47 protein-coding genes (2 of these 47 cut by a window edge) are annotated in these 57,671 nt (G+C 43.7%); 22 read left to right on the top strand and 25 right to left on the bottom strand.

Translation table 11 applies throughout. From position 1 onward, the window contains the following. Nucleotides 1-113: the 5' end (the start) of a GH92 family glycosyl hydrolase gene (locus ABD772_RS12675; RefSeq protein WP_345104921.1), read on the bottom strand. 2,173 nt of this gene lie to the left of the window's left edge; 113 of the gene's 2,286 nt are visible here — the first part of the coding sequence; it begins with the start codon at nucleotides 111-113; its stop codon lies off the left edge, out of view. Between the two features lie 168 nt (nucleotides 114-281). Here ABD772_RS12675 and ABD772_RS12670 point away from each other — a divergent pair, with 168 nt between their 5' ends. The 4 genes from ABD772_RS12670 to ABD772_RS12655 all read left to right on the top strand — a co-directional run bounded on the left by ABD772_RS12670 (nucleotide 282) and on the right by ABD772_RS12655 (nucleotide 3,131). After that, nucleotides 282-860, top strand: a complete 579-nt coding sequence (locus tag ABD772_RS12670) for a LemA family protein (protein WP_345104918.1) — start codon at nucleotides 282-284, stop codon at nucleotides 858-860. Between the two features lie 89 nt (nucleotides 861-949). Continuing rightward, nucleotides 950-1,387, top strand: a complete 438-nt coding sequence (locus ABD772_RS12665) for a TPM domain-containing protein (RefSeq protein WP_345104916.1) — start codon at nucleotides 950-952, stop codon at nucleotides 1,385-1,387. Nucleotides 1,388-1,398: 11 nt separating this feature from the next. Further along, on the top strand, nucleotides 1,399-2,196 hold the full coding sequence (locus ABD772_RS12660) for a TPM domain-containing protein (RefSeq protein ID WP_345104914.1): 798 nt from the start codon (nucleotides 1,399-1,401) through the stop codon (nucleotides 2,194-2,196). Nucleotides 2,197-2,576: 380 nt separating this feature from the next. After that, entirely contained in the window at nucleotides 2,577-3,131 is a 555-nt protein-coding gene (locus ABD772_RS12655) for an NUDIX hydrolase (RefSeq protein ID WP_345104910.1), read from the top strand. Nucleotides 3,132-3,200: 69 nt separating this feature from the next. On the opposite strand, the gene ABD772_RS12650 is transcribed toward ABD772_RS12655, so the two are convergent. From ABD772_RS12650 to polA, 4 genes are all read right to left on the bottom strand, one after another. Next, the gene (locus tag ABD772_RS12650) at nucleotides 3,201-4,463 is read right to left on the bottom strand and encodes a glucose-1-phosphate adenylyltransferase (RefSeq protein ID WP_345104908.1); all 1,263 of its coding nucleotides are present in this window, start codon (nucleotides 4,461-4,463) and stop codon (nucleotides 3,201-3,203) included. Then, the gene (locus ABD772_RS12645) at nucleotides 4,460-5,890 is read right to left on the bottom strand and encodes a glycogen synthase (RefSeq protein ID WP_345104906.1); all 1,431 of its coding nucleotides are present in this window, start codon (nucleotides 5,888-5,890) and stop codon (nucleotides 4,460-4,462) included. The genes ABD772_RS12650 and ABD772_RS12645 overlap by 4 nt, the downstream gene beginning before the upstream one ends. 263 nt (nucleotides 5,891-6,153) lie before the next feature. After that, the gene (locus tag ABD772_RS12640; protein WP_345104903.1) at nucleotides 6,154-8,991 is read right to left on the bottom strand and encodes a family 43 glycosylhydrolase; all 2,838 of its coding nucleotides are present in this window, start codon (nucleotides 8,989-8,991) and stop codon (nucleotides 6,154-6,156) included. Between the two features lie 65 nt (nucleotides 8,992-9,056). Further along, nucleotides 9,057-11,873 (bottom strand): DNA polymerase I, encoded by a 2,817-nt coding sequence (gene polA, locus ABD772_RS12635; RefSeq protein WP_345104900.1) that lies wholly within the window; start codon nucleotides 11,871-11,873, stop codon nucleotides 9,057-9,059. Between the two features lie 60 nt (nucleotides 11,874-11,933). Between polA and ABD772_RS12630 the strand changes: the two genes are divergently transcribed. After that, nucleotides 11,934-12,188, top strand: a complete 255-nt coding sequence (locus ABD772_RS12630; RefSeq protein WP_345104897.1) for a hypothetical protein — start codon at nucleotides 11,934-11,936, stop codon at nucleotides 12,186-12,188. 11 nt (nucleotides 12,189-12,199) lie between these two features. Here the strand turns inward: ABD772_RS12630 and ABD772_RS12625 are convergent, their stop codons facing one another. Both ABD772_RS12625 and ABD772_RS12620 read right to left on the bottom strand, forming a co-directional pair. Further along, nucleotides 12,200-12,754, bottom strand: coding sequence for a DNA-3-methyladenine glycosylase I (locus tag ABD772_RS12625; RefSeq protein ID WP_345104894.1), 555 nt, complete (start codon nucleotides 12,752-12,754; stop codon nucleotides 12,200-12,202). A gap of 116 nt (nucleotides 12,755-12,870) precedes the next feature. Beyond that, the gene (locus ABD772_RS12620; RefSeq protein ID WP_345104892.1) at nucleotides 12,871-13,221 is read right to left on the bottom strand and encodes a carboxymuconolactone decarboxylase family protein; all 351 of its coding nucleotides are present in this window, start codon (nucleotides 13,219-13,221) and stop codon (nucleotides 12,871-12,873) included. 85 nt (nucleotides 13,222-13,306) lie between these two features. Here ABD772_RS12620 and ABD772_RS12615 point away from each other — a divergent pair, with 85 nt between their 5' ends. After that, a complete protein-coding gene (locus tag ABD772_RS12615; RefSeq protein WP_345104888.1) occupies nucleotides 13,307-13,717 on the top strand; it encodes a VOC family protein in 411 nt (136 codons plus the stop codon). 299 nt (nucleotides 13,718-14,016) lie between these two features. Further along, nucleotides 14,017-15,393: a histidine--tRNA ligase gene (hisS, locus tag ABD772_RS12610; RefSeq protein WP_345104885.1), complete on the top strand. Its 1,377-nt coding sequence runs from the start codon at nucleotides 14,017-14,019 to the stop codon at nucleotides 15,391-15,393. 133 nt (nucleotides 15,394-15,526) lie between these two features. Here the strand turns inward: hisS and pgl are convergent, their stop codons facing one another. From pgl to ABD772_RS12570, 8 genes are all read right to left on the bottom strand, one after another. Beyond that, nucleotides 15,527-16,258 carry a 6-phosphogluconolactonase gene (pgl, locus tag ABD772_RS12605; RefSeq protein WP_345104882.1) on the bottom strand — a complete coding sequence of 244 codons (732 nt, stop codon included), beginning with the start codon at nucleotides 16,256-16,258 and terminating at the stop codon, nucleotides 15,527-15,529. Between the two features lie 115 nt (nucleotides 16,259-16,373). Continuing rightward, a complete protein-coding gene (gene zwf / locus ABD772_RS12600) occupies nucleotides 16,374-17,888 on the bottom strand; it encodes a glucose-6-phosphate dehydrogenase (RefSeq protein WP_345104880.1) in 1,515 nt (504 codons plus the stop codon). Between the two features lie 129 nt (nucleotides 17,889-18,017). Further along, a complete protein-coding gene (gene gndA, locus ABD772_RS12595; protein ID WP_345104877.1) occupies nucleotides 18,018-19,433 on the bottom strand; it encodes an NADP-dependent phosphogluconate dehydrogenase in 1,416 nt (471 codons plus the stop codon). 84 nt (nucleotides 19,434-19,517) lie between these two features. After that, nucleotides 19,518-20,141, bottom strand: a complete 624-nt coding sequence (locus ABD772_RS12590; RefSeq protein ID WP_345104874.1) for an HAD family hydrolase — start codon at nucleotides 20,139-20,141, stop codon at nucleotides 19,518-19,520. A 13-nt stretch (nucleotides 20,142-20,154) separates the two neighbouring features. Continuing rightward, the gene (tal, locus tag ABD772_RS12585) at nucleotides 20,155-21,246 is read right to left on the bottom strand and encodes a transaldolase (protein ID WP_345104871.1); all 1,092 of its coding nucleotides are present in this window, start codon (nucleotides 21,244-21,246) and stop codon (nucleotides 20,155-20,157) included. 102 nt (nucleotides 21,247-21,348) lie between these two features. Continuing rightward, complete coding sequence (gene rpiA, locus ABD772_RS12580) at nucleotides 21,349-22,059, bottom strand: ribose 5-phosphate isomerase A (RefSeq protein WP_345104868.1); 711 nt, start codon at nucleotides 22,057-22,059, stop codon at nucleotides 21,349-21,351. A gap of 86 nt (nucleotides 22,060-22,145) precedes the next feature. Then, entirely contained in the window at nucleotides 22,146-24,152 is a 2,007-nt protein-coding gene (tkt, locus tag ABD772_RS12575; RefSeq protein WP_345104865.1) for a transketolase, read from the bottom strand. A gap of 24 nt (nucleotides 24,153-24,176) precedes the next feature. Next, nucleotides 24,177-24,932 carry an ROK family protein gene (locus tag ABD772_RS12570; protein ID WP_345104862.1) on the bottom strand — a complete coding sequence of 252 codons (756 nt, stop codon included), beginning with the start codon at nucleotides 24,930-24,932 and terminating at the stop codon, nucleotides 24,177-24,179. A gap of 532 nt (nucleotides 24,933-25,464) precedes the next feature. Here ABD772_RS12570 and ABD772_RS12565 point away from each other — a divergent pair. The 3 genes from ABD772_RS12565 (at nucleotide 25,465) to ABD772_RS12555 (ending at nucleotide 30,364) form a co-directional block, all read left to right on the top strand. Further along, nucleotides 25,465-26,979: a Gfo/Idh/MocA family protein gene (locus ABD772_RS12565; RefSeq protein ID WP_345104860.1), complete on the top strand. Its 1,515-nt coding sequence runs from the start codon at nucleotides 25,465-25,467 to the stop codon at nucleotides 26,977-26,979. A 360-nt stretch (nucleotides 26,980-27,339) separates the two neighbouring features. After that, a complete protein-coding gene (locus tag ABD772_RS12560; RefSeq protein ID WP_345104857.1) occupies nucleotides 27,340-29,874 on the top strand; it encodes a beta-galactosidase in 2,535 nt (844 codons plus the stop codon). A 79-nt stretch (nucleotides 29,875-29,953) separates the two neighbouring features. Next, complete coding sequence (locus tag ABD772_RS12555) at nucleotides 29,954-30,364, top strand: hypothetical protein (protein ID WP_345104854.1); 411 nt, start codon at nucleotides 29,954-29,956, stop codon at nucleotides 30,362-30,364. A 78-nt stretch (nucleotides 30,365-30,442) separates the two neighbouring features. Here the strand turns inward: ABD772_RS12555 and ABD772_RS12550 are convergent, their stop codons facing one another. Beyond that, complete coding sequence (locus ABD772_RS12550; protein WP_345104851.1) at nucleotides 30,443-31,342, bottom strand: hydroxypyruvate isomerase family protein; 900 nt, start codon at nucleotides 31,340-31,342, stop codon at nucleotides 30,443-30,445. Between the two features lie 114 nt (nucleotides 31,343-31,456). On the opposite strand from ABD772_RS12550, the gene ABD772_RS12545 reads away from it, so the two are divergent. Beyond that, a complete protein-coding gene (locus ABD772_RS12545) occupies nucleotides 31,457-31,804 on the top strand; it encodes a hypothetical protein (protein ID WP_345104848.1) in 348 nt (115 codons plus the stop codon). Between the two features lie 23 nt (nucleotides 31,805-31,827). Here ABD772_RS12545 and ABD772_RS12540 read toward each other — a convergent pair whose 3' ends face one another. Next, on the bottom strand, nucleotides 31,828-32,697 hold the full coding sequence (locus tag ABD772_RS12540) for a glutamate--tRNA ligase family protein (protein ID WP_345104845.1): 870 nt from the start codon (nucleotides 32,695-32,697) through the stop codon (nucleotides 31,828-31,830). An 87-nt stretch (nucleotides 32,698-32,784) separates the two neighbouring features. Beyond that, a complete protein-coding gene (locus ABD772_RS12535) occupies nucleotides 32,785-33,492 on the bottom strand; it encodes a hypothetical protein (RefSeq protein ID WP_345104842.1) in 708 nt (235 codons plus the stop codon). Between the two features lie 216 nt (nucleotides 33,493-33,708). Between ABD772_RS12535 and ABD772_RS12530 the strand changes: the two genes are divergently transcribed. Then, entirely contained in the window at nucleotides 33,709-33,978 is a 270-nt protein-coding gene (locus tag ABD772_RS12530) for a hypothetical protein (RefSeq protein ID WP_345104839.1), read from the top strand. Between the two features lie 18 nt (nucleotides 33,979-33,996). Here the strand turns inward: ABD772_RS12530 and ABD772_RS12525 are convergent, their stop codons facing one another. From ABD772_RS12525 to ABD772_RS12505, 5 genes are all read right to left on the bottom strand, one after another. Next, the gene (locus ABD772_RS12525) at nucleotides 33,997-35,136 is read right to left on the bottom strand and encodes an aspartyl protease family protein (protein WP_345104837.1); all 1,140 of its coding nucleotides are present in this window, start codon (nucleotides 35,134-35,136) and stop codon (nucleotides 33,997-33,999) included. 167 nt (nucleotides 35,137-35,303) lie between these two features. Next, entirely contained in the window at nucleotides 35,304-36,287 is a 984-nt protein-coding gene (locus ABD772_RS12520) for a YihY/virulence factor BrkB family protein (RefSeq protein ID WP_345104834.1), read from the bottom strand. Between the two features lie 274 nt (nucleotides 36,288-36,561). Then, complete coding sequence (locus tag ABD772_RS12515) at nucleotides 36,562-37,788, bottom strand: alanine dehydrogenase (RefSeq protein ID WP_345104831.1); 1,227 nt, start codon at nucleotides 37,786-37,788, stop codon at nucleotides 36,562-36,564. 38 nt (nucleotides 37,789-37,826) lie between these two features. Beyond that, nucleotides 37,827-38,243: a tRNA (adenosine(37)-N6)-threonylcarbamoyltransferase complex ATPase subunit type 1 TsaE gene (tsaE, locus tag ABD772_RS12510; RefSeq protein ID WP_345104829.1), complete on the bottom strand. Its 417-nt coding sequence runs from the start codon at nucleotides 38,241-38,243 to the stop codon at nucleotides 37,827-37,829. Nucleotides 38,244-38,466: 223 nt separating this feature from the next. Then, nucleotides 38,467-39,681, bottom strand: a complete 1,215-nt coding sequence (locus ABD772_RS12505) for a PQQ-dependent sugar dehydrogenase (protein ID WP_345104826.1) — start codon at nucleotides 39,679-39,681, stop codon at nucleotides 38,467-38,469. A gap of 554 nt (nucleotides 39,682-40,235) precedes the next feature. Here ABD772_RS12505 and ABD772_RS12500 point away from each other — a divergent pair. Further along, entirely contained in the window at nucleotides 40,236-41,630 is a 1,395-nt protein-coding gene (locus ABD772_RS12500) for a glycoside hydrolase family 76 protein (protein WP_345104823.1), read from the top strand. A gap of 499 nt (nucleotides 41,631-42,129) precedes the next feature. Further along, entirely contained in the window at nucleotides 42,130-43,464 is a 1,335-nt protein-coding gene (locus tag ABD772_RS12495) for a hypothetical protein (protein ID WP_345104820.1), read from the top strand. 69 nt (nucleotides 43,465-43,533) lie between these two features. Here ABD772_RS12495 and ABD772_RS12490 read toward each other — a convergent pair whose 3' ends face one another. Continuing rightward, the gene (locus tag ABD772_RS12490) at nucleotides 43,534-43,773 is read right to left on the bottom strand and encodes a helix-turn-helix domain-containing protein (protein WP_345104818.1); all 240 of its coding nucleotides are present in this window, start codon (nucleotides 43,771-43,773) and stop codon (nucleotides 43,534-43,536) included. A 152-nt stretch (nucleotides 43,774-43,925) separates the two neighbouring features. Here ABD772_RS12490 and ABD772_RS12485 point away from each other — a divergent pair, with 152 nt between their 5' ends. The 6 genes from ABD772_RS12485 to ABD772_RS12460 all read left to right on the top strand — a co-directional run bounded on the left by ABD772_RS12485 (nucleotide 43,926) and on the right by ABD772_RS12460 (nucleotide 52,034). Further along, entirely contained in the window at nucleotides 43,926-45,395 is a 1,470-nt protein-coding gene (locus tag ABD772_RS12485) for a DUF4419 domain-containing protein (protein WP_345104815.1), read from the top strand. 110 nt (nucleotides 45,396-45,505) lie between these two features. Next, nucleotides 45,506-47,716 carry a putative Ig domain-containing protein gene (locus ABD772_RS12480; RefSeq protein WP_345104813.1) on the top strand — a complete coding sequence of 737 codons (2,211 nt, stop codon included), beginning with the start codon at nucleotides 45,506-45,508 and terminating at the stop codon, nucleotides 47,714-47,716. A 108-nt stretch (nucleotides 47,717-47,824) separates the two neighbouring features. Further along, nucleotides 47,825-49,054 carry a DUF4419 domain-containing protein gene (locus ABD772_RS12475; RefSeq protein WP_345104810.1) on the top strand — a complete coding sequence of 410 codons (1,230 nt, stop codon included), beginning with the start codon at nucleotides 47,825-47,827 and terminating at the stop codon, nucleotides 49,052-49,054. Nucleotides 49,055-49,486: 432 nt separating this feature from the next. Continuing rightward, nucleotides 49,487-50,944: a 23S rRNA (uracil(1939)-C(5))-methyltransferase RlmD gene (rlmD, locus tag ABD772_RS12470; protein WP_345104808.1), complete on the top strand. Its 1,458-nt coding sequence runs from the start codon at nucleotides 49,487-49,489 to the stop codon at nucleotides 50,942-50,944. A 40-nt stretch (nucleotides 50,945-50,984) separates the two neighbouring features. Then, nucleotides 50,985-51,377 carry a hypothetical protein gene (locus ABD772_RS12465; RefSeq protein ID WP_345104805.1) on the top strand — a complete coding sequence of 131 codons (393 nt, stop codon included), beginning with the start codon at nucleotides 50,985-50,987 and terminating at the stop codon, nucleotides 51,375-51,377. Nucleotides 51,378-51,524: 147 nt separating this feature from the next. After that, a complete protein-coding gene (locus tag ABD772_RS12460; protein WP_345104802.1) occupies nucleotides 51,525-52,034 on the top strand; it encodes a phosphoribosyltransferase family protein in 510 nt (169 codons plus the stop codon). Between the two features lie 118 nt (nucleotides 52,035-52,152). Here the strand turns inward: ABD772_RS12460 and ettA are convergent, their stop codons facing one another. Beyond that, on the bottom strand, nucleotides 52,153-53,835 hold the full coding sequence (ettA, locus tag ABD772_RS12455; RefSeq protein WP_345104799.1) for an energy-dependent translational throttle protein EttA: 1,683 nt from the start codon (nucleotides 53,833-53,835) through the stop codon (nucleotides 52,153-52,155). Between the two features lie 349 nt (nucleotides 53,836-54,184). Between ettA and ABD772_RS12450 the strand changes: the two genes are divergently transcribed. Both ABD772_RS12450 and ABD772_RS12445 read left to right on the top strand, forming a co-directional pair. After that, entirely contained in the window at nucleotides 54,185-55,468 is a 1,284-nt protein-coding gene (locus ABD772_RS12450) for a 6-bladed beta-propeller (RefSeq protein ID WP_345104796.1), read from the top strand. Nucleotides 55,469-55,572: 104 nt separating this feature from the next. Beyond that, on the top strand, nucleotides 55,573-57,671 hold the 5' portion of the coding sequence (locus tag ABD772_RS12445) for an outer membrane beta-barrel protein (RefSeq protein WP_345104794.1). 727 nt of this gene lie beyond the right edge of the window; 2,099 of the gene's 2,826 nt are visible here — the first part of the coding sequence; it begins with the start codon at nucleotides 55,573-55,575; its stop codon lies off the right edge, out of view.

Below are 57,671 nucleotides of genomic sequence, written 5' to 3'. Positions count from 1 at the left end.
CCCATGCGCTGGGTACCCACAATGGGCTTAACGTATTGTATTAAATTTTCTGAATTTTGTGCACTGGCAGCAAGGCCCGAGCATAGTAAAAGGGCGGTAAATATTCGCTTCATGTAACGTTGAGCTTTAATTGCAATTATAACGCAAATTATAAAATGTAATTGATTAATTGATTTAATTTATATTTACAACAGCTATTGCCATAATGACATTCAAAAACGTTTTTTGTAACAACGGTATAGCGTTTGCATCTAAAATCAAAAACAACTAAAAATAAGAAAATGAAAAAGCTATTCACAGCAATATTAGTTATCGTGGCAGCAATGTCATTAAGTTCATGCAGTTACAACAGCATGGTGCAGATGGACGAGAACGTTAAGGCCAAATGGGGTGTGGTACAAACCCAGTATCAGCGCCGCGCAGATTTGATACCTAACCTGGTTGAAGCCGTTAAAGGTGCTGCTAACTTCGAAAAGAGTACATTGACTGATGTGATCAATGCCCGTGCTAAGGCGACCTCTGTGCAGGTTGATCCGTCGAAATTAACTCCTGAGTCCATCAAAGCTTTCCAGGCTGCACAAGGTCAGTTAAGTTCAGCTTTAGGCAGATTGATGGTAGTAAGCGAAAACTACCCCGACCTGAAGACCAATCAAAACTTTTTAGGTTTACAGGCTCAGTTAGAAGGCACCGAGAACCGTATTACCGTTGCCCGTAACGACTTCAATGAGGCCGTTCAACAATACAACACCAAGATACGCTCGTTCCCGGCTAATATTACTGCCAAAATGTTCAGCTTTACCGAAAAAGGTTACTTCCAGGCCGAAGCAGGTTCTGACAGAGCGCCGAAGGTGAAATTTTAATTATTGAATTATAGAGTTACTGAATTATTGAATGGCCAGTGTTAGTTATTCAATAATTCAGTAATTCTATAACTCCAACTTAAGTCCACATGGCCCTATTTACTGACGAAGAACAACAACGTATCCGCGAGGCGATAGCCGAGGCCGAAAAACATACTTCGGGCGAACTGCGGGTTTGTCTCGAAAAAACCTGCAGCGAAGAAGTACTTGATCGCGCAGCAAAATATTTTTACCAGCTGGATATGGATAAAACCAAGCTGCGTAATGGTGTATTGATCTATGTAGCGATGGTCGACCGTAAATTTGCCATTATTGGCGATGCCGGTATAAATGCAGTAGTAGCTACTGATTTTTGGGACAGCACCAAAGAGGATATGCTGAACCATTTTAAAACCGGCGATATTGTAGAAGGTATTGTTACCGGAGTTAAAATTGCCGGCAAACAGTTAGGTAAATATTTCCCGCACGATTTAAACAGCGACACCAACGAGCTAAGTGATGATGTTGCCTTTATGGATGGCGATTAGAACTTAAGACAATGTTTAAGAAAATATTATTATTTATTGGGTTGGTGTTTTACGCCTGCGGCGTTTTTGCCCAGGAGCTGCCACCTAAGTCGAACACCCTGGTAACCGACTATACCAACACTTTATCGGCTGATGAAAGACAGAGGCTTGAAGATAAATTAGTGGCATTTAATGACTCTACATCGTCGCAAATTGCCATTGTAATGATCCATTCTATTGGTGATTATGATGTAAACGACTATGCCCAAAAATTAGGGCGGGCCTGGGGCATCGGCCAAAAAGGCAAGAATAATGGTATTGTTATCCTGGTAGCTAAAGACGACCATAAACTTTCTATCCAAACCGGGTATGGCATGGAAGGTGCCCTGCCAGATGTAATTACCCAGCAGATACGCGTAAATGACATGAACCCTCGCTTTAAGCAAGGGCAGTTTTACGAAGGTTTGGATGCAGGAGTAGACGATATTATCAAATACACTAAGGGCGAGTATAAAGCCGATTCAAATACTCAAAAAGGTCACAAGAAGGATGGAGGTTCGGCCGGGTTTATTGTGATCATCGTTATCGTTATTCTGATCATGGTATTCCGTAACCGTGGCGGCGGCGGTGGCGGCCGCGTTATTGGCAGCCGTGGTGCTGCAAGTCCATTCTGGTGGTTTTTGGCAGGTAATGCCCTGGGCCGTGGTAGCGGCGGTGGTGGTTGGGGAGGTTTCTCGGGCGGCGGCGGCGGTTTTGGTGGCGGCGGCGGTGGTTTCGGCGGTTTTGGTGGTGGCAGCTTTGGCGGAGGCGGCTCGGGTGGCAGTTGGTAGACACGATTTAGAGATTGGTTTGATTTAAGGGGTTTGACTTTGCGATTAGACTAAAAATTGATTTTGCCATTGCGCGGCTGGAACGACGAAGCAATCGCGTGCGTTCAAGCCGTCTTACGTGCGGTTGCATGCTACGCAGACCATGAAAAAAAGCAACGTTGTCATTTCCGAACATAGCGAGAACTACGCTATTGAGCGGAGCGAAACAGTCTATATACCGACATTCACACCATGCTCAGCGTGTGTATAGATCTCTCCCGTTGGTCGAGATGACATAGAAGGCGAATATTGTCATTGAACCTTTAGAGGCGCCAGATTTTAGGCCTCATGATGACAAAGTTGAAAATTGTGCAATTTAATTCATCTATAAAACAAATTAAATGAGTAATAACCTGGAATGGAAAATTTGCCATTCAGAATATATACACAAGGGCCCCTGGGCCACTTTGCGGTCTGATAAATGCGAGATGCCAGATGGTCGCATTGTAGAGCAATATTACGTACTTGAATATCCTAACTGGGTAAATGCAGTTGCACTGACAGCCGACAATAAAGTTTTAATGGTGCGCCAGTATCGCCATGCGGCTAATATAGTGTCGCTGGAAATCCCAGGTGGCGTTATTGACGGAGATGAAGCCCCTGAGGCAGCGATGCGCCGGGAGCTTTTAGAAGAAACCGGCTACCAGTTTGATGATATAGAGCTGATCAGCGTTGTCTATCCAAATCCATCTACTGCTAATAATAAAACTTTTTGTTACCTGGCTAAAGGCGGCATAAAAGTGCAGGAACAATCGCTGGACGAGCATGAAGAACTGATCGTGGAAGAATATACCATCGAGGAAGTAAAACAATTATTGGCCGATAATAAGATAGCCCAGTCATTGCATTGCACCGGATTGTTTTATGCTTTTATGAAGTTAGGCGAGTTGCAATAACTATAGTTTATAGAAATTTTTGTCATTGCGAGTGCAGCAATCGCGAACCCCTCGCAATGACAATTAAATTTAAATCACCGTTCCATTCGGTATCACAGCGCGTTTTTTAATCACCACAATGCCATCTTGTACGGTGTGTGTTGAATAGTCGCCATTTGGCAATGGTTCGCCACAGTTAATAATAACGTCGTTACCTATGTAGGTATTTTTATCGATAATGGCATTTTTGATCTGGCATCTGTCGCCAATACCCATAATAGGCTGGCCATTTTGCTGGCACTCTTCAATTTGCTCAAGTGTTTGATAGTTATCGCTACCCATAATATAGCAATTCTCAATAGTTGTATCAAAACCAATGCGGGTACGAATACCCACTACTGAGCGAACGATATGACTGGCGTTGATGATACAGCCATCGGCCACAATAGCCTTTTCCATGTGCGTGCCCGAAACTTTCGACGGGGGCAGCATGCGCGCCCGGGTAAAGATGTAGTTCTTATCGAACAGGTTAAATTGCGGGATGTCGTCAGTTAAACCCAGGTTGGCGTCAAAGAACGACGGGATGGTACCGATGTCGGTCCAGTAACCTTCATACTGGTAGCTTAACACACGGTGGCTGTCGATAGACTGGGGGATGATCTCTTTACCAAAATCGGGATGATTATTACCTTGCAGTATCTCAAATAAAAGTTTGCGGTTAAAAATATAAATACCCATTGAAGCCAGGTAGGTGCGCTTCTGGGCTTTCATCTCATCGCTTACTTCCGACTGTAAGTATTCAAAATCAGTTTTGGGTTTTTCAACAAACTGTGTTATGAAGCTTTCCTCGTCAGTTTTTAAAATACCAAAGCCCGGCACGTCGTTGGCATGAACGGGGATGGTGGCAATAGAGATATCAGCTTTACGCTCTATGTGCTCATGCAGCATATGGTCAAAGTCCATCTGGTATAACTGATCGCCCGACAGGATCAATACATAATCAAACTCATGGACGGCCAGGTGATGCAAGCTCTGGCGCACCGCATCGGCTGTGCCCTGGAACCATGATCCGCTGGTGGGGGTTTGCTCGGCTGCAAGGATATCAACAAACGCCTCACTGAAATTGCTGAAGTGGTAAGTGTTTTTGATATGCTTATTCAACGACGCCGAGTTAAACTGCGTTAACACATAAATGCGCGTAATGCCCGAATGCAGACAGTTGGAAATCGGGATGTCGACCAAACGGTATTTGCCTGCAATAGGCACGGCCGGTTTGGAGCGTGTTGCAGTTAGGGGATACAAACGGCTGCCCTGGCCACCGCCAAGAACAATGCAAATTACACTAGATGTCATATTGTCGTTGTTGAAATGATGCTTTTATATAGTTCCATATATTGCTTGGCGGATTTATCCCACGAGAAATCGAGAGCCATCATCCGTTTACGTAATGTTTGCATTTTTTTATGATCGGCATAAAGTTCTATAGCCCGGCTTATTGAATAGCAAATGTCTTCTACACTGGTATTGTTGTATCGTATGCCATAGCCGCCTTTATCGCCAAAATCAATTACTGTATCTTTCAGCCCGCCGGTGCTGCGTACCATAGGTACGGTGCCATAGCGTAAGGAGTACAGCTGGTTCAATCCGCAAGGTTCAACCCGGCTTGGCATCAACAGGAAATCTGAACCTGCATAGCACAGGTGCGCTAATTCTTCGTTGTAACCAATATATACATTGCAACCGCCCGGAAACTTCTCTTTCAATTCCTGCAACTCTTTTTCGGTATCCGGATCGCCTGTCCCCAGTATCAGGAAGTTTACCTTACCTGCATAATCTGTCAGGCTGGTTTCTACGGCTGCAGGCAGCACGTCCGCACCTTTCTCAACTACCAGTCGCCCGATAAAATTGACCACCGGTTTAGCCGGATCAAGGTTAAACCGGGCGCACAGGGCTTCTTTATTTTCTTTTTTACCCGCGGTTACTTTAAGTGCCTCGTATTTTGCTGCAATCATCGGGTCGGTGGCGGGGTTCCATACTTCGGTGTCGATGCCGTTTATTATGCCGATCCCTTTATCGCGTTCTAAAAAGAAAAGGTATTCCAACCCGTTCGAGTTATGCGAAAGTTCATCAAGGTAGCTTGGCGACACGGTAGTGTACCTATCAGCACAGCGTACAGCTGATGCCAGTGGATTAATACCACCGCTCCAGTCAAGCAGGCCGGTTTTAGACAGGTCAATTTCAGGCAGGTAAGACAACTTATCCCAACCAAAAGCGCCATGATATTGCCCGTTATGAATAGTAAATACGGTAGGCGTATTTGCCAATCGAGCGTATAGCTTAGAGTATTTTAATAAAAATGGCACCAGCCCTGAATGGTGATCGTGGCAATGGATGATATCGGGCGATTGCTGCGAGTAGCTTATCCAATCCAAAAAAGCAAGCTGGAAGGATATGAACTGCTCGGTCTCGTCAGGGTAGCTATAAATATTTTCGCGATCGACAAGACCCGGTATTTTAACCAGATAAAGGGGGAAGCCCAGTTTATTGGTTTTTTCTCTTAGTATCTCAAAATATAACCTGCGCGTGCCCAATAAAGTAGCGCTTTGGAAGACCGTTTCAAACTCATTTTCGCGGATAAACTTGCGGTCGTAAAAAGGCATCACTACTGCAGCGTCAAGCCCGGCCAGGTTTTGGTATTTAGGGAGTGCACCCACAACGTCGGCAAGGCCGCCAACTTTGGCAACCGGGTAACATTCGGCACTGAGGTGATATATTTTCATGGATGTTATATGCTGTGATCAAGGTACTAAACATTCGGGTAAATAAACAAACACATAATTTGAAAAAAGTGTTTTTATAACTATAAATATTTGTCGCTATTGCACCCCAAATTACGACAATGATAATTTGCGCGAATATTTATACTGGTAAATTAGGATAATTGTAATTTGTAACCCTTTGCTGTCCGTAATGATATGTAACAGCGCGGATCACCTGAGTTTTGGAATTTGGATATCCAATAGTAGGCCGACGATGTCAAAAACTACTTTTCAAATAAAGTACTGCCGTTGTAAGTAACCGCCATATCTTTTCCAAACAAACCAACTTGCGATGCCGGCCATGAGCCGCTAATTTCGGCAACTTGTTTGCCGTCAAGAAATAGCACTACTTTATCGGCTAATTTCACCGCACGCAGATTATAATCGGATGTTTGGTCCTCGACGGTGTAAAGTTTATAAACGTGAACGTTGTTGTCGGCGACGGAACTGGTAAGCCTGATCGCATCGGCAGTTATTTTATCGAACTGTATTTTATTTACTGCCTGGTCATCGCGACCTACAACCTTAAAGTCAAGCGGATGCCACTCGCCATTGTTGCGATAAAATATATTAAGTAAATCAAAGGTGTTGGTTTTAAAGTCACGCATGTTGTAAATCGACTTTGCAATTTCCAGCGATGACAGTTCAGTGTTTTTCTTCAACCGGTAAAACCTGGTTATGCCATCTCCATATTTAGGATCAGGGTATTTGGCTATAGTTCGTTTAAGGGGCAGTTTTAAATTGGCTACCTTGTTTCCTTTCAGCTTTCCGGAAACAACAAGATCGCCGCTTTCAAAATCTATTCCTGCCTGCAGGTAATTGTCTTTATCAATATAAATTGGGTATATCCCTGCCAGCCCTTTATTGGGTTTTGTATTTTCGTTGTCGTTTTTGTACAGTTGGGTTGCAAATTCATATTGGCTAAGCCTATCGCCCTTAAACACAGCATAATTGCTTTTTTCTTCAACATGCGATATTCCGTCAGAAGATATGACCCATTTGCCTTTGGCATTTTGGTCATTAACCGATTTGTTCCAGCCGGTAATTGTCGAATTGTACTCGTCCCATCCCGGAGTATAAATGGCGCCGTCAAATGATGCAGTGCTTCTTTCGGTAAATACTCCCGGGATGCCCTGTGCAGTAAACGAGGTGTGGATTTTGTTATTGCCGGGTGCCGGGTTGTCATCAATCAGCACGTCAAAGCGGGTGTCATTTTTATATATGGATAAACTATGGTAGACATCGAAATTAAATTGAGGCGATAGCTTATTCTTTTTAATGGTTTCTTTGCCATCTTTCACCAGCCTTGAGATCCAGCTTCCTTCTTTTTGGTTGAACCCGATCTCCAATAAATTATTTGGCCCTGCATAATAGGCTATAATACCCGAGTTCCCGTTTTTAGGCGAGTTGTTTTTTACACCGATCTTGAAAAGATAATTAGCAGATTTACGGCTTTTGATCAAAGCAAAACCCCTGTTTAATAGCCCGGTTTGTGTTAGTTCATCATTTTGTACCTGCCATTTGCCGGATTTTATATCCCATTTGGCTTTAACGCCGGCCTTATCGGCAGCGTTAAAGTTATCGCCAAATAGTGGCTGCGATGGGTTTGGATGGTATCCGGCGGTCCTGCTGCCTGTAGGGCCGTCAACCGTTAGCTCCTGGTTGTTAAAAAGTACGCGATCAATAAACTGGCCGCGGCGGCCGCCGTTCTTGATGCCAAAATACACCAGCCACCACTCAAATCCGTTAGGCCCCTTAACAATATTGGGTTGGCCGGGATTGAACAATATATCGTCGCCCTGCTTATTCAAGGGGTCAACCAGATCGACATCTAAATTACAACCTCTTCTTCCTTTTTTGCTATGGATAGCAATTACATTGTTGCCTGCTTTTAATTTTTGTATTATTTCTTTACTCAGATCAATGGTTGCATAATTAGCCCCCTCACTTTTGTAAACCGATTGCCCATCAACATAAATTTCTGCCGGGCCGGTATGATTAACCAGTAACTGGAGGTGGTTTGATGGGGCGGGCTTCATGGTAAAGTGCTTTCTTACCCAAATGTCGTCGCTGCTCCAGTCGGTCTGTGGCCTGATGGTGGTGCTGCCTTTCATGGTCTGATTGCCGAACCCTTTGTCGCCGCTTTCCCACCCTGATTCTGCAAAGCCGGTGCTTGTCCAATTATCGGACGGCTTATCAAACGTATACTTCCAGTTACTAAAAGCCTCAACTGACGAGGTGAAGAAATACCGTTGTTCTTCGGGATTGTCCGTCAGGTTTTGCTGCACCACAGGCTGAGTGTATTTAGCCCCACTGTTAAAACCCAGCGGATCATCAGCTACGGAAACACCTAATGCATAGTTCCCGTATTCATTAGCGGTATGGTTTGCATTATACATCAGGTAATATTTCGAACGGTATTTCATTACCCAGGGGCCTTCATTCACATTATTATCAACTCGCTCCCAGGTATCTGGCAGCGAGTTGAAGAGATATTTAGGCTGACTTTTAAACGTCCAGGGATCAACCATTTGTTGGCCCCAAATGGTATTGCCATCGGTAAATTTTACGGTATAAAAATAAAAGGTGCTATCGCTATTGATGAATAGGTTGGCGTCTATCCGGCTGTCAAACCAGTTTTTTTTATCAGGCTCTACATAAGGACCCAGGATATTGTCGGCAACAGCATGTCCTACATGAACAACTACGTCTTTTGGCCCCCAATAATTAACCGACCAATAAAAATGAAATTTGCCGTTCCAATAGTGTATATCGGCGGCGTGGATCTGGTTGTCGCCAAAAGGCTTTCCCTTTGTCCAATCGTTATCCATTGAAAAAACATGAACCGGCCCGGTCCATTTCACCAAATCGTCCGAGATATAATAACCGCCATTTGTAGCCACCCCTGCCAGGTAATATTTGCCGTTAAAGTTAATTACGCCTGCGTCCGCAACTCCTTCCAGCACCGGGTTGTTCTGCGCATATAGCGGCCGACTTTGCAATGTTAAGCATAGTACAATAAGGGCAAGATGGGCTGTTAACTCTTTTATTTTTTTTCTCATGATGAAAAATCTGCGGGCAGATAGAGTTTGGTTAGCTATTGGTTCTGAAAATCTAAAGAAGGACATTAATGCGCCTCCAACCAATTAACACCCTCGCCAATTTCAACAATAATAGGCACAGTAGTTTTAATGGCGTTTTTCATTCTGTCCATGATAATCGGTTTCACAATTTCCAGCTCATGTTTAGGTACATCAAACACCAACTCATCATGTACCTGCATGGTCATGCGGCTATCCAGCTTAAGGTCTTTAAATTCTTTGTGGATATTGATCATGGCGATCTTGATCATATCGGCAGCCGAACCTTGTATTGGAGCGTTAATGGCATTTCGCTCGGCAAAACCGCGAACTGTTGCGTTGCCCGAGTTAATATCGCGCAGGTACCGGCGCCGGCCCATTAGCGTGGTTACGTAGCCATTTTCGCGGGCGAAGTTCATGGTGTCGCTCATATATTGTTTAATGCCTGGGAATTGCAGAAAATAGTTTTCAATGATCTCGGCAGCTTCTTTACGTGGGATGCCCAGGTTTTGCGACAAACCAAAAGCAGACTGCCCATAAATAATACCGAAGTTCACCGCTTTGGCATTACGGCGCTGTGTGCCGTCAACCGCATCGACAGATACGCCATAGACATTGGCAGCTGTAGCTGTATGGATATCTATGCCTTGTACAAAGGCCTCCATCATGTTGGCGTCTTTGCTGATCTCGGCGATGATACGGAGTTCGATCTGCGAGTAATCCGCAGAAACAATAATATGGTTGTCATCCCTCGGTATAAAGGCCTTGCGCACCTCGCGCCCGCGCTCAGTCCGGATCGGAATATTCTGTAAGTTAGGGTTTGTCGAGCTTAACCGGCCGGTAGCTGCGACTGCCTGGTTGTAGCTGGTGTGCACCCGCCCGGTTTTTTGGTTAACCATCTGCGGCAGCGCATCAACATATGTAGACTTTAACTTTTGTAGTTGACGATAATCCAAAATATCACGTACAATGTCGCTTTTGTTGGCTAATGACAGCAGTACATCCTCGCCGGTTTGATACTGGCCGGTTTTGGTTTTTTTTGCTTTAGGGTCAAGCATTAGTTTTTCAAACAATACTTCGCCCAACTGTTTGGGCGATGCGATGTTGAAACGAACGCCGGCTTTTTCGTAAACGGTTTTCTCTAATTTGGCAATGTCGCCTTCCAGTTCCTTTGAGAAATCTTTTAAGGTGCTGTGATCTATGCGTACGCCCTCATGCTCGATGTCGGCCAATACATAGATCAAGGGGTTTTCAATTTTATGCAGCAATTCTTCGGCACCTACGGCTTTTATTTTGGGCTCGAAAACTTCTTTCAGTTGCAGGGTGATGTCTGCATCCTCGGCGGCGTATTCTTTGATCCTCTCAATGTCTACATCGCGCATGTTACCCTGGTTCTTTCCTTTTGGTCCGATGAGTTCTGTTATCGACACCGGCTTGTAGCTCAGGTAATTTTCACTCAGCACATCCATACCATGGCGGGTATCCGGGTCGATGATGTAATGTGCCATCATGGTATCAAATAAATCGCCGCAAACCCCAACGTCGTACCATTTCAGCATCAGGATATCAAACTTCAGATTTTGGCCAATCTTGCCGATGGCAGGATCTTCCATAACCTCTTTAAACTCGGTCACAATAGCTTTTACTTCCTGCTGATCGGTAGGAACCGGTACATACCAGCCCTCGGTAGCTTTTACCGAAAAGGACAGGCCAACCAACTCGCAATTATTAGCGTCCGTGCCGGTAGTTTCAGTATCAAAGCAAAAGCTTTTTTGTTTTTTAAGGATAGTGATAAGCTCGGCACGTTTTTCTTTGGTGTCGGCCAAATAATATTGGTGAGGTACGTTATTAATGTTTTTGGCTGCGGTTTCAAATGCAGGCTCTTTGATATCCTGAATATCCACTGTCAGCGTTGTACGGCCTTCGGCTACGGGCGCGCCGAACATATCAATCTGGGTACCCGCAGATACCGCTTTTATTTCTGTGATGCTAAAGTCGTCGCCAAAAACCCGACGGCCCAAAGTTCTGAACTCCAGTTCGGCAAACAGCGGCTCCAATAGCTCGCGGCTTGGGTCGCAAATTTCCAGTCCGGCCTCATCCAGTTCAACCGGCGAGTTTAAATTAATAGTCGCCAATTTCTTGGATAACAAGCCCTGCTCGGCAAAAGCTTCGACGTTTTCCTTTAGTTTTCCTTTCAGTTCATGGCTGTTAGCAATAATGCCCTCTACCGATCCGTATTGTTTGATCAGTGCTTTAGCGGTTTTCTCGCCGACACCGGGAATGCCCGGAATGCCATCCACGGCATCGCCCCATAAACCCAAAATGTCTATTACTTGCTCCGGGCGTTCAATCTCCCACTTAGCTAATACTTCCGGCACACCCAATATTTCCATGCCGTTGCCCATGCGGGCAGGTTTGTAGATGAAAATATTTTCGGATACCAGCTGGGCGAAATCCTTATCGGGTGTCATGCAATAAACCTGATAGCCCTTCTGTTCGGCTTTTTTAGCCAGGGTACCTATGATATCATCGGCCTCATAACCATCAGCGGTAATTACCGGGATATTGAAACCCAGTACTAGTTTAATGATATAAGGCAGAGCTGCCGAAAGATCCTCAGGCATTTGCTCACGATGGGCTTTGTAGGCCGCAAAATCAGTGTGGCGTTCGGTCGGCGCGTCGGTATCAAATGCTACGGCCATATGAGTTGGCTTTTCCTTTTTCAACACATCTAACAGCGTATTGGTAAAACCCATCACCGCCGATGTATTTATACCGCCCGAAGTAAAACGTGGCGTCTTGCTTAAAGCAAAATGAGCCCGGTATATCAGGGCCATACCATCTAAAAGAAAAAGCTTTTTCATGATTTATAATTTCGCGATGTGGTTTGATTACACCGATTTGATTCTGATTACACCGATGCTATGATCAATCTTTTCAAAAATACAATTTATGTTGGTTATGGAAATAAGATTGTTCAGCATTGCGGTGCACTCACCCGGCTTTGCTTCGCTTCTTTTGTTGTCCTGAACGGAGTGAAGGATCTGCAAATACTATTGGTCGCCCGGCAGATGCTTCGCTTTGCTCGGCATGACAAACTTTTTTTGTTAGCCACTCAACACAACCCTCTTTACCGCTTGCGGAAGGGAGTGGCGACCAGCGAAGCGTTGTCCGGGTGAGTCCAGGCCTGTTATTTAAAACTGCATTCCGGCACATGGTCATTCACCATACCCGTAGCCTGCATGTGGGCATAGCAAATAGTGCTGCCGAAAAACTTAAACCCGCGCTTTTTCATATCCTTACTAATAGCATCCGACTCGGGCGAGGTTGCCGGTGTTTTACCCGAGGTATTGTTGATAGGCTTACCGTTGGGCATAAAGCTGTACATGTATTTGTCAAACGAGCCAAACTCCTTTTGTGTCTCCAGAAATAGTTGCGCATTTTTAATAGCGGCGATAATCTTTAACCGGTTACGGATTATGCCGGCATCCTGCATTAACCGCTCCATGTCTTCATTGTTAAAGGCTGCTACCTTATGTACGTCAAAATTGGCAAAAGCTTTTTTGTAATTTTCGCGACGGCGCAAAATGGTGATCCAGCTCAAGCCGGCTTGCGCCGCTTCCAGGATCAAAAATTCAAACAATATCTTATCGTCATGCGTGATCTTGCCCCATTCTTTGTCGTGGTATTCCATGTACAGGGGGTCGGTGCCGCACCAGGAGCAGCGGTGTAATTGATCTGTCATATTAAATATTTTGTAGAGACGCGGTGCTTCGCGTCCGAATGTGCAATTTAATGGTTTGTTATGGCATCAATTAATCGGCGTAAAAGACGCGAGGCATCGCGTCTCTACGTTTCGCATTAATTCGCCGCTTCATTCAGTTCATCCCAGTATTCAACAGCCTTTCTGTAGTGCGGAATCACAATCGATCCACCCACCAAATTGGCGATCATAAATACCTCATTCATCTCATCGTTATTTACACCGGCCTCATGGCATTTGCCCAGGTGGTATTTAATGCAATCGTCGCAGCGCAAAACCATCGAGGCTACCAGGCCCATCATTTCTTTGGTTTTTACGTCCAGCGCGCCGTCGGCGTAGGTGGTGGTGTCAAGCGCGAAGAACCGTTTGATATTGGTATTGGCTGTCTCCATGATCCTATCGTTCATTTTGGTGCGATAGCTTTCAAAGTCGTTTATTAATTTACCCATGATGATGTATGTTTTTGTAGAAGATGCGATGCTTCGCATCTTGATCGTGCAATTTAACGGTGGATAATTACAATGCCATAAAGTTATGAATTCCATTATCTTTATCGGGGCATTAACAGCCACAAACATCCGGATGATCAACTTTAAACGCGCCGACCATATCAATATATGTGTAGCTCCCCGCCAATTAGAAGCTGCACGTGATTTCTATGCCAACGTACTCGGCCTTAAACCCATACCGCGCCCCGACCATGTTTTTGATACGCCGGGCTATTGGTTTTTAATTGGTGATATTGAATTGCACATTGGTGTAGAACAACCTGTCGGACTTACTTTCAGGCATACTGCTTTTGAGGTTAGCAACCTCTCTGCTGTGCGCGGGCATCTGGAAGCGAATGGTATCGCTATTTGTGAAGAGCCTGTCATTAAAGGCCGCAATCGCTTTACGTTTTTAGATCCCTTTGGGAATAGGATGGAGTTGTTGGAGTATAGTTAATAATCCGGTTCTACTTGTCGCCCGTATACCGCTCATGGCCGCTAGGGCTGGCTTTTTCCTTAGATGAAAAAGGACCAAAAAATCAAGCCAATCCAATCGCTTCAGCCGCACAGGCCAGACTCCCGGCCCGGTGGATTGGCAGGCCTTTACCCGCTTTTTTTGATTTTTAATTTCAATATAATGCTCAACGTGAGCATAAAGCCGTCAGCTGTTTGGTTTCGGTGGGCCGATGCTTAAATTGAGAATGCACTATGTCGTAGGATACCCTCTAATTCCCTGTTTTTTGTACCTTTGCCGCCATGGCCGCAATTAAACCATCTGTACCCAAAGGCACCCGCGATTTCTCGCCTGCCGAAATGGTAAAACGCAATTTTATTTTTGATACCATTAAGGGCGTTTTCCGCAAATACGGCTACCAACAAATTGAAACACCGTCGATGGAGAACCTGTCGACGCTGATGGGTAAGTATGGCGACGAGGGCGATAAACTAATATTTAAGATTCTGAATAGCGGCGATTATCTATCTAAAGTCGATCCGCAGAATTTGGGGACGTTGAACTCAAATTTAGTTACCCAGGATATTTCCGAAAAAGCCCTGCGTTACGACTTAACGGTACCCTTTGCCCGTTACGTAGTGCAGCATCAAAACGATATTACCTTCCCGTTTAAACGTTTCCAGGTGCAGCCGGTTTGGCGTGCCGACCGACCGCAAAAAGGCCGTTACCGCGAGTTTTTTCAATGCGATGCTGATGTGGTGGGTTCTGATTCTTTATTGAACGAGGCTGAATTTGTACTGATCTATGATGAGGCTTTGAGCGCTCTAGGTTTAAAGGATTTTACTATCAAGATCAATAACCGTAAGGTATTATCAGGCATTGCTGAAGTTATTGGCAAAGCCGACAGCATCATTGACCTGACTGTTGCTATTGACAAACTGGATAAGATTGGCCTTGACGGTGTAATTAAAGAACTATTAGATAAAGGCTTTACCGACGCAGACATCGAAAAACTGAAACCGGTTATTCTACTGGAAGGCAGTAACGGTGCAAAACTGGCAAGCCTGCGTTCAGCTTTAGAGGCCTCTGCCATTGGTTTGAAGGGTTGCGACGAGATTGAAACCGTTTTTAATTACATCAGTAAGTTTAAAATACAACGAGCTACTGTAGAACTGGATATCACCCTGGCCCGCGGGCTGAACTATTACACTGGTGCCATCTTCGAGGTAAAAACCAACGAGGTAGCGATGGGCAGTATAGGCGGAGGCGGCCGTTATGACGACTTGACCGGCATGTTTGGCCTTAAAGGTTTGACCGGTGCCGGTATCTCCTTTGGTGCCGACCGGATTTACGACGTGATGGAAGAGCTTAATCTTTTCCCTGCCGATGCTAACCAAACTACCCGCGTACTCATCTGCTGCTTTGATAAAGAAGGCGAGGAATATGCTTTGCCTTTACTTCAACAACTGCGTACCGGCGGTATTAATGCCGAGCTATATCCCGCAGGCGCCAAAATCAAAAAACAAATGGAGTATGCCAATAACAAGAATATTCCGTACACTGTATTGATCGGCAGTGAAGAAATGCAAAGTGGTTTGCTAGCCTTTAAAGATATGGCCTCCGGCGTGCAACAGAAGCTGAGTGCAACTAATATAGTGACGCAGTTGAAGTCGAATTAACTCCAACACATCATTACGAGGATTAGCATGTGCAGAGATTGCTTAGTGGCCGCTCAATGACGTGTCGGTTATAATAACAAAGGCTTTCCAACCGGAAAGCCTTTGTTATTATAAATCCTGAATAATCTTAAAATTACTCAATCGTGTCCAGGTTCTCAGCTGCGGCTTCGTCCAAAAACCAAACTGTTTCACCAGCAATCGAATCAATTAGCTGTGAAGGATATTCTTCAATATTTTCTTCATCCTCCAAACAGTGATGTACTGCCTCTGCCTTACTTTCACCGTAGACCAGGAAAGCGATGTTTTTAGCATCATTGATCAATGGTGCATTCATTGTAATGCGCCAGATGTTTTTGTTGGGCAAAAAGTTGGCTTTTACTGATGGTGAAATGTCATGTAAAGCCTCGGTATGCGGGAATAATGAAGCGGTATGGGCGTCATCGCCCAGGCCTAACAACACCAGGTCAAAGCTCATTTCGTCGTCATCAAAAAACTCGGCAATTTGTTCTGCATATTTTTGGGCGGCTTCATTCGGTGTAAGCGAAGTATCAACCGCGAAAATATGATCAGGCTCAATATATAGCGGTAAAAACAAGGCATTCTTAGCCATCAGGTAATTACTTTCCGGGTCGTTTTGCGGCACGTTACGCTCATCGCCAAAAAAGAAATAAACCTTTGTCCAGTCAACGCTATCGGCATAAGTAGTTGATGCCAACAATTCATACAATTTTTTAGGCGAACTGCCACCCGATAAGGCTACCGAAAATTTGCCGCGGGCAGTAATAGCGTCATTTGCGGTTTGCACAAAGTATTGCGCCAGCGCATCAATTACTTCGTCAGGAGTTTGGAAGATGTTTAGTTTCATGGTAAAGCGTTATAAACTGTCATTGCGAGGAACGAAGCAATCGCAAGTATGCTAATCTAAGCATGTTCGCGATTGCCACGCTACGCTCGCAATGAAAACGTTGTTTATTTAATAATTACTTCTTCGTATTCTTCAAAGGTAACGAGAACCAGTTGAACCCGTCGCGGGCAATCAGCGCCTCGGCGCTTTCAGGGCCCCAGGCGCCCGCCGCATAGTTAGGGAAGTTCAGGCTCTTTTTGTTGGTCCAGGTACTTAGTATCGGCATAATCAGTTCCCAGGCAGCTTCTATCTGGTCGCCGCGCATAAATAAAGTTTGGTCGCCCATCATGGTATCTAACAATAAGGTCTCATACGCCTCAGGAGCCTGGTTAGTGTAGGTTCCTTTGTAATCGAACACCATATCAACTGTATTCAGGATCATATCCAGACCAGGGCGTTTTGCCTGTACCTGCAGGCGGATGCTCATCTCGGGCTGTATGCTGATGATCAGCCTGTTTTGTTGCCAGCTTTCGGCAGCCTCAGTAGGGAATATCTTGTGCGGCACATCTTTAAACTGGATTGAGATTACTGATGATGTTTGATGCAGCCTTTTGCCTGTACGTACATAGAAAGGCACTCCTTGCCAGCGCCAGTTGTCTACAAAAAACTTAATGGCAGCAAACGTTTCGGTATTTGAGTTTGGATCAACCTTTGGTTCTTCGCGGTAGCCCGGAACTTCTTTACCTTCCATCCACCCCTTAGCATACTGTCCGCGTACAGCAGACATGCGCACATCCTCTGGCGAAAAACGACGCATAGCGCGCAATACATCAACTTTGCGATTGCGTACTTCATCGGCATTGAAATTAACCGGGGTTTCCATAGCAATTAAGCAAAGCAATTGCAGCAGGTGATTCTGGATCATGTCACGCATAGCGCCCGAACCATCATAATAATCGCCCCGTTCCTCAACACCTAACGACTCGGTAACTGAAATCTGCACGTGCTCAATGTAGTTACGGTTCCATATCGGCTCTAAAAGAGAGTTGGCAAAACGGAACGCCATGATGTTTTGTACAGTTTCTTTACCCAGATAATGGTCAATGTGGTAGATCTGTTTTTCATCGAAAAGGCCGGCCAGCAATTTGTTCAATTCTTTAGCCGATTCCAGATCATGACCAAATGGCTTTTCAATTACCACACGGGTACGCTCCACATCGGTGGTCAATTTGGCTTTCGCCAGGTTTGACGTAATGATAGGGAAGAACGTAGGCGATACCGCTAGGTAGTAAATGACGTTGGCTTTAGTGTTCCACTCAGCGTTATGAGCTTCGATACGTTTGCCAAACTCTTTATAGGTTTCAGCATCTTTAGCGTCTGATACCTGGTAAAAAATATTCTTTTCGAATTCGGTCCATTTAGCTTTGTCAGCTTTACCGCTGCGGGAGAAGTTATTGATGTCCTCATTCAGGTTTTTCCTGAATTGCTCGTCGGTTAGTTTGGTACGGCCCGTACCAATGATCGAGAATTGCTTCGGTAACCATCCGTCTAAATACAGGTTATACAACGCAGGCGCCAGTTTGCGCGCGTTAAGGTCACCGGTGCCACCAAAAATGATAAATACGGTAGGCTCTGATTTTATTGTTGCCATTTTTTTTATGTGCTAACGTTCTAGTTTCGGCCCCATCTAAATCTCCCCCGATAGGGAGACTTTTGGGTTTCTTTTAGTTAAAGTTAATATATTCAAAAACCCTCCCCACAGCGGAGGGTTTGGGTGAGGCTATTTAGTCCACTGGGTATGGAAGGTGCCTTCCTTGCCAATGAGTTCATAAGTATGCGCGCCAAAATAGTCGCGTTGTGCCTGTATTAAGTTTGATGGCATACGGCCACTGCGGAATGCATCAAAATAGCTTAATGATTCTGCGTAGCAAGGCGCAGCAATACCGGCAGCAGTAACAGCCGATGCCACGGTACGGGCACCGCCTACAGAACCTTTTACTTCATTAGCTACACCTGCATCTAATAATAAATGGTCAAGCTGCGGGTTAGCGGTGAATGCTTCATAAATATTCTGTAAGAACAATGAGCGGATAATACAACCGCCTCTCCAGATCTTGGCAATCTCGGCTAGGTTTAAACCATAATTGAACTCGACAGAAGCGCGGCTTAACATGTGTATACCTTGCGCATAGCTTATGATCAGGTTGAAATAAAACGCTTCTTCTAATGATTTTAAGAAAGACGCGGTATCGACATTTAATTTGCCCGCAACGCCACCATAAATACCTTCCGCCTTTACGCGCAGCTCTTTGTATTTAGAGAGGTCGCGCATAGAAACTGATGTGTCTATAGTCGGGATAGGAGCCTGCAGGTCCATAGCTACTTGCGAGGTCCATTTGCCGGTGCCTTTAGCACGGGCTTCGTCTTTAATATCGTCTAACAACAAGTGGTCTGTGCCAGGTGCTTTATAGCGGAAAATATCACGGGTAACTTCAACCAGGAATGATTTCAGGCGGCCCTCATTCCATTCGGTAAATACTTTACCAATGGCTTCGTTATCCATGCCCAAACCTTTTTTCATGATCTCGTAAGTCTCTGCCAATAGCTGCATAACACCATACTCGATACCGTTGTGTACCATTTTAACAAAGTTACCTGCCGAGCCTGTACCGCAATAGGTAACGCAGGGCTCGCCATCAACCTTTGCCGCAATGGCCTCAAAGATAGGCTTTACTACATTGTACGCTTCTTTGTCGCCACCCGGCATCATGCTCGGGCCGCGGCGTGCACCTTCTTCACCGCCAGACACACCCATGCCAAAAAAGTGGATGCCTTTGCTGTTCAGATAGTCAAACCGGCGATTTGTATCAGTATAGAAAGTGTTACCACCGTCAATGATAAGATCGCCCTTATCAATAAGGGGTAACAATTCTTCAATAACGTCATCAACAATTTTACCCGCAGGCACCAACATCATAATGGCACGCGGCGTGTTAAGGCTGGCTACAAATTCCTTAATATCGCTAAAGCCCTTAAGGTTTCCGTTTGTGCTTTCCTGCTCCAATGCCTGAACTTTACCGGCATCCTTATCAAATCCGGCACCTTTTACGCCATGGTCGCCCATGTTTAACAAAAGGCTGCGGCCCATTACGCCGAGGCCTATCATGCCGAAATCATATTTAGTTGATGTGCTCATATTATTGTTGTGATTATCGTCTGTATAATTATTTATGGTGACGAAGCTATCATGAGCCGGTTTAACTGTTCCGGCTTTTGAGCCTTAGCTCATGATGGTTTCCTCTTTTAATTGTTGTAATATTTTTTTTGTCGATTCAAGGTCGGTATGCAAATAAGCCCTGATTCCCAGGTTTTTGGCAGCATTGACAAACATAATGCGGTCATCAAAGTACACACACTGGTTAGGCTGTGCCTGCGCAATACCCATGGCCAGCTTCCAGATGTTTGGGTCGGGTTTGCGCAATCCAACCTCGCATGATGATATGAATGCGTCAAAAAAATCATGCAGCTTGAATTTCTTCACCCGGTAATCATTCAGCTCCTTGCCCTCGTTATTAACAGAAATAATGCGGAAGCCGCAATCTTTTTTCCATTCTTTTAGCCACTTTAAGGTAGGCAGCTCGACAGACTGCTGGTAAACAAACTCCTTAAAATCCTCGCGCGTAAATTCTCGCGGATGGTTGAAGATAACGGTATCCAAGTATTCATCCAGCGTTACACTGCCAATTTCATACACATTAAATATAAATGTATGCAGCGCATTTACTTCTTCATAATCCAGCCCGAATTTCTGTGCTGCTAACCGGCGCGATTCGTGTCCCCAGCCATTGCTGAGCAAAATACCGCCAATGTCAAAGAAAAGGATCTTAAGGTTATTCGCTTCCATTTACGGCCGGATGTTATTTGCCTTTGTTAGCTTCGATTGATGCCAATAGTTTTTCGAAAGGCTGGTTAAATTTCGCAACACCTTCGTCCTCTAATTGCTGAGTTAATTTGTCAATGTCAATACCGGCGGCTTTAACACGTGCCAAAGTCTCTGTAGCTTTATCCAGATCTTGCTCTAAAGTGTTAGCGGCGATACCATGATCACGGAAAGCTTCAATGGTTTCCAGCGGAACAGTATCAACAGTATCTGCGCCAATCAGAGCCTCAACATATTTGGTGTCTTTAAATGCAGGGTTTTTGCTGCTGGTACTTGCCCAAAGTAAACGTTGCGGTTTAGCACCTTTTGCAGCTAACTTCTCCCAACGCTCGCCGCTGAATATTCTTTTATAAATTTCATAGGCTTTTTTAGCTGACGCGATAGCAACTTCGCCTTTCAGATCGCCTAAACCTTTTTCGTCAAGCATAGGGTCAATCAACACGTCGATACGGCTTAGGAAAAAGCTGGCTACTGATGAAATATGCTCAATGCTATGACCTGCTGCCAGATGCTCTTCTAATCCCTGGATATAAGCCAACGCAACTTCTTCGTAACGTGGTAAGCCAAATAATAAGGTAACGTTGATGTTCAACCCTTGTGCAGTAGCTCTGCGGATAGCATCCAAACCTGGCTGTGTACCGGGGATTTTGATCATTACGTTTTCGCGGTTAACTTCTTTCCAAAGCTGGATTGCTTGCTGGTAAGTTTCTTCGCCTTTTAATGCTAAGAAAGGAGACACCTCTAAACTCACGAAACCATCGGCTTTGCCGCTTTCGTCAAATAAAGGTTTAAACAGATCACAAGCATCCTGAATGTCTTTAATAGCCAAACCAAAGAAAATCTCTTCGTTGGTTTTATCGCCTTTTGACAATGAAGCAATGTCGGCATCATACATAGTACTGCTGCTTATCGCTTTTTCAAAAATTGCAGGATTTGAGGTGACGCCTCTTACGCCGTCATTATCAATTAAAGCTTTAAGCCTGCCATCACCAATAAATGCGCGATCAATAAAATCAAGCCAAATGCTTTGACCAAAGCTGTGTATCTGTTTTACTCTGTTAGTTTCCATTATTTTATTTTTTAAATATCAATTTATTAATTGTGAGTTGGTTGTGTTTGTAGCGTCAATAAGTGTACCATCAAGAGCCTTAAATGTCATGCTATAATACTATTAACCCTTATTTGATGCCACTAAAACTTCTATACTATAATTTATAAACAAGCCGCTTTCAATTACACCTGTTATGTTCTTTATTTTGCGTTCCATGTCAATATCGATCTCATTGAAATGAACATCAAGCAGCAGATTGTTATTTTCGGTAATGACAGGCCCGTCTTTACCGGCAGCCGGGCGTAGCTGAATGTCATTTGCACCTAAAAATATCAGTTCTTGTTCAACATGCAATAAAGCTTGAGGAAAAACCTCAACCGGTACCGGGAATTTAGAACCAAGCTTGTCAACCAGTTTGGTGTCATCAACAATGATGTAATTTACCGCGCTGCTGCTGATCAGCAATTTTTCTTTAAATAAAGCGCCACCGCGACCTTTGATCAGGCTTTTGTTTGGGTCGACTTCATCTGCGCCATCAAAACACCAGTCGGGTTTGTGCTCATACAAACTGGTTAAAGGGATGCCAAGTTTAGCGCAAAACATGGATATTTCAATTGATGTCGGGATAGCTTTGATGTTAAGCTTTTCGGCTTTAATCCGCTCGGCAATGGCAAACAGCGTGAGGTAAACGGTACTGCCTGAGCCTACACCAATTACGTCGCCGTCCTTTAGTTTGGCAACAATTTGATCAGCCACCTTTTGCTTGCCGGCTCTATTACTGATAGTGCCCGCCCAGTTTAGGTTTGTGATGATGTCGCTTTGCCAGTTCATAGATTGTTCTTAGTCTTGAATCGAGAGTCTTAAGTCAGGAGTCCCCGTCTTTTCTGACGCTGGACTCCCGACTAAGGACCTAAGACTTATAATAAAGCTTTTGCTTTTTTAACTACGTTGTCTACGGTAAAGCCAAAGTATTTGTAAAGCTCTTCTGCCGGAGCCGATTCGCCGAAAGTTGTCATACATAAGGTATCGCCTTCGTCGGTAACATATTTATGCCAGCCCAGAGGAGAGGCCATTTCAACAGCCAGGCGTTTTTTGATAGCTTTCGGGAAAACTGATTCTTTATAGGCTGCATCTTGTTTCTCAAATAACTCCCAAGACGGCATACTAACCACACGGGCAGCAATACCTTCTTCTGCTAATTTAGCTTGAGCTTGTAATATCAATGCAACTTCAGAACCTGTAGCCATCAGAATAACCTGCGGAGTTTTGTCAGAGTCAGACAATACATAGGCGCCTTTCTCCAGATTATCAGCCGCAGCATATTTCTCCTGGTCTAAAATTGGCAAACCTTGACGGGTAAATACCAGCACAGTCGGTCCATCGTTTTTCTCGATAGCTACGCGCCATGCGTGGGTAGTTTCGTTAGCATCTGCCGGACGGATGACGGTAATATTTGGAATTGAACGTAAAGAGATCAATTGCTCGATCGGCTGGTGAGTAGTGCCATCTTCGCCTAAACCTATACTGTCGTGCGTATAAACAAAGATCGGAGAGATTTTCATGATAGCCGCTAAGCGAATTGGCGGGCGCATGTACTCTGAGAACATCAGGAAGGTAGCACCAAATGGTTTGATACCTTTAGTCAATGCCATGCCATTCAATGCAGAACCCATTGCATGCTCGCGGATACCGAAGTGGAAATTACGCCCGTTACGGTTTTCAGAAGTGAATGAATCAGATTCTTTCAGGTTTGTTTCGGTCGACGGAGCCAAATCTGCAGCACCACCAATCAGGTGAGGGAAACTTGCAGCAAGCGCATTTAAAACTTTACCTGAAGCCTGGCGGGTTGCCATTTTAGGGTCAGAGGCTTTAAACACCGGCAATTTATCTTTCCAGCCTTGTGGAAGCTCGTTTTTAGCAGCAGCTTCATACTCGGCAGCTAATTCAGGGTATTTCGCTTTGTATTGAGCAAACAAGTCGTTCCATTTTTTCTCATACTCAATACCGCGGGCACCAATTTCATGGTAGTATTGCTCAACTTCGGTTGGGATGTTGAATGATTTTTCTTCGTCAAAGCCAAAGAATTTTTTCACCAGTTTGATCTCGTCAGCACCCAGCGGCGAACCGTGCGAACCTGCAGTACCTGATTTGTTAGGGCTACCATAAGCGATCAATGAACGAACACGGATCAGTGATGGTTTTTGAGTCTCGGATTTTGCATTGCGTAAAGCAAGCTCGATAGCTTTGATATCGTTAGCATCATCTACTGATTGTACATGCCACCCGTAAGCTCTGAAACGTGCATCAACATCTTCATTAAAAGCAATGTCGGTGCTGCCTTCAATAGAGATCTTGTTATCATCATATAAATAAATGAGGTTACCTAACTCTAAGTGGCCTGCCAGTGAAGCGGCTTCAGAAGTTACGCCTTCCATCATGTCGCCATCGCTGCAGATAGCATATATATGGTAGTTAAACAGGTCGAAACCTGGTTTGTTATAGTAGCCGGCTAAGTGTTTTTGTGCAATAGCAAAACCTACGCCGTTAGCGAAACCCTGTCCCAACGGGCCGGTGGTTACGTCAACGCCGGGAGCCAAACCATACTCAGGGTGACCTGCCGTTTTGCTGTGCAACTGGCGGAAATTTTTAATATCATCTAAAGAAAGATCATAACCTAACAGGTGTAAAAAGCTGTACTGTAAAATGCAAGCGTGGCCTGCCGACAGGATAAATCTATCGCGGTTTGCCCAATCGGGGTTTTTTGGATTAAAGTTGATAAACTCCTTCCAAAGTACGTGACCTACCGGCGCAAGCGCCATAGCAGTACCCGGGTGGCCAGAGTTAGCTTTTTGTACAGCATCGGCCGACAAAATTCTTACCGTATTAATTGCTAATTCCTCAATGTTTTGACTTTTTGAATCCATTTCCTCTTTTTTATGATATGTGATTTATTTTTTAATTGTTGATAATTGTTTTTTAGGCTTAATAGCTTGCTGAGGAGCCCATAGTCTGGCACCGCCTTTTATACCGTCTTTGTTAGTAACCAATTTTATGTTTTTATCCAGCTCAAAATCTAACTCTCGGGCATTGCCGCCACCTATGTACAAGTAGTCGTAGTTGAATAGTGTTTTTAAATTTTTCAAAACCCTTTTCATGCGGGTGTTCCATTTCTTTTTGCCTTCGTGCTCAAACGCTTTTTCGCCAATGAATTTGTCGTAGGTTTTGGTTTTAGTAACCGGGCTTTGCCCTACTTCAAGATGCGGCAGCAGTTTGCCGTCAAGTAATAATGCGGTGCCGAAACCGGTGCCCAGCGTAATTACCAGTTCTAAACCTTTGCCGGCTACCACGCCAAGACCCTGCATATCGGCATCATTTACTACCGCAGCCGGGCAACCTAATTCCTCTTCAAGTTTTTTACCCAGATTGAAATTAGCCCAGGCGGCATTAGCCAGGTTGGGAGCAGTTTTTACAATGCTATCGCGCACATAACCCGGAAAGCCTACCGATATGCGATTGAACCCTTCGAAAGGTTTAGCCAACTTTTTAATGGCGTTCACCACATTTTCGGGGGTAGCAGGTTGTGGTGTCTCCACTTTATTGTAATCTACCAGTAATGCGCCATCCTTATCTAAGACTGTTGCCTTAATGTGCGACCCGCCTATATCAATAGACAAGACTTTAAGTTGTGGAGATATGTTGCTCATAACAGTTATGGTCGGCAAAAGTAATATGTATTTTGTAATATATAACAATCTTTTGCTCAATATATAAGGCAATTTGACAGTAATCTGCCTAAATAATCGGGCAAATGGCTGTTTAGGGTTAAAAATCTTATTTTTTTAGTGTCCGATGTACACTTAAAACTCAAACAATTGTTTAAAAATGTGCAGTCATCGCAGAAAAATAATAGAAGGACGCCATTTACGGTTCAAAATAACAGTCATATTATACAGTATGCAATTGGTGTACGATTTGCAATCGATGGCACATTATTAGCTTGTATATACGTGATTGATTTTTTTTATGATAAAATTGTTACGTTGTATTCCCTGATTTTTTTTAGTTATTCGTATTTAATTCATAATTTCAACCTTTCTCAACGCGTTAGTGATGAACATCCGCATTGAAACCAATTAAGCGCAGCATACACACAATTGATTTTTTGAATGGTTGAGCCTGTGTGAATTTAAGATGGAACATTTAACAAACAATACATCCAACATTAAAACTAATAACATGAAAGAGAATGAAGAAAAGGCAGACAGCACTTCACGGAGAGATTTCGTGAAAACAAGTGCTTTAGCAGCTGCTGGTTTTACTATTGTACCTCGTTTTGTACTGGGTAAAGGTTACAGAGCACCAAGTGATACCTTGTATTATGCCAGTGTGGGTTTGGGCGGTAAAGGTACAAGCGATAATGCTGCATTTGTGGCAAGCGGTAAAGCTAAACCTGCATTTTTATGTGATGTTGACCAAGATTACGCAGCACATGTGTTCAACAAATATCCTGACGCAAAAAAATATGTGGATTGGAGAGAGATGTTTGATAAAGAGCACAAAAACTTTGACGCTGTACACTGCGCTACTCCAGACCATACCCACGCCGTAGTTGCTACTGCAGCAATGGCATTAAAAAAACACGTTTATGTACAAAAACCTATGGCTCACGACGTGTACGAAGCACGTATGATGGCTAACATGGGTAAAAAATATAAAGTACAAACCCAAATGGGTAACCAGGGTTCATCATCTGACGGTGTGCGTCAAATGATGGAATGGTATGATGCCGGTTTGATTGGTGACGTTACCGAGGTTTGGTGCTGGACTAACCGCCCTGTATGGCCTCAGGGATATTACCAGGCTAACACTCCAAACGGTTTACAGTGGCCTAAACAATCAACCACGCCGCCAAGTACCCTGAACTGGGATTTGTGGCAAGGTACTGCTAAAGAAAGACCATACCCTATTGGTAAAGACCAACCAGGCGGTGTGCAGGTATTGCCATTTAACTGGAGAGGCTGGTGGGATTTCGGTACAGGCGTATTGGGCGACATGGGTGCACATATTCTGCATGGCCCAATGAAAGTGCTTAACCTTAAATATGTTGACAAAGTATCAACCAGCGTTGGCCAGGGTGGTTCGTTAGAAACCGGTCCGGCTTCAAGCTTCACTACAATGACTTTCCCTAAAACCAATAAAACCAAAGGCCCGGTAAAAGTACATTGGCTGGATGGCGGTATGATTCCTCCTCGTCCTGAAGAGCTTGATCCGGCTGAACACTGGGGTGAAGGCGACGGTGGTATGCTGTTTATTGGTACTAAAGGTAAAATGACTGCAGGTTGCTACGCTTCACGTGCGCGTCTGCTACCTACTTCAAGAATGGACGATCTGAATGTTCCTGAGAAATATGCAAGGGTTAAAAATGGTACTGAAGGTCACTATGCACAATGGGTTGAAGCTTGTCTTGCAGGTTACGGTAACATGGAAACCAGTTCTCCGTTTGAAGAAGCTGCTTTATTAACCGAAGCCATGTTAATGTGTAACTTAGCTATCAGAGGTGTTAACGTTCCAAAACTGGCTGCTGCCGACGCTCAACAAGTTGAGGGCAGACGCCGCAGAGGTGCAAGCTACCCTGCCCGTTACATCGACTTGATCTATGACGCTGCTAACTTAAAAGTTACCAACGTTGACGAGGTTAACCAATTTGTTAAACGCGATTACAGACAACCTTGGAAACTAAGCGGTATTTAATATAAATCCATTTAATATATTTAAAGGAGGCACCCAACAGGTTGCCTCCTTTTTTGTTTTGTATTAAATTGCGCCATGATAGTAGATACTTACTGGGCTGTCACCCCGGGGCCCTCGAAGGGTGAGCGTAAAGGCTTACGCTTGAATAATCTCAGCGTCAGCAATTTCATTTTGTCATTGCGAGCGCAGCATGGCAATCACAAATATTGCATCCTTGCGATTGCTTCGTCGTTCCTCCTCGCAATGACAGCGGAATATAGTCGGTGGGCTTCGTTATCTCACCTTTGGAAGCCAGGGATCTTAAAATCTCGCACGGCGTTGTGCGGTATTATGTTACCTTTTTTTTTATTAGTGATCTTCATGAGTGCCGCTGCTCAACCAGGCACAGGCACACCATCACGCAACGACCACATGTTTCCATCGGCAACAGTTGCAAAACCTTTTTTTGATTACGATGCACGTGGGTTTTTGATCAATGGCAAACGTACCTTTATTGCCTCCGCGGGGATGGAATATGCGCGGGTGCCGCGTGCCTTATGGCATGACCGCTTATTACGCCTTAAACGTGCAGGCTTCAATGCGGTAGAAATGTATACATTCTGGAATTTTCATGAACCCAAAGAGGGGCAATTTAATTTTACCGGCAATCATGACCTGGATGCATATTTAAAACTCATTAAAAGCATGGGCATGTATGCTATCGTTCGGGTTGGGCCGTATTACTGCGGCGAGTGGAATATGGGGGGATATCCTATTTGGTTGCGGTTTAAAAAAGGCTTACGCGTGCGCGAAGACAATCCGGCTTTTCTGGCTGCGGTAGACCGTTACTTTGAGAAGCTGATACCGATTGTGTCGCGAAACCAGATCAACCGTGGAGGGGCGGTAATTATGGTGCAGTTGGAAAACGAACACCGTGGCGGCTGGGGAACCGTAATGCCCGATAATTACTTTAAACATTTAAGAGCTAAATCGCTCCAACTGGGTTTACAGGTGCCGTACTTTTTCAGCGGTCTGCATTCGGGCAATGACCCGGCCAGCGATTATGCCAGCCTTGATGACCCCGGCCGGCCTAACCCGTGGTTCAGCCCTGAGTATTGGGGGGTATGGTTCCTGAATTACGGTCCGCAGGAAACAGATTCTACCCTGTATGATCGCCGTACCTGGAAGATCATCGCCCACGGAGGTAACGGTTATAACGTTTATATGGCGCACGGTGGCTCAAACTTCGATTATAATAATGACCGCGACAATGCGGCTTCTTACGATTATGGGGCCGCCGTTGGACAAACCGGCGATCTGCGACCTATTTATTACAGCTTTAAACGAGCTAACTGGTTTGCCCGTAGTTTTCAAGCCATATTAGAAAACAGTCTCGACGAGCAGCAAAATAAACCTACGGTGTCTGATACCATCATTAAAGTAACCGCCCGTAAAAGCCCAGCCGGAACCATTGCTTTTTTAGATAATCCTGATTCAATAGCGGTAAAATTTCAGCTTAAGCCTCCGGCGGATGTACCTGTAAAAGGAGCAACATCGCTTAAACTGGCGCCGGGTGAGATTATGCCGGTAGTGAAGAACTATGCAATCGCACCAAACATTAAACTAATCTGGGCTCCCGCACGTATCTACGCGGTCATTCCACAAGGCAATACCACGACACTATTGGTTTATGGCGATACTGACTCAAAGGTGCAGTTATATTTTTCTGTAGATGAAAATGCAACGGCGGCTTTAAATTCAAACGCCTTTAAGTTCGCTAACGGCTTGTTGGCGTTTAATACAGCTATCGGCACAGTGCCGTCAGCCCACAGCATTACTATAGCGGGCCATACATTAAAAATTATCGCAGTAAACAATGAGTTGGCTACCCGTAGTTGGTTTGATGAGACTAACGGCAATGTTATCGCCGGTGCGGATTACGTTGCAAATGCTACTGCTAACGGGGCGATGATTGAACGTCCCTGGACGGTAAAAGCAACTTTTCCGGTTTGGATTTTTAAATCAAATGGTGCCGTTGTTAAGTTAAATCAAAAACCGGCCGGCAATCATCCGCAGCAATTAAAATTAGGAGACTGGCAGGCAAAGGATGCGTCATTGGCCGCACAGCCTGAGTTTAATGATAAAAGCTGGAAGCAAACAACTGATCCGCAGCAAATGGGCGCCGACGGTGACATTACAGCATATGCATGGTATCGTACTAAAATAAAAGTAGGTCAGACAGGCCATTATCTGTTACAGTTACGTAAAGCCCCTGAAGGTGGTGCGGTGTTTCTGGACGGCAAACGAGTGGATACCCCGGGGCTATTTCCTGATACGGTGCATTTAGCTTTAACCGGCGGAGTTATACACACCCTGGCAATTTTTACCTCGCATATCGGCCGCAATAAATTGATCTTTAAAATAGGTGAGATAGATACATTGGATCGTAAAGGTATATGGGGCAAAGTAACATTGAAAAAAACCGGTAGTGAAAGCCCTGCGCTGAATGTTACCAATTGGCGTATGCGAGGCGGGCCGTGCGGTAATGTTACAGGTGACGGATGTGTTATCGGGTTTGCAAACAGTGACCTTGGATGGTCAGAACTCCCGGCAAGGCCAACAAACAGGCCACAATTTTATAAATCTGTATTAAACCTTGCGGGCAAAACATACTCAAATGCTATATGGCGCGTTAATACTACCAGCTTGAGCTCGGGTTCGGTATGGGTTAACGGGCATAACCTGGGGCGATACCCGGAAAAGATCAAAATAAGCGGAATGTACATACCCAATTGTTGGTTAAAACCTGGTAAAAATACATTGGTTATTTTTGATGAGAATGGTGTTTTACCTACCGGGGTGGCTGTCGAAGCAGAGACAGCAGCGAGTAGAGAAACACAATCGTTACAGTTTTAAAACGAAAGTGTTACAGAAATTTCGCGTTATTTTGATAAATTTGTAACTATTAATAATAAATAAAAACTAAATTAAAAAAATGAAAAAGGTATTATTAGCAGCCGTTGTGGTACTAACTGCAGTTACCGTAAGTTTAGCAGCCAGTGTTGACGGTGTTTGGAAAGGATTGGTTGAAGGACAGTATAACTTATCGCTTACTTTGAAAACCGATGGCGCCAAATTAACCGGTGTTTTCGCTTTAATTGATAACAACCCAAAATCAGAAAACCCTGATGAAGCTGGTTACACTCCGTTTGTAGCTGCCCAAATGGGTAAAAACACTATTTCTGAAGGTAAAGTTGATGGTGATAACATCCAGTTCACTACTACCTTTAATGGTAAGCCAATTGTTTACAAAGGTACTATTGCTGAAGGTAAGCTGGTTTTAACCACCACTTTTAACAACCAACCTATTAAATTGACTTTAAAGCAACCAGCGGTTGCTAAGTAATAATCTGCAGATAACGGATAATAAAAAAGGCCTTCTGAGTATTCAGAAGGCCTTTTTTGTTTAAGGATGACTGGGTCATTACACATCACAAATCATCATCGAAGCTTTCAATGAGGCGATTTGTTGGTCCTGATCGTGTACTATTGGCAAGTATTCTTGAGCTACATAGCCTTTAAAGCCCAGATCTTTTATAGCTTTAATAATAGCAGGATAATATAATTCCTGGGTATCATTAGGCTCGTTACGGCCCGGCACACCTGCAACGTGGAAATGCGCCAGGTACTGGTGGTTTTTTCTGATGGTAGCAATTACATCACCCTCATCGATCTGCATATGATAGATATCATATAACAGCTTGAAATTTTCTGAGCCTAATTTTTTGCATAACGCTACGCCCCAGTCGGTACGGTCGCATTGGTAATCATGATGGTTAACCTTGCTGTTCAGTAATTCCATGCACAGCACTACACCGTGTTTTTCGGCAAGCGGCAATATTCGTTTAAGGCCGGTCACGCAATTTTCCATGCCTGTTACATCATCCTTACCTTCGCGGTTGCCGCTAAAACAGATGAGATTTTTGTAACCTGCCGCAGCCACTTTGGGTATGAGGTCGCTATAGCTTTTTACCAGATTATCGTGTTTTGCCGGGTCATTCCAACCATATGTAATTGCAACGCCTGGACCGTTACACATTGATGAATAGAGGCCATGCTTTTTTGCAATTTCCCATTCGTCAGGCCCAATTAGGTCAATAGCCTTCATACCCATATCGCTGGCGGCTTTACATAGTGTATCCAGGTCGATGTTTTGAAAACACCAGCGGCATACTGAATGATTAATATTGCCTTTTAATTTTTCAGGCTGTGCATGGGCTGCGGGAGCGGTTTTAAATGCAGACAAAGCACCCGCGGCGGCAACGGCCCCGGTTCCGGCGATAATGTTTTTAATAGCCGATCTGCGGTTTTGTGATGATCTCATAATAATTAAAATTACACTTTTTTGAATTAGCTTTTATAAAAATTTGAATACATTAAACCGTAATACCTTAATTTTGTCTATAATTACAAAAAGCACAAAAAAAGGAGATAAGAGATGAAGAAGTACTTTTTGATTTCGTTGCTGGCAGTTTTAGTAGCTACCGCCGTATGTTATGCCGAAGGTGCGGGCGGAAAATGGTCTGGTACTATAGCTTTACTGTACGATGTTACGGTAAACATGAAAGAGGATAAGGGTATAGTTAACGGTACCGTTAATACCGAGATTGGCGACATCCCTCTTAAAAATGGTGTAATTAAAGGCAATGACATCCTGTTTAAACCCTTTACTTATAATGGCTTTGCGGTACAATACGTAAAAGGAAAAATAGACGGCGATAAAATGAACGTCGTAATAGGATTTCAGGGTACCAGCTTTAGTGGTACGCTTAAACGTGTAAAATAAACTGCATTTTCCGCTGCCGGTTATTAAAACAGCACATCTAAAAAATCGTCAAAATGCTGTAATGGTAATGTTGTGCCAGTCATTGAGCCAATGGTTCGGTAAATCTGTGCCGACGTCTGCCCCTGCTCACGCAGATATTTAATTGATGTTGCCCCTGCCGATTTAGATAGTTTTTGGCTGTTAGACCCCATTAACAGCTGATGATGATGAAAGGTGATTTGGTTAAAGGCCTTGCCTAAAACATCAGCCAGAAAAAGTTGTGCCAGAGTGGAGGGGTAAAGGTCCTCGCCGCGTATAATCAGGTCAACATTAAAATACAAGTCATCTACTACCGAAGCTAATTGATACGCCGGATGATCATCCTTCTTTTTTACTACAAAGTTTTTCATAGATCCGGGCAGACGAGCGGTAGTTACTGCATTGTTTAATGTTTTAAGGGTAATGGGCCTATCGTTGGTATATAAGCGCCAGGCGGTATTGGGCGTATCCAGCGGAATAGACTGATTGATACAGTTGCCCGGGTAGCTGGTACCCTGCAATTGCGACCGCGAGCACTTGCATGCAAAAACCCCTTGTTGGGCCGCCAGCTGTTGCAGCACTTTATTGTAGGTATCCATCCGGTGTAGTTGCGACCATTCGCCATGATATTCAATTACATTGCGCGGGCCTTCATCCCAGGGTATCTCCAGAAAATTGAGCGTATCAAAAATATCATGCACATAAGCGAGATTTACCCGCTGCTGATCCAGATCATCGATCCTTAAAAAAATTTTTGCGCCGGTTTTACGGGCAATGGCGGCGGTTAATGCAAATGACAAGGCATTACCCAAATGCAGATAGCCGCTGGGTGTTGGAGCTATCCTTGTGCGGGTAAATTTTTTATCATTTAGCATGATACCAAAATAGCTTAAATCGACTTAAATAAAAAAGGGCCGCTGAATTTTTCAACGACCCCCGATTATTGACTTAGCTATGATTTTTTATTGGATGCCGGTTGCCTTAGCTACCTGATCAAAGTTGTTCAGGTTTAGGCCGGGATTATGTAACATCAGCGTTGTTAATGATGTGCCCGGAATAATCACTACCCGGATGTCTAAGCCTGATGATGTAAAGTTTGATTTTAAATTGATATAGCCCACTCCGTAATCTTGCAGATTTAAAGTATTTCCAGATTCTGAATATGGCAGCGGATTCCAGGATGTAGTTGTGCCGCTGTTTCGGAAATATACCAATACAATACCTTTATCAACAATGTCCTGGGTAATTGCAGGTACTACAAAGTGCGTCAAGCCTACTATAAATACGGTTTGATTAGTAAATATATAATTGGAAACTGTTGCCGCCGCGCCTGTGGCCCCTGTAGCTCCGGTGGCCCCTGTAGCACCATTTGATCCTGCGGCCCCGGTAGCGCCTGTGGCACCCGTTGCGCCTGTGGCACCTTTCGCTCCCGTTGCACCATTAGTTCCATTGGTTCCATCGGTACCTGTGGCTCCTGTAGCGCCCGCCTCGCCCTGCGGACCGCCCGCTCCATCTGCACCTGCGGCGCCGGTAGCTCCCGTAGCCCCGGTTGGGCCTGTAGCTCCGGTTTCTCCGGTAGCCCCGGTTGGCCCGGGGTTGGTTGTGCTCTTACATGCGCTAGCGCTGATTAATGCAAAAAGCAAAATAGGCAGTAAATATTTGATCTTCATAGCAATGAATTTTATGTAGCGTAAAGTAATGGGCTTTTTTTACGAAATTTAATTCTTTAAGGTTTCAATCATAGGTGGTAGGGAAATTTCATTTCCTTTATTTATAGAAATTTAATAATAGCGATTTTTTTCTTAGTTAACATCTGTTTATAAATTAATCGCATTGAGTTAAAACTAATGTCCTTTGGTTTCGTTTAGGTAATAAATACTTAACTTATGAGTAACATGCGTAACCTGCATTCTAAAGTGCACAAATGGATAGATTCAATAGGGTTTAGGCTGAATACATCGCAAACCAACAGGCGAAATAAGGTTACTACTAACCACTATTTTTTTGAAACTTTTAATTTTATTGAGAGAAATAAAGAGGGAGATATTAAAAATTCGAAATTTTTGTGTTTTGACATGTATGGCGAAAAGATCGATGTGCGGTCGCTTTTAGACTTGCAAACTGCTTTCTTCGAAAACATAAGCCAATTAAAATAATCGTCGGGCTTTTGCCGGTTAAACCCGGCGTTTTAAGGTGAGGCGTATTGGTACGTACTTTTTACCCCTTGAGATCAGTAAAAAGAACGGTCGCCCGTCTCTTGATTGGAATAGATCGTCTATTTGTTGCAACGACATGTTGCCAACAGCATGAGTATCGATCATTTCTATCTCATCGCCCTGCTTTAATCCTGCATCGCTGGCTGCCGATCCCGGTTCAACCTTATCGATCACTATATGAACCAGGTCGTCGTCCATAATGCTGTAGTAGGTGAGGCCGCTCATGTCGTGTTCATCGCGCTTTTTATAGCCTGAACCTGGTTTCAGGTACAGCACATTATGCGGGTAATCAAAAATCACGTTGAACTTTTTAAGTAAGCCTATTCCAAGGTTTCCATCGCGTGGTGTAGCTGCGGGCGCCTGGCTATTATCCGGGAAAGCTGCTATAACATTTTTAACCTCATATTTTCCCAACTCTACCGATTTGATGCGACTAAGGTAACCGCTTATAGGTCCGTTAATGCCGATGCCTAAACTGGCCCTGATGTGTTTGGGCTGGAGCTTATCCCTATCGCTCAAGTGCTCCATAGAAATAAAATGCCCTGCGCCCAGGTCAATTACCAGTTTGCTTTGCCTTATAGTACCGTCAGCAAAAGTAACCCTGGTGGTAAGATAAGGCTTTCTGTCTTCAATACTGATAGGTATTTTAGCCGCACGTTTATAGTACTTCATGTCTTTAGGAACCGATACTACCAGCCTGTTGTCTGCAAAATTAATTTTTACAGCAAGCTGGCTAAAAAATTCAAATCCCAGTAAACCGTGAATGGTTCTGCCGGCATAAGCAGAAAGCCCGAAATGATCTTTTGTAAACGCAGCAGCATTTATATTACTGCTTACCACCCCGTTCAAATCAATCTTTAGCGGGCTTGTTATGTAAGCTTCAAAATCATTGCCTTCGCCTAAGCCGTGTATCTTAACCGTGTGCTTGCTTTCAATGCCCAATGAATCAATGAGCGAAGGTTCGGTAATGAGCATGTAACCCACGCCGGTATCCAGTGCAAAATTATAAGGGCCGCGATTGTTGATCTTTAACTTGATGACGATGAGGTTGCGCACCAGTTCGAACGGTATATTTTCGACACCTCCAGGTTCATTCATTCTGAACGATTGGGCATTTACACGCGATCTGAGGCAGAAGAGCACAACTACCAGAAAAATAAACCGATAGAGTTTATTATAATACACCTCTTTAAATCATAATTGGATACTAAAATTAGCAAAAATTTACCTTATAAATGCAAACTTGCGACTGATATTCAATTGTTTCACGATGTTTTTTCGGGTTTTTCTAATTTTCCTTTTAGTTGTGGGTTTTGCGGCGGCATCACCTCAACCTCTTTCTCCACCTCGGTCTGTACGACAGCTACCGCATATTCGGCAGGCTCAATTTTGCAGCCAATGGCTTCGGCATATACCTGTGTAAACTCGGCGCCTATATACAATATTGCCGCGGTGTAATAAATCCATAGTAATATCAGAATAATAGACCCTGCCGCGCCATAAGCCGAACTCTGAGCAGTATATTGTAAGTATATGCTGATGCCATATTGGCCAAGCATAAATAATACAGCTGTAAAAAGTGCGCCAGAGCGTATATCTCTCCAGCGGATCTTAACATCGGGGAGTACTTTAAATATGATGCCGAATAATGTGGAGATGACAATAAGGGTGACAGCCAGGTTAACACATTTAACCAGCACGTTAGTAATATAAGGCAGAAAGTAGGCCAACCTTTTGCTTAATGCATCCATCACAAAGTTAATTACTAACGACACCAGCAGCAGGAAACCCAGACTGACAATAAGTGAGAATGATAAAAACCGATTTTTCAGCAATTTTAGCCAGCCCTTTTTCGGTTTGGCTTTTACACGCCAGATAATATTTAACGAATCTTGAATTTCTATAAAAATACTGCTCGCACCCAGCATTAAAGTAATTACCCCAATTACTACGGCAAGGCCTGTTTTGCCCGATAAAGCCAGGCTCTTCAGCATGTCCTGAATCTGAATTGCAGCCTGCGAGCCAACGTACTGCGCTATTTGAGGATATAAGCGGTTAGAGGCAGCATCATTGCCAAAAAACAAACCTGCCAATGATATTACCAAAATTAAAAGCGGCGCCAGCGAGAAAACAGTATAGTAAGCCAGCGATGCACTTAGCTTTAATCCATTATCGCTGACAAAACCACTAAAGGTGGCAACTAAGACTTTCCAGATCTTTTTAAGATAGGTTTTGTTGAATAATCTCATTGTAAATCAAATATATTGTAATCGCGGAAAATAATGCACGCTTTAACCATGAACAAATAAATTCATCCAGTGTTTAATGTTGGCATTAATCTGTTTTATTCTTAGCAATTTTGGTGCCTTGGCTAAACAAACATTTGGGTTGTGCAGCACAATTAAAAGACAACGCCTTTTTAATGATGGAGGTTTTGATCTGCCTTTAGCTATACTATGAATAGCGGCAATAAAAGGATATTGTGTAAGCTATTACGCGGTACATTTCGCCGGCCAGCAGCCATTAATGCTGCGAAACGATCAGCAGGTCCAGATCTTTATTTGGAATATTGAAACGTTCGGCAATGTGTTTATTGGTCAGGTGCCCCTGATAAATGTATACTGCCTCACGTATGCCCGGTTTTTGCCAGATCACATTTTTAATACCGCCCTGCTCGCCTACTTCTAACAATATAGGTGCAAAAATATTGGTTAATGCATAAGTGGCAGTTCGGGCTACCCGCGATGCAATGTTAGGCACGCAATAATGTATCACATCATATTTACGGAACACCGGATGAGTATGGTTGGTAATTTCTGAAGTTTCAAAACAGCCGCCCTGGTCAATACTTACATCGATAATTACAGAGTTGGGCTTCATTTTGCTCACGGTAGCCTCAGATACTATGCATGGGCTGCGGCCGTCCTCGGCGCGAATGGCGCCAATAGCAACATCGCAGGTAGTTATGGCTTTTTCTAAAACTATAGGTTGCACAACAGATGTGAATACCTTCGTGCCGATGTTGTTTTGCAGGCGGCGCAATTTATAAATAGAAGGATCGAATACTTTGACCTCGGCACCTAAAGATATTGCGGTGCGCGCAGCATACTCGCCTACGGTACCTGCGCCTAAAATAACAATCTCGGTTGGTGGCACGCCGGTAATACCGCCCAGCATCAGGCCTTTGCCATCAAATATATTGCTCAGGTATTCGGCAGCTATCAGGATAGATGTTGCACCCACAATCTCGCTCATGGCCCGTACCACGCTCAATGAGTTGCCCTCGTCGCGCAGATGTTCAAAGCACAATGCCGTGATCTGTTTTTTTAGCATGGCCTTTAACAGATCGGGCTTAAGTGACGATAGCTGCAAGGTCGATATCAATATCTGGCCGGGTTTCATCATGGCTATCTCATCCATGGTGGGCGGAGCTATTTTGATAATGATATCGGCTTCGTAAACTTTTTTAGTATTAAAAACTATTTGAGCACCCTGTTCTGAATAATCTTTATCTAAAAATTTGGCTGCTTTGCCGGCGTTGCTTTCCAGCATTACTTCATGCCCGTTATTAACCAATAAAGCAACAGAAAGCGGAGTAAGGGGTATGCGGTTTTCCTGGAAAGAAATCTCTTTGGGTATGCCTATGTAAAGTTTATTTCTTTTGTTCTTGACCTCAAGCATCGACTCTTGCGGTTGCATCATGGCTTGTTTCGCGACGTCCGAAAAACCGCTGTATTTCCCTGAACTCATAATCTATTTTTAGGATGGATGAAGGTAGTAAAATTTCGTCAGATTTTTTCAATTGATATTTGCCGGCTGCCATCGGCTAAAACGCTGATAGTTACCTTGATGTAATGCAGTGGCAGCATATCCGGGATCTTATCTGGCCATTCAATGAAGCAGTAGGCGCCTGAGTAAAAGTATTCTTCGGCACCCATATCTAAAGCTTCGGTTTGCGTTTTAAGGCGATAAAAATCAAAGTGATATAACTTTTTATCGTCGCTTTTATATTCGTTTACGATGGCAAACGTAGGGCTGGTAACAGCTTCCTGCACGCCCAGGGCTTCGCAAATAGCCTTAACAAAAGTGGTTTTGCCGGCGCCCATATCGCCTTTAAAAATAACTACCTTTTCGGTGCCGGCAAACTCAATAAGCTGTACTGCCGCGCGGTGAAGATCTTGAATTGATGACGCGTTTGTAACCATAGATTTGGCAAAAATAACAAACACTTTATTATTTAACGTTTTGATATTAATGTAGCCCGTTATAATAGCTTAGTCAGGCTAAAGCCGTTTGGTTGTCTTTTATCCGTCCCATAAATGGGACGGCAATGAATTGACCTGATAAGGCCCGTTCAATTCATTGCCGTTGGCTTTAGCCTGATATAAAAACCACCTGTTCTTGTCTTTAAAAATAACCGCTTTATAATTATTTCGCCGGTGCAATACGATACAGCTTACCACCATCGGTAATGGCATATATGGCGCCGTCCTGACCGGTGGTTAATGCCCGCCAGCGTTCATTGTATCTCTTAAGCATGCGTTCCTCGCCAACTACATGGTCGTTCTTGATAACAAGGCGGGCTACCTGCGATCCACCTAAACCACCCACAAGTAAATTGTTTTTCCATTCAGGAATCAGGTTGCCGGTATAAAAAGTTATGCCTGATGGCGATATACTCGGGTCCCAATAATAAACAGGCTGTGTAACGCCTTCTTTTTGCTGAATGCCGTCGTATACCTTTTTGCCGCTATACTCTATACCGTAAGTTACATAAGGCCAGCCATAGTTATTGCCGGCGCGAACGATGTTGATCTCATCGCCGCCCCGCGGGCCAAACTCGTCCTCCCACAACTCGCCGGTTACCGGGTTCCAGGCCATACCTTCCGGGTTTCTGAAACCGTAGGCAAATATCTCCGGCTTAGCGCCGGTTGTTTTAGCAAACGGCCCGTTAGGTACAGGTTTGCCGTCTTTGGTAATATGAATAACCTTGCCGATAGTTGCGCTCAAATCCTGAGCTTTTACCCGGATGTCTTCGGCACCCCGCTCGCCGGTGCTTACAAACATATCGCCTTTCTTGTCAAATAAAATGCGCGAACCATACTGCAATCCGCCCTTATAACTTGGTGTAGCACGGTAAATCACTACTACATTCTCCAATTGCGTTTCATCGGCAGATAATTTGCCTTTAGCTATGGCAAGCGTTGAGCCATTATCGCCTGGTTCGGCATAATCCCAATAAACCATGCGGTTATGGGTAAAGTCCGGATCTATATTAACATCTAATAAACCACCCTGGCCTTCGGCCAGCACTTCGGGAAAGCCTGTGATCTGTTTATCCAGCGTGCCGTCCATTTTCAGTATCTGCATGGAGCCCTGCTTCCCGCTTATTAAAAGTCTGCCGTCGGGCAGTACATGGATTCCCCATGGCGATTTTAGATTGCTGTTTATTACCGTGGCTTCAATGGGCATGCTGGTTTTCACCCCATGTATGCGTGCCTGGCCAACAAAGGCAGGTTGATAGCCGCCGTTAGATGGTCGGGTTTCTACGTGGTTGGTGGTGTCCAGAGCCTGCCCCATGGCCATCGCCGAGGCAGCTGTGAGTACCGCGCTTAATGTTAATTTCTTAAATGGTGATCTCATAGTGTGTTTGTGTTTGTAATTTGCTTAGCTAATACAATAATACGTACAAATATGTTTAAACGTTGACGCGCCCGATGTCCGGGAAACAAAAGCATTATAGGTAATTTTTGCCCGGAAATTATTATTCATAAATATGTTAATAATGCAATCGATTTCATGTAGGAATTTCGAATAAATTAATTTAAATTGATCGTGCTTATATCTCCAGACAGTAGTTTGTTTTTGATTTAAACTACTGATATAAAACCTTTTGTATTTATTTTCGTTATAATCTTATCTGTTTGATTTTTCTGATAAGTTAATGTTGAAATATGACCTGACGAATATTTTAAACGATATGATTTAGCCATATTTTAAAAGCAGTTTAAAAAGATCAGATATAAAGCCCGGTCGCTTCCCCCTGCTGACCAAAAATAAATGTTGTTGAATAGGTTGTTTTAAGCAGGTTTCGTGATACGCGATGATTTGGCCTGCCAAATACCTTGTGGTAGTTGAACTACAGTTTATTGTTGCACAATTAATCAAAACAATAATTACTACTAATTCCTGCAATTATGAAGAGAACAACTATCCTGATGCTTGGCGCGTGTGTTGCGTTTTTAAGTTGTAAAAAGAGGGATGCCTCGCCCGCCGACAAAATGGCTTTAGGGTCTGTGCCGCCTCTCAGAGAGGCACTCAACTCCTGGGACCCGGCCGATGCAACAACAGCTTACAACGCTTTTAATACCGCCTGTTACAACCCAACAGCTAAACTTTATTACAGCACTACCTTAAAAGATGCCGATGCCGCTATCTGGACGAATGCCATTTTCTGGGATATGGCTATGGATAATTATATCCGGACTCGTAAATCGGCCGATCTGACCCGTGTTAATGATATGTATACCGGCGGCTATAACAAGTATGATCATTTTAACTGGAACAACACCACCGTTTGGTTTATTTATGATGATATGATGTGGTGGGTAATGGCCTTGTGCCGGGCTAATCAGTTAACCGGTAATGCCACTTATCTTACTACTGCGCAAGCCGGCTTTGACCGGGTATGGAACGGATCGTACGACCCTGTTGGTGGCGGCATGTACTGGGATTTTAACCATTCGGGTAAAAACTCGTGTATCAACTTTCCGACGGTAATTGCCGCAATGCGCCTGTATACCCTTACCGGCAACAGCGCTTATTTAACCAAGGCGCAAAGCATTTATACCTGGGCTAAAGCCAACTTAACCAATACCAGCACCGGCCAGGTTTATGATAATAAGATAGGCAGCAACCCGCCGGGAGGGCAGGCTTACACTTATAACGCAGGTACTGCTATTGGGGCAGCCTACTTGTTATACAAACAAAGCGGTAACAGCGCTTACCTGTCTGACGCTACCCGCTATGCCGATTACGTAAAAAATAACCTTTGTAATGCACAGGGTATTTTACCTGCCGAAGGCGACTTTAACGAACAGGGCGTAATGAAAGCCATTTTTGCGCAATATATCATGCAGCTCATTAACGAAGGCGGCCAAACCCAATACCTGAGCTGGATACAAACCAATGTAGATACCGGCTGGGCCAACCGCGATCCGTCGCGCAATTTAACTTACCGCAACTATGCCGTGGCCTGCCCGACAGGTTATATCCAAACCTATGAGGCCTGCAGCCTGGTAGACTTTATGCTGTTGTATCCGGGTGTAACATTTTACCAAAATACATTGTATGGCGGTACCGTGACCGGTAAGATCCCGAAGGGAAATTATACGCTTTCGCAACTTACACCTTATGGTTTTGTGAACGATTGGGCGTCATCAGCAAAAGTACCAACCGGCTGGACCGTCACCATGTATAAAGACGACAATTTTACCGGACAAACCTGGACCCTGCCAAGCGGCGACACTCCGCATTTCCCTAACCTGACACCAACCGCCAATGACCTGGTGACATCTGTCAAAATACAATAAATATATACCCTACACCTGCAAAGCACAACGGAATTTCGTTGTGCTTTTTTGTATAAGTAACTCCGGCGTTCGGCTCCATCATCGGTACCGAAGCATAGGTGCGCAGGATGATCAATGTAAGGTAAGGTACCACTTCCGGAGGTTTGCGACAGTGGGTGGAATTAAACGAAATCGTGCAAAATGTCTGATCCAAAAAAAAGACTTAAAAGTCATGAAAAGTGATCCAAAGTGATCCACTTTTGCAAAGTAAAAACTACAATTTATTGACAGTCAATTAGTTAGCTTTACATGCTGATCCAATTGATCCATTTTGATACACACTCGCGAGTGGATCAGCGATAGGGACACAAAACTTCGCTTTCCGAAGTTGTAACTTGGGATAAGTCTGAAAACCAAATTTCAGTGATTATTATTCAAATTGTTACACACTCACGTGTAGATCTTGACATTGGCTTATAGAACTTTTGTATCTTTCGGGCTGTCTTTTAAATCTATATTTATGAAATTTGTTAGCTTGGCTTCGGCCTTAATAATCAGTGCGCTGCCGTTTAGTTTGTTTTTTTCTGAGGATAAGCCCGCACCTGTCAGATCTGTCTCAGCGGTAGGCACTTCTGAATTTCTAAATAGCATTGGCGTAAACTCGGCTATATCCTCGCGGGGCGAGAAACTGGAGAAAACTATCGAAGCCATCAGATACACCGGTATCCGCTGGATACGCTCGGGTTATGAGGGTGATGCTACAGCCGGCGACTATAAAACCCTGAACCGCGAAACCGGGGTGAAGTATAGCTATGGCTTAATGAGCGGTGGTGCTGATATCCCGCGTTTATTAAAAGGTGCACACATGTTGGCAGAGATTGGCGCGCTATTGGCTTTTGAGGGCAATAATGAGCCTAACAACTGGGTCATCAATTACAAGGGCCAAAAGAGCGGTAAAAATGAAAGCTGGGTAGGTGTTGCCAAACTGCAAAATGATTTATACAAAGCAGTAAAAGCTGACCCGGTGCTAAAAAGCTACCCGGTATGGAACCTGACAGAAGGCGGCGCACAGACCGACAATGTAGGTCTGCAATATTTAATTATTCCCGCAGGGGCCAACACCGTAATGCCTGCAGGAACGCAATATGCCGATTACGCTACCTGCCATAATTATTTCTCGCATCCAAGCCACCCCGGTTTGTATGACAACCAAACCTGGAACGCTGCCGATCCTGGCAGGCTTTGCAAAGTAGATGGACTGTATGGCAATTATGGTAGAACCTGGCGCGGCAAATTTGCAGGTTACACCGAAGACCAACTGATCAGCTTGCCCAAAGTGACTACCGAAACAGGCGTTACAATACAAGGCGATTTTACCGAAGAGAAGCAGGCCCGCCTGTACCTCAACTTGTACCTGGCGCAGTTTAAGCGTAAGTGGAGCTATACTTCTGTTTATTTGCTCCGCGATCGGTCCGACGAGGATGGCAATCAATCGTTCGGTTTTTATCAGAAAGACTATACACCACGTAAGGCGGCGGTCTATCTGCATAATTTAACCACTATTCTGGCCGACAAAGGCATGGCGAAGAAAACCGGCTCGTTGGCCTACGTTATTGCTAATCAGCCCGAAACAGTTCACGACCTGCTGCTTCGAAATAGTAACGGCAAATTTCAACTGGTTATCTGGGATGAAAAAGCCACTGGTACTGACCAGGTGAATGTAACCCTGGGTAAGAAATATAGCACTGTTAAAGTTTATGATCCTACTTTAGGTGAGTCGGCACAGCAGACACTTAAAAACGCCGGGTCAGTTACTTTAACGTTGAGTGATCACCCGGTTGTTATCGAGCTTTAAATTTCCATTCACATATTAAAAGCCCCGATCCGGTAGCCGGCATCGGGCTTTGCTTTTATAAAGAATGGGCTAATTGTTGGCGGCTTTTAATGTGAATGGCTTTTCTGTATCTATCAAATCACAAACCTCGATCTCAAAAACTTCGGCAATTTCAAATATCCTTTGCAGGCTAATGTTTGATTGACCTATCTCAATTTTGCTATAAGCATTTTGCGAAATATTAAGCCGCAAACCCAAATATTCCTGCGAGTAATTTCTATACAACCTGGCACTTTTAATATTAGCCGCTATGGCGATTTTATTATACATAATGTTTTAGCAGATATCATTGAATTACGAAGCTTCGCACTGTTTAGTTTTTAAAACCTGCAAAGCTTTTTATGGAATTTCGGCCAAAATTGAATCATTCCTTATAGTTAACTGTGAAAAATTTGTTAGCTTTAGTTAACCAACCTATACTTATGAAAAAGATAAACCTTATTACAGCTGTACTTTTACTGTGTACGCTATGTGCGTGGGCACAAAAATCAAGAACTTTTGAGATCGAAAAGCTGGATATTATACCGGGTAAGTGGCAGCCCGTCATGACCTACGAGCAAGCTCTGCAACGCCTAATCATATCCGATAACCCCGACCATACGGATCAGGGAGTTACCCGGGGGCATATTTTTAATATCGTAGCAAAAAGTAATATACCGGGCAATATCATAGCCTACAAATACACCTCTTTTTTTGACGGCCTGTATTTCGCTTATGCCAATCATCGGCCATTTACTTTATCGCCCGATATGATGTGGCTGCTCATTAGCCAGGGTTTTTCGCAGCATGTGCTTAGCAATGCTGAAGACCTGCGCAGTCTTTTTGTAAAACATGCCGGAAAAAAAGAACTTACTATAGTGACAGATAAGATATATCTGGATGACCCAAATGCACCCTGGGAAGAAATATTTCCTGAGATGAGCAAACAAATAGCCGCCAATACAGGAGAAGAACTGACTAACACCGTAACTGCCGATTTTAGTACCACAACGCCAATAACCAAAGTAGCCTCGCAAATTACACTCATGAAAGCTATGAGTGCTTATTTTAATTATAATGTGTTAATGATTGGTTGTGGTATACCCAGTATTACCCTGCAAGGCACCACCAAAGATTGGGAAAGCTTGTTAGCTAAAACCGAAGCATTACGCAAATACAAACTGGACTGGTGGGTTAATGAACTGGAACCTGAACTGAAACAATTTATTGCCGCATCAAAAGGAAAAATTGACAAGGAATTTTGGAAGGCGATGTTCAAATATCATAGCCCCAACGGTTGCGGCGCACCCACTACTATTGACGGCTGGATAGTGAAGTTCTACCCTTACAATAAGATGGGTAAACGCAACGATCTGAAACAAATAATACGGGGCGTTGCCAACGATGTAATGCCCGACGAAATTGTAAAAGTTGATTTGAATTATGAATTAGCCAATAATAGCGGCAGCATATTATCAAAAACACCGCTTGAGCTGTGGGCGGGTTTTGTGGGATTGAAGGAAGATCCAAAGACATTCAATTTAACGCCGGTTATTGGCTGGATGATCCGGAAAAAAGATTTGTCAATTTCTCAATCCTCATCCATACTCAATAAACTTAAGGAACATGTTAACGGATTAGGAGGAATAAACATTACTGTAAGCTCGGTACCGCCGGAGTTGATGCAAGTTGGACCAATAAAAAGGTTGTCTATAAATTTCACAGACGAAATAACGTTTCCTGACGCACTGGCCAAAATACCCATTGATATCATGTGGCTTAACGGAAGAATAGATGAAAAAGGAAAGAACCGGATAGCCGCTATGTTTCCTAATACCCAGCTTTATATTAATGGACAGGCGTATGGAAAAGTGCCAAAGGGTGGGAATTACCCAATACACGTCATTGACTAGCAACTATTACTTAAATAAAAATTTATCCCTACATTTATTGCCGAGCCGACTTGCAGTGAGAGCCGGTATCAAAGCCAATTGTATTAACCTTAGTAAAGCAATAAATTCAGATGAAGAAAAATTTAATTCTTTTGCTGCTGCTTGTGCCGTTTTTAAAAGTCAGCGCACAGCATATCTCCATTAAAAAAGGCTGGAAAATGACCGTAGGCGACAACGCCGAATGGTCAAATCCTAATTTTGACGATTCGGGCTGGCAAGCTGCCAATTTGAGCAAACCCTGGGAGCAGCAAGGTCATGCCAATTATGACGGATTTGGCTGGTATCGTACCCATGTAGTTATTCCGTCATCCATTAAAGAAAAAGCTTACTTAAAAGATAGCTTGCTGCTGGTTCTGGCCAGCGTCGACGATAACGACCAGGTTTATCTGAATGGTAAACTCATTGGCGAATATGGCGGCCGCAAAGAAACAGACATTAAACATAGCCATTACGGCCATCGTGAATATAAAATTGCAGTTAACAATCCGGCACTTTTATGGGATAAGGATAACGTAATTGCTATACGCGTTTATGATACCGGCGGTGACGGCGGTATTTACGGCAGCGATTTCAACATCCACATGGCTGATATTATGGAAGGCGTTGAGTTTGATAAAAACAGCGATTTTAGCTATGGGGATAAGAATTTAATGGGTAAGTCAATAATACTAGCCACTAAAAATGTTTATCAATACAAAGGTACTTTATCATTAAAAGTAACCGACCCTGAAACCGGCGCGGTTGTGGCAACTGTTAAAACCGACACTGCCCATTTTACCAAAGGTAAACCATTTTCATGGTGGTTTACTTTCACTACTGCCAAAAAGAAATCATACAACATTGAATACATTTTCAAGGATAAAAGATCAGGTACCGAACTAACTGAAACTGAAACTACACCATACATTTTAACTCCGGCTGTTGGCGCGGCCCCGCGCATTAATGGTGCTTCAGTATTCGGCGTTCGTCCCGGCCATCCGGTATTGTTTTTAATTCCGGCTACCGGCGCAAAACCAATGAAATATAAAGTACAGGGCCTGCCCGCAGGCTTAAAGGTTAATGCTGCTACCGGTATTATTACCGGTTCGGTTCAAAAAGCCGGAAATTATCCTTTAGTATTTACGGTAACTAACCGAAAAGGCAGTGCTACTAAGAAATTTACTTTAGCCATAGGCAATACAATCGGTTTAACGCCCGCGTTGGGATGGAATAGCTGGAACGCCTGGGGCCTGAGTGTAAACGACGAAAAAGTACGTACCGCAGCCCGCAACATGGCTGAGCGGTTAGCATCGCATGGATGGTCGTATGTTAATATTGATGATGGTTGGGAAGCTGAAAGCCGCGATGCTAACGGCAAGATCGTCACCAATAATAAATTCCCCGACATGAAAGGCCTGACTGACTATGTACATAGTCTTGGCCTGCGTATGGGGATCTACTCATCGCCTGGTCCGCGTACCTGCGGCGGCTACCTGGGTAGTTATCAGCACGAAGATGACGACGCTATTACTTATGGCAACTGGGGTATAGATTATTTAAAATACGACTGGTGTTCATACGGCCAGATTGCACCAAGCCATCCTAACCTGGACGAGATGAAGAAACCCTACCTGGTAATGCGTGCATCGTTAGATAAAGCTGACCGGGATATTCTATTCAGTTATTGCCAGTACGGCATGGGCGAGGTTTGGAAATGGGGCGCCGAAGCCGGTGGTAACAGCTGGCGTACAACCGGCGATATTACCGACACCTGGGCTAGTATGTCGGGCATTGGCTTCAATCAGGATAAAGCAGCTCCATATGCCGGTCCGGGCCATTATAACGACCCTGATATGCTGGTTGTAGGTAAAGTGGGCTGGGGGCCTGCATTACACAATAGCCGCCTTACTTACGATGAGCAATATACCCACATTAGCTTGTGGAGTTTGCTGGCATCGCCATTGTTAATAGGTTGCGATATGGGCCACCTGGACAGATTTACCCTAAGCCTGTTAACTAACGACGAGGTTATCGCAATTAACCAGGATGCACTTGGCAAAGAAGCTCGCCAGTATCTTAAAAATGCCGACTACCAAATCTGGGTTAAAGAGCTTACCGGCGGCCGCAAAGCTATCGGCTTGTTCAATACATCTGATAAATATCAAACCATTAGCCTCCCTAAAACAGATGCAGCATTGAAAGGCTATACCAAATTCAGAGACGCCTGGCGTCAGCAAAACTTAACTGCGGTAAGCGGTAAAATTGCACCTCATGGCGTGTTGCTGGTTACAGTGTCTAAGTAATCAACATAAATAATCCATAAAAAAGGTCCGCGTAAACTTTGCGCGGACCTTTTTTATGGATTATGTAGCAATTAAATTTCCTATATTTAATTAACCAAAGCCGCTATCATGCGCAAGATTCTGTCATTAAGCTTGTTATTATTTTGCTGCTCGAGTGTGATTGCTCAAAAAAGCCGCACTTTTGAAGTGGAGAAACTAAGTCCTTCAAAAAACAAAGTATTCGACGCAGTTAGTTACCGGCAGATATTAGAAGACTTAATAAAAAAGGACAGACAAGTAACTTACGGCGCTCAGGCGAAAAAATACGATGGCGAACCTAATATCATTGCCGAAAGTGATATTAAAGGCACTTTGGTTTCGCGTGGCTTTCATCCATTTTTTGAAGGGGTATATGCGGCTTATGCAGATCATCATCCATTTACGTTGTCCCCGGATATGATATGGCTTTTAATTAGTCAGGGTTTTGCAGCCCACTTTAATAATAACGTAGAGCAATTGCGCGGTAAATTTACCAAATTTGATATGAAGCAAAGTTTAAGCTACGAAGCTGATAACGATCTTACTTCTGAAAAAGATTGGGGTAAAGCACTTACAATATTGGGTAATCAAATAGGGCAATTCTCGGGCCCGGAGCTTACCCGTACCGTAACGGCCGATTTTACTACGACTAACCCTGCTTCAAAAATAGCGTCCCAAATAACTTTAATGAATGCGGTGCAAGCCTATTTTAATTATAATGTGGTTATACGCTCTTGCGGTATCCCTAAAGTAACTTTAGAAGGGACGACTAAAGACTGGCAGCATTTATTGGACAAAACAGAAACACTTCGCCAATATGAGTTGGATTGGTGGATAAATGAACTGGAGCCGGTATTAAAACAATTTATACAAGCATCAAAAGGGAATATAGATAAACAGTTTTGGTTGAATATGTTTCAGCATCACTTGGAAAGCCTGGGTTGCGGGCCACAATCTGATTTGGTTGATGGTTGGATAATAAAGTTTTTCCCTTATAGCAAAAGAGGCGAAAGAATGAACTTTAAACACATTGCGTTAAATGGTGGCAACATGCCCAATGAAATGTTAAAGATAAATCTTGATTATGTAAATGCATCAAACTCCCAAAATGCAGTTCATACCCCGCTCGAACTATGGGCAGGTTTTGTGGGGCTTGAACAGGATCCTAAAACATTTGGGCTTAAACCAAAAATTGGTTGGATGATAAGAAAGCGTGACCCGTACCGGCAGTATCTGATAGACGAATTGTCGACATTTAATAAAAATGATGGTGCCGTAAATTTGCACGTGACAACGTGCCCCCCGAGTTGCTTAAAATAGGGCCGATAAATAGTTTAAGGATCAACTTTTTTGGTAATATACGCATCCCCGAAGAACTATCCACCATAACAATAAAAGACATGACGCTTTTGGGTAAAGCTACCGACGTCGAAATTAACCGCATAGTAAAGCTGTTTCCCTGCACTAAATTACATATTAACGGAGTGGATTATAACTAACAGAAGGACGGCACTTTTCTTGGTCCTTGCCCGGTTAAGCGTCCCGCTCCCTAATATGATAGTTCAAGCGTAGACCTTGAACAGGTGGTGCTAAAATAATTTGTCATTCTGAGCGTGGTGAGAATCTGCCAGCTATGTTTAGCATAGCAGATGCTTCGTTCCTCAACATGCAACGTGTTTTTACTGATCTCTAATCACCAATTAACTAATCACTACCCCAACAAATCACCAAAACCCTTACCTTTGCGCCCAAATGAGTAGAAGAGGAGCAAAGAACCAGATTTTTGAGAACGTAAGCATTATTGATATTGCCGAAGAAGGGAAGGGTGTGGGCAAAGCAGATGATTTTGTATTGTTTGTGGAAAAAGCCGTGCCCGGCGATGTAGTCGATGTACAGGTGTACCGTAGCAAAAAGAATTTCGGCGAAGCGAAGATAATTGAACTGAAGCAAGCCAGCGAACACCGCGTTCAGCCATTCTGCGAGCATTTTGGTACCTGCGGCGGCTGTAAATGGCAACACATGACCTATGAGGCGCAACTGCAGTTCAAACAAAAATCGGTATCAGATGCGCTGACCCGTCTGGCTAAGATCGAGGTTGGTGATATGCTTCCTATTGAAGCCTCCCCGGCGGACAGGTATTATCGCAATAAACTTGAGTTTACCTTCAGCAACAAGCGTTGGTTATATGATGGCGAAAGCCGTGATGACGCCGAATTGAATATGAATGCGCTTGGTTTTCACATCCCCGGCCGCTTTGATAAAATATTGGATGTGCGTCATTGCTACCTGCAGGCAGATCCGAGTAACGATATCCGTAACCGCGTGGATGAGTTTGCCAAACAAAATGGCTATACTTATTATGATTTGCGTACGCATGAGGGCAACCTGCGCAACCTGATCATCCGTACCTCGTCAACCGGCGAATTGATGGTAATTGTTGTTTTCGCTTATGCGGATGAAGCTGAGGTTGGCAAACTGATGCGTTTTATCGAGGCTGAGTTTCCAGAGATTACCTCGTTACTTTACATCCTTAATCAAAAAAAGAACGATACCATATTTGACCAGGACGTCATCGCCTGGAAAGGGCCGGAGTACATACATGAGGAAATGTTGGGCATTAAGTTTCGCATCGGCCCAAAATCATTTTACCAAACCAACAGTGTACAAGCGCTGCGCCTTTATGAAATAACCCGCGATTTTGCGGGGTTTAAAGGCGACGAATTGGTTTATGATTTATATACCGGCGCCGGCACCATTGCCAATTTTGTAGCTGGCCATGTTAAAGAAGTTGTAGGTGTTGAGTATGTACCAAGTGCAATTGAGGATGCTAAGATCAACAGCTCCATCAATAATATTGCCAATACCAAATTTTACGCAGGTGATATGAAGGACGTATTGTCTGCGGAATTTGTAGCTGAGCATGGCAAGCCCGATGTGATTATTACCGACCCGCCGCGCGCTGGCATGCACCCGGATGTGGTGGCAAGGTTGATGGAAATTGAAGCCGAAAAGATTGTTTACGTAAGCTGCAACGCCGCCACGCAGGCCCGCGACTTGCTGGTGCTGAAAGAGAAGTACGATACCGTTAAGATACAGCCGGTAGATATGTTTCCGCATACGCAACATGTAGAAAATGTAGTATTGTTAAAAATAAAGACTTCTTCAAGCTTTTCCGAAGGAGAGCAGTTAGAGGATATATTAAAAAACTAAACAAAAGTCTCCGCTTTGAGGAGATTTAAGGGGTGGTACTATGAATCCTGAAGAATTATTTAATGAAAATCGCGGTCAGCAGCAACCGGCTGCCGAAAGTCCGCTGGTTAGCTTACCGCGTGATCTGAAAATGTTCAAAGAATCGATACGCGAGGTTGCTGTTGAGATTATGGTTGAGGGATTGTCTAAATATCCCATATTCGTTGCCCATCAGCATGAATTGAAATTGGGTGAAGTGATCCTGGACCGCAATGAACTGAATACCGAATGGAGTATTCACGCCTCGACTATGGAGGAGTTTATTGAGGTAGGCCTGATAAAAAGATCGCGCAGGGAGAATTTCGTGGCCAGCTATAAAAACCCGAATGAGTTTATGTGCATTTTTGTAGTGGTGCCAGAGGGAGCGAATTTTGTCTTTGTGCCGTATCAGTAAAACACCCATTGTCTTTTGGACTGAAAGTAGAAATCTATATGTAAATTTATGAACGGGTGTATAGATTCTCGCTTTTGCTCAAAATGACGTGTCGGGAGAAAAATGAAACAATTTCCTTAGCTTTACCCAAAGAATAATTTCCAAGCCATGGAAGACAAAAAGATACTTATCCTGAACAAACAGCAGATACAGCAAAAAATTGACAGGATTGCCTACCAGATACTGGAAGATAATTTTGAAGAAAAAGAACTGATCATTGCCGGTATGCTGCCCCGCGGCGGTTTCCTCGCTGCACGGTTGAAAAAGGTATTGGATAAGATCGCTCCGTTTAAGACTACGTTGTTAACGCTGGACCTTGATCGCCTCAGTACAAGCCTGAACGCCAAGGTAGATTTTGATATACAGATATGCAATAACAAAGTGGTTATTTTGGTTGACGACGTGCTGAACAGCGGTAAGTCGCTGGCTTATGGTTTTGGTGTTTTCCTGGATGTGCCGTTAAAAAAAATGCGCACCGTGGTATTAGTAGACCGTAATCACAAAAACTTTCCGATCAATACTGATTATTCAGGCATGGCATTGTCGACTATCATTAAAGAGCATATTGATGTAGTGCTCAGCGAAACCGGGGAAGAGGATGCGGTTTATCTGAAATAAAGGACGGCTGCTAAATACATATTTTGTCATCCTGAGCCTGGCGAAGGATCTGTAAACTATGGGGTAACCGTCAACAGATCTTTCGTCAGGCTTATGACAAGAAGAGAATATATTCCTATTAAGCAGTCAGCTTTTTATATTTAATCCTTTTCGGCGCGGTATCACCTAAGCGTTTTTTGCGGTTTTCTTCGTAATCGGTATAGTTACCTTCGAAGAAGTACACCTGCGAGTCACCCTCGAATGCCAGGATATGTGTGCAAATGCGGTCAAGAAACCAGCGGTCGTGGCTAATGATCACGGCGCAGCCGCCAAAATTTTCTAAAGCTTCTTCTAAGGCACGTAGCGTATTTACGTCAATATCGTTAGTAGGCTCATCCAGCAGCAGCACATTGCTTCCTTTTTTAAGGGTAATTGATAAATGCACCCGGTTACGCTCACCCCCGGACAGCACACCCACTTTCTTTTGCTGGTCGGCGCCATTAAAATTAAACCGCGACACATAAGCGCGCGAGTTTAACGGGCGGTTGCCTACCATAATGGTTTCCAATCCGCCGGTTACATTTTCCCAAACAGATTTGTTAGGATCAAGATCATCGTGCATCTGGTCGACATAGCCTAATGCTACCGTTTCGCCAACACGGAAAGTACCTGCATCAGGTTGTTCCTGGCCCGTAATCAACCGGAATAAGGTAGTTTTACCCGCTCCGTTTGGCCCAATAATACCAACAATACCTGCAGGCGGCAATGAGAAGCTCAGGTTGTCAAATAATAACTTATCGCCATAACTTTTGCTTACACCATTAGCTTCAATAACAATGTTACCCAGACGAGGTCCCGGAGGAATGAACAGTTCCAGCTTTTCTTCGCGTTCCTTAGTTTCTTCGGATGCTAATTTTTCGTAATTGCCCAAACGTGCTTTTGATTTGGCATGTCGGCCTTTTGGCCCCATGCGCACCCACTCCAGCTCACGCTCCAGGGTTTTCTGGCGTTTGCTTTCAGATTTTTCTTCCTGTGCCAAACGTTTGGCTTTTTGGTCAAGCCATGACGAATAGTTGCCCTTCCACGGAATACCTTCGCCACGATCTAATTCCAGGATCCAGCCTGCAACATTGTCCAGGAAATAACGGTCGTGCGTTACGGCAATTACAGTTCCTTTATATTGTTTTAGGTGTTGTTCTAACCAGTCGATAGATTCAGCGTCAAGGTGGTTGGTCGGTTCGTCAAGCAATAACACATCCGGTTCTTGCAATAATAAACGGCATAAGGCAATGCGGCGGCGTTCACCTCCTGACAATACCGATATTTTGGCATCCGGTTCAGGGCAGCGTAAGGCGTCCATCGCGCGTTCTAATTTGGTGTCAAGCTCCCAGGCGTTTACGGTGTCGATGCGGTCCTGCAATTCGCCCTGGCGGGTCATCAGCTTATCCATTTTGTCGGCGTCCTCGTAATATTCAGGCAAGCCGAATTTTTCGTTAATTTCTTCGTATTCCTTGAGCAGGGCGGTGGTTTCGGCAACGCCTTCCTCTACAATCTCGCGCACGGTTTTTTCAGGATCGAGCTCCGGCTCCTGGCTCAGGTACCCCACGCTGTAGCCTGGCGAAAATACTACCTCGCCGATATTGGTCTTATCTATACCGGCGATGATCTTTAACAACGATGATTTACCAGAACCGTTTAAACCGATAACGCCGATCTTAGCGCCGTAGAAAAACGACAGGTAAATGTTTTTTAATACGGTTTTTTGCGGGGGATATACTTTGCTAACCCCGGCCATTGAAAAAATTATTTTTTCGTCTGCCATATATTATATAATGAGCGAATTATTGAATGAGTGAATGGGTGATTTTTCTTGAATAGAAATGTAAATGTCTGTTGCAAATATGAACATTAGCCCTGCGATGTGCAAACCTTAAAAGAGTTTTGTAATAATATCCAGATCTGACCAAATTCTAAGCGGAGGCTGCCGTTTACAAGTTGACGGTTCCATTTTAATTTACATGAAAGTAAATTGGCTTTTGATCATAAAGCGGTTATAGCTAACAAATGCGATTTAACGTTTTTTAACATGCTTAAACCGCGTTTTGTGTACTATTTATTGATTTTTTATTTATCATTGAAGTAGATAAACCAATCTAATCCTAACCAACACAATGAACCCTAAACCACTAGTGAAAGAACTTGTTGCATGCTGCTGCCTGCTTACAGGTATGGTTTTTTCAGTCACGGCACAAAAAATTATTCCGGTCGATTCGAGTAAGGTACAAACGCTGCGTATCGATCCTTCTAACGCTATGGGCGGTAACGCCTCTGACTTTTTTACCGAAATTAACTACATTCCTTTAGAAACCACCGAAGAAAGCCTGTTTGGCAGCATATCTAAGCTTGCGGTTACGGAAGATTATTTTATCATATTCGATTATAACACGCACTCCATCCTGGTATTTAACAAAAACGGGAAGTTTCATGCCAAAATAAAAAGTAATGGCTCAACGCCAATATCGGGCTTTAATATTAACAAGTTTGCTAAACAAATAGTTTATAGTCGCGATGGGTACAAAAACCTGATTTATGCCGACTATGACGGCAAAATTATTAAAACCCAAAAGTATGGTGGCGAGATGGCAAAAGACGAAGTAGCCGGTGGAAACTCATTTTATTTTGCGCGTGATAAGGCTGTGACTAATTGGTATGTTAACAATGTTGACTCGACATCAAAGGATTACAAGGTCTATTCAAAGTCTCTCATCGTATTCTCGGATGATAAAAATAAAGTGTATGCTCATGGACTAGAATTTGATAAGCGTGAGGCCGATGCGGATATTATATCGACCGGCTTAGGGCCTATGACTTATTTTGGCGTTGATACGGCTTTTTTTTATTCAAAGCCTTATTCGTATCGCATTTATACCATTACACCTAACACTATCCGGTATACCTACAAATTAATTTTCCCCTATACCGCATCTCTGCCGCTTGATTTTCTGATTAACCCCATTTACAAGAAAAAGTGCATAGAGTACATACAAAAACATCCTGCTAACATTTTCAGCGTAAGTAATTTTTACCGTATTAATGACAACCTGATATTCAGGGCAGGCACCTGGAATTGGGAGAATAAGGAAGATAACTTAATTTATAATTTAAAGACGGGAACACTCATTGCTTACAAGCATATTTTACAAGACGAAAAATCTTACTTCCTGCCTATTTATGACGATTCAAATTATGGTAACACGTTCAATAATACCGGTATTTTAGCTTGTACCGGCGGCTATTTATATACCGCTGCATCGTCGTTAGGTATGTTTGCCTATCACGAAAAATATGCCGACCAAAAGGCAAATTACCCCCCGGCTTTAGACAATTATTTTAAAAAAGGGTCGCGCAAAGATAATCCGGTAATTATGCAGCTTAAGCTTAAAGATAACCTGTAAAAACATCATAGTAACGTATTCAATCAATCTAAACTTATCACAAACAACTTCACAACTTGAACAAGTATTTAAAACTTACATTGGTGTGCTTTTGCTGCACATTAATGTTTAATGCTTCTGTGGCGCAAACTCAAACTACCACCCAGGCTGCCCAAAAAGACACCGTAAAAGTAGGTACGGTTATTGGCTTATTGCGCGACAGCGTACACAATTACGTTTTGCAATCTACTACGCTGGCGATTTACAAGGTACAAGGTAATGAGCTGGTAAGCTATCAACTGACCAATAATTTCGGCCGTTATCAATTTAAAGAGATCCCTGTGGGCATGCCGTTGTATATAGTGGCTACCCATGTTGGTTATCAGTCTACAAAAAGAGAGTTTTCTATATCGCCTAAAACAAAAACCATCGACCTTAAAACCATCAACATGCAGCGGTTAGACGTTTCATTAAAAGAGGTCACTATATCGGCAGTGCAGGCGCCAATGCAAATGCGGGGCGATACGCTTGAATTTAACGCCAGTGCTTTTAAGCTTGATAGTAATGCCGTAGTTGGCGATCTGCTGCGCAAGCTCCCTGGCGTTACTGTTTGGGCCGACGGCGTGATAACCGTAAACGGAAAAAAAATAAATCAATTATTGGTCAACGGCAAAGATTTTTTTGGCGGCGATAACAGAATTGCGCTCGACAACCTTCCTAAAAATTCTGTACAAAAAGTGCAGGTTTATCAGGATAAAAACGATAAGGACCCGGTAAATCCAAAAACAGATATGAATATCGTTTTGAAGAAAGATAAGCAGGACGGTATGTTTGGCAAATTTGGTGGCGGGTATGGTAGCCGTGACCATTATGCAGGCGACGGAATGCTTACCTATTTTTCGCCCAAAACGCAGGTAAGCTTGGTAGGGGCTTATAATAATGTAAATAAAACTGCTTATGATGTCGGTACACTAATGCGTTTTAACTCGTTTAAAGGCGAAGGTATAAATAATGATTATCACAGCGATTTCAGGCGAGCCGGTGTAAATGTTTTCAGAGGCGGCGGCGTTACGTTTTCGCAGGATTTTAGCAAGGATTCTGACCCGCGGCAGCCATATTTCAAAACCAACTTACTTAAAGGCGAAGTTTTTAGCAATGACCTGGATAACAAAACTATCAGACAAAGCGAAACCATTATCTCATTAGGCGATAACGGACATTTAAATCAAACTTCTGACGATACCCGGCACAGTAACGATTTTAGCCTGCGCTCAAATGCCAGTTACCAAAAACGCACCGAGCATAGTTCTATCAATGCATCGTATAATATTAACAACTCGCAAAGCACAGCGCAGGCTACGCAAAACAACAGGTCTGTTAATGATCAGACACAAAATCAAAGCCGGAGCTTTGAACAGCAGAATACCACCCGGAACTCAACCAATGCCAGTGGTTCGGTAGCCTTAAATACGAATAGATACTATGACTTTGGCAAGCAAAAAAATAAATCGTTTAACACAGAGCTTAAGTATACTTTTGATTTAAATCATAGCAATGAGGATAGTAAGAACATTACTGATTTTACTGCTACAGATGCTACACAAAACAAGTATTTTAACCGGCAATACCTAAAAGATATAGACGGTGGTACACACACTTTCGTTACCAATTTAAAGGATGTAACACAGTTGTTTCAACGCCGGGGAAACAGATTTGTACAGATAGATCTTAACAACACTGTGAAGCTACATCATGAAAATGAAAATGATAATGTTGGCGATCTGGCATCCGGCGCTTCTGCCTTTACACCTAATAAAGATCTTACCAACATCAGTCATTATAAAACTATTGACGAAAAACCGTCTGTTGTCGTTTCTAAAGACTTCTGGAAATCACTTGATAATCGTTTTTATAAATCATGGCATGTATTTGTCAATGCGCAGGCGCAAATATTTGATCAGAAAAACGACGCGCTGCAAACCTTTCAAAATATAGACAGGTCGTATCGGTACTTTATCCCGGCAACCGACTTTACTTATTATAATAACCAATATGGCGAATATTCTAAAAACTACAGTTTTGGCTACTATACTTCGGTAATTTACCCAACTGTCAGCCAGTTGGCGCCGTTGGTTGATAATGCCGATGTCTATAGCATTACCGTAGGCAATATGAGTTTGAAACCGGCCTATAGGCACGATGTGTATGCAAACTATGCCTATTA

Origin of the sequence: Mucilaginibacter panaciglaebae (assembly GCF_039539265.1) — a bacterium.
In the GTDB taxonomy this organism is placed as follows: domain Bacteria; phylum Bacteroidota; class Bacteroidia; order Sphingobacteriales; family Sphingobacteriaceae; genus Mucilaginibacter; species Mucilaginibacter panaciglaebae.
The sequence above is the reverse complement of the archived record's forward strand: the minus strand, read 5'-3'. Positions and strand labels throughout refer to the sequence as shown.

Bases quoted from the DNA above. Each gene is read 5' to 3' on its own strand.
- ABD772_RS12615 (WP_345104888.1), top strand. From the start codon at position 13,307: ATGAATTCCATTATCTTTATCGGGGCATTAACAGCCACAAACATCCGG.
- ABD772_RS12520 (WP_345104834.1), bottom strand. From the start codon at position 36,287: ATGAGATTATTCAACAAAACCTATCTTAAAAAGATCTGGAAAGTCTTA.
- ABD772_RS12490 (WP_345104818.1), bottom strand. From the start codon at position 43,773: ATGTATAATAAAATCGCCATAGCGGCTAATATTAAAAGTGCCAGGTTG.
- ABD772_RS12515 (WP_345104831.1), bottom strand. From the start codon at position 37,788: ATGAGTTCAGGGAAATACAGCGGTTTTTCGGACGTCGCGAAACAAGCC.
- ABD772_RS12495 (WP_345104820.1), top strand. From the start codon at position 42,130: ATGAAATTTGTTAGCTTGGCTTCGGCCTTAATAATCAGTGCGCTGCCG.
- ABD772_RS12620 (WP_345104892.1), bottom strand. From the start codon at position 13,221: ATGGGTAAATTAATAAACGACTTTGAAAGCTATCGCACCAAAATGAAC.
- polA (WP_345104900.1), bottom strand. From the start codon at position 11,873: ATGAAAAAGCTTTTTCTTTTAGATGGTATGGCCCTGATATACCGGGCT.
- ABD772_RS12540 (WP_345104845.1), bottom strand. From the start codon at position 32,697: ATGCTAAATGATAAAAAATTTACCCGCACAAGGATAGCTCCAACACCC.
- zwf (WP_345104880.1), bottom strand. From the start codon at position 17,888: ATGGCAACAATAAAATCAGAGCCTACCGTATTTATCATTTTTGGTGGC.
- ABD772_RS12665 (WP_345104916.1), top strand. From the start codon at position 950: ATGGCCCTATTTACTGACGAAGAACAACAACGTATCCGCGAGGCGATA.
- ABD772_RS12655 (WP_345104910.1), top strand. From the start codon at position 2,577: ATGAGTAATAACCTGGAATGGAAAATTTGCCATTCAGAATATATACAC.
- ABD772_RS12560 (WP_345104857.1), top strand. From the start codon at position 27,340: ATGAGTGCCGCTGCTCAACCAGGCACAGGCACACCATCACGCAACGAC.
- ABD772_RS12670 (WP_345104918.1), top strand. From the start codon at position 282: ATGAAAAAGCTATTCACAGCAATATTAGTTATCGTGGCAGCAATGTCA.
- ABD772_RS12555 (WP_345104854.1), top strand. From the start codon at position 29,954: ATGAAAAAGGTATTATTAGCAGCCGTTGTGGTACTAACTGCAGTTACC.
- ABD772_RS12650 (WP_345104908.1), bottom strand. From the start codon at position 4,463: ATGACATCTAGTGTAATTTGCATTGTTCTTGGCGGTGGCCAGGGCAGC.
- ABD772_RS12535 (WP_345104842.1), bottom strand. From the start codon at position 33,492: ATGAAGATCAAATATTTACTGCCTATTTTGCTTTTTGCATTAATCAGC.
- rpiA (WP_345104868.1), bottom strand. From the start codon at position 22,059: ATGAACTGGCAAAGCGACATCATCACAAACCTAAACTGGGCGGGCACT.
- ABD772_RS12505 (WP_345104826.1), bottom strand. From the start codon at position 39,681: ATGAGATCACCATTTAAGAAATTAACATTAAGCGCGGTACTCACAGCT.
- ABD772_RS12450 (WP_345104796.1), top strand. From the start codon at position 54,185: ATGAACCCTAAACCACTAGTGAAAGAACTTGTTGCATGCTGCTGCCTG.
- ABD772_RS12550 (WP_345104851.1), bottom strand. From the start codon at position 31,342: ATGAGATCATCACAAAACCGCAGATCGGCTATTAAAAACATTATCGCC.
- ABD772_RS12625 (WP_345104894.1), bottom strand. From the start codon at position 12,754: ATGACAGATCAATTACACCGCTGCTCCTGGTGCGGCACCGACCCCCTG.
- ABD772_RS12475 (WP_345104810.1), top strand. From the start codon at position 47,825: ATGCGCAAGATTCTGTCATTAAGCTTGTTATTATTTTGCTGCTCGAGT.
- pgl (WP_345104882.1), bottom strand. From the start codon at position 16,258: ATGAAACTAAACATCTTCCAAACTCCTGACGAAGTAATTGATGCGCTG.
- ABD772_RS12525 (WP_345104837.1), bottom strand. From the start codon at position 35,136: ATGAATGAACCTGGAGGTGTCGAAAATATACCGTTCGAACTGGTGCGC.
- rlmD (WP_345104808.1), top strand. From the start codon at position 49,487: ATGAGTAGAAGAGGAGCAAAGAACCAGATTTTTGAGAACGTAAGCATT.
- ettA (WP_345104799.1), bottom strand. From the start codon at position 53,835: ATGGCAGACGAAAAAATAATTTTTTCAATGGCCGGGGTTAGCAAAGTA.
- ABD772_RS12640 (WP_345104903.1), bottom strand. From the start codon at position 8,991: ATGAGAAAAAAAATAAAAGAGTTAACAGCCCATCTTGCCCTTATTGTA.
- ABD772_RS12545 (WP_345104848.1), top strand. From the start codon at position 31,457: ATGAAGAAGTACTTTTTGATTTCGTTGCTGGCAGTTTTAGTAGCTACC.
- ABD772_RS12570 (WP_345104862.1), bottom strand. From the start codon at position 24,932: ATGAGCAACATATCTCCACAACTTAAAGTCTTGTCTATTGATATAGGC.
- ABD772_RS12485 (WP_345104815.1), top strand. From the start codon at position 43,926: ATGAAAAAGATAAACCTTATTACAGCTGTACTTTTACTGTGTACGCTA.
- ABD772_RS12480 (WP_345104813.1), top strand. From the start codon at position 45,506: ATGAAGAAAAATTTAATTCTTTTGCTGCTGCTTGTGCCGTTTTTAAAA.
- tsaE (WP_345104829.1), bottom strand. From the start codon at position 38,243: ATGGTTACAAACGCGTCATCAATTCAAGATCTTCACCGCGCGGCAGTA.
- ABD772_RS12530 (WP_345104839.1), top strand. From the start codon at position 33,709: ATGAGTAACATGCGTAACCTGCATTCTAAAGTGCACAAATGGATAGAT.
- ABD772_RS12630 (WP_345104897.1), top strand. From the start codon at position 11,934: ATGATCAATCTTTTCAAAAATACAATTTATGTTGGTTATGGAAATAAG.
- hisS (WP_345104885.1), top strand. From the start codon at position 14,017: ATGGCCGCAATTAAACCATCTGTACCCAAAGGCACCCGCGATTTCTCG.
- ABD772_RS12645 (WP_345104906.1), bottom strand. From the start codon at position 5,890: ATGAAAATATATCACCTCAGTGCCGAATGTTACCCGGTTGCCAAAGTT.
- tkt (WP_345104865.1), bottom strand. From the start codon at position 24,152: ATGGATTCAAAAAGTCAAAACATTGAGGAATTAGCAATTAATACGGTA.
- ABD772_RS12565 (WP_345104860.1), top strand. From the start codon at position 25,465: ATGAAAGAGAATGAAGAAAAGGCAGACAGCACTTCACGGAGAGATTTC.
- ABD772_RS12460 (WP_345104802.1), top strand. From the start codon at position 51,525: ATGGAAGACAAAAAGATACTTATCCTGAACAAACAGCAGATACAGCAA.
- ABD772_RS12465 (WP_345104805.1), top strand. From the start codon at position 50,985: ATGAATCCTGAAGAATTATTTAATGAAAATCGCGGTCAGCAGCAACCG.
- ABD772_RS12590 (WP_345104874.1), bottom strand. From the start codon at position 20,141: ATGGAAGCGAATAACCTTAAGATCCTTTTCTTTGACATTGGCGGTATT.
- ABD772_RS12500 (WP_345104823.1), top strand. From the start codon at position 40,236: ATGAAGAGAACAACTATCCTGATGCTTGGCGCGTGTGTTGCGTTTTTA.
- tal (WP_345104871.1), bottom strand. From the start codon at position 21,246: ATGGAAACTAACAGAGTAAAACAGATACACAGCTTTGGTCAAAGCATT.
- ABD772_RS12660 (WP_345104914.1), top strand. From the start codon at position 1,399: ATGTTTAAGAAAATATTATTATTTATTGGGTTGGTGTTTTACGCCTGC.
- gndA (WP_345104877.1), bottom strand. From the start codon at position 19,433: ATGAGCACATCAACTAAATATGATTTCGGCATGATAGGCCTCGGCGTA.